This is a genomic window from Rhodococcus sp. P4_E4, from assembly GCF_056401575.1.
Window position 1 is genome coordinate 1 of sequence record NZ_JBFUJB010000014.1, and the last position, 57,671, is coordinate 57,671.

General features: G+C 63.0%; 51 protein-coding genes, 1 tRNA gene and 1 pseudogene (1 of these 53 running past the window's edge). 28 read left to right on the top strand and 25 right to left on the bottom strand.

The features are described from left to right. The 6 genes and pseudogenes from AC1DVN_RS16305 to AC1DVN_RS16330 all read right to left on the bottom strand — a co-directional run. Positions 1 to 641 (bottom strand): annotated as a pseudogene (locus AC1DVN_RS16305) (hypothetical protein); the annotation flags it as partial. Next, positions 631 to 1,842 carry a hypothetical protein gene (locus AC1DVN_RS16310; protein ID WP_477994042.1) on the bottom strand — a complete coding sequence of 404 codons (1,212 nt, stop codon included), beginning with the start codon at positions 1,840 to 1,842 and terminating at the stop codon, positions 631 to 633. The pseudogene AC1DVN_RS16305 and the gene AC1DVN_RS16310, both read right to left, overlap by 11 nt. After that, positions 1,839 to 2,177, bottom strand: a complete 339-nt coding sequence (locus AC1DVN_RS16315) for a hypothetical protein (protein WP_019746453.1) — start codon at positions 2,175 to 2,177, stop codon at positions 1,839 to 1,841. Before AC1DVN_RS16315 ends, AC1DVN_RS16310 begins: the two co-directional genes overlap by 4 nt. A gap of 62 nt (positions 2,178 to 2,239) precedes the next feature. Further along, on the bottom strand, positions 2,240 to 2,638 hold the full coding sequence (locus AC1DVN_RS16320; RefSeq protein ID WP_019746452.1) for a hypothetical protein: 399 nt from the start codon (positions 2,636 to 2,638) through the stop codon (positions 2,240 to 2,242). Between the two features lie 91 nt (positions 2,639 to 2,729). After that, positions 2,730 to 3,413 (bottom strand): MspA family porin, encoded by a 684-nt coding sequence (locus AC1DVN_RS16325; RefSeq protein WP_477994043.1) that lies wholly within the window; start codon positions 3,411 to 3,413, stop codon positions 2,730 to 2,732. A gap of 589 nt (positions 3,414 to 4,002) precedes the next feature. Continuing rightward, positions 4,003 to 4,854: a glycoside hydrolase family 43 protein gene (locus tag AC1DVN_RS16330; protein WP_223257880.1), complete on the bottom strand. Its 852-nt coding sequence runs from the start codon at positions 4,852 to 4,854 to the stop codon at positions 4,003 to 4,005. Positions 4,855 to 5,106: 252 nt separating this feature from the next. Here AC1DVN_RS16330 and AC1DVN_RS16335 point away from each other — a divergent pair, with 252 nt between their 5' ends. Next, positions 5,107 to 5,601, top strand: coding sequence for a DUF1877 family protein (locus tag AC1DVN_RS16335; protein WP_021332843.1), 495 nt, complete (start codon positions 5,107 to 5,109; stop codon positions 5,599 to 5,601). 81 nt (positions 5,602 to 5,682) lie between these two features. On the opposite strand, the gene AC1DVN_RS16340 is transcribed toward AC1DVN_RS16335, so the two are convergent. The 3 genes from AC1DVN_RS16340 to AC1DVN_RS16350 form a co-directional block, all read right to left on the bottom strand. Beyond that, a tRNA-Ser gene (locus tag AC1DVN_RS16340) sits at positions 5,683 to 5,772 on the bottom strand. Positions 5,773 to 5,822: 50 nt separating this feature from the next. Next, positions 5,823 to 6,248 carry a MarR family winged helix-turn-helix transcriptional regulator gene (locus tag AC1DVN_RS16345; RefSeq protein ID WP_020968140.1) on the bottom strand — a complete coding sequence of 142 codons (426 nt, stop codon included), beginning with the start codon at positions 6,246 to 6,248 and terminating at the stop codon, positions 5,823 to 5,825. Between the two features lie 128 nt (positions 6,249 to 6,376). Beyond that, positions 6,377 to 7,615: a lactate 2-monooxygenase gene (locus AC1DVN_RS16350; RefSeq protein WP_021332842.1), complete on the bottom strand. Its 1,239-nt coding sequence runs from the start codon at positions 7,613 to 7,615 to the stop codon at positions 6,377 to 6,379. Between AC1DVN_RS16350 and AC1DVN_RS16355 the strand changes: the two genes are divergently transcribed. Continuing rightward, entirely contained in the window at positions 7,614 to 8,603 is a 990-nt protein-coding gene (locus AC1DVN_RS16355) for an NAD(P)H-quinone oxidoreductase (protein ID WP_007731765.1), read from the top strand. The two genes, AC1DVN_RS16350 and AC1DVN_RS16355, sit on opposite strands and share 2 nt — an antisense overlap. A gap of 15 nt (positions 8,604 to 8,618) precedes the next feature. On the opposite strand, the gene AC1DVN_RS16360 is transcribed toward AC1DVN_RS16355, so the two are convergent. Continuing rightward, the gene (locus tag AC1DVN_RS16360; protein ID WP_007731767.1) at positions 8,619 to 9,821 is read right to left on the bottom strand and encodes a cysteine desulfurase-like protein; all 1,203 of its coding nucleotides are present in this window, start codon (positions 9,819 to 9,821) and stop codon (positions 8,619 to 8,621) included. A 132-nt stretch (positions 9,822 to 9,953) separates the two neighbouring features. Between AC1DVN_RS16360 and AC1DVN_RS16365 the strand changes: the two genes are divergently transcribed. The 6 genes from AC1DVN_RS16365 (at position 9,954) to AC1DVN_RS16390 (ending at position 15,328) form a co-directional block, all read left to right on the top strand. Then, positions 9,954 to 10,523 (top strand): bacterial proteasome activator family protein, encoded by a 570-nt coding sequence (locus AC1DVN_RS16365; RefSeq protein ID WP_003943894.1) that lies wholly within the window; start codon positions 9,954 to 9,956, stop codon positions 10,521 to 10,523. Between the two features lie 64 nt (positions 10,524 to 10,587). Continuing rightward, positions 10,588 to 11,460, top strand: coding sequence for a galactan export ABC transporter permease subunit Wzm/RfbD (gene wzm, locus AC1DVN_RS16370; protein ID WP_279219754.1), 873 nt, complete (start codon positions 10,588 to 10,590; stop codon positions 11,458 to 11,460). A gap of 10 nt (positions 11,461 to 11,470) precedes the next feature. After that, positions 11,471 to 12,277: a galactan export ABC transporter ATP-binding subunit Wzt/RfbE gene (gene wzt, locus AC1DVN_RS16375; RefSeq protein WP_020905803.1), complete on the top strand. Its 807-nt coding sequence runs from the start codon at positions 11,471 to 11,473 to the stop codon at positions 12,275 to 12,277. Continuing rightward, on the top strand, positions 12,274 to 13,170 hold the full coding sequence (gene glfT1, locus AC1DVN_RS16380) for a galactofuranosyltransferase GlfT1 (RefSeq protein WP_019746444.1): 897 nt from the start codon (positions 12,274 to 12,276) through the stop codon (positions 13,168 to 13,170). Before wzt ends, glfT1 begins: the two co-directional genes overlap by 4 nt. A gap of 198 nt (positions 13,171 to 13,368) precedes the next feature. Continuing rightward, a complete protein-coding gene (rsgA, locus tag AC1DVN_RS16385; protein ID WP_477994044.1) occupies positions 13,369 to 14,454 on the top strand; it encodes a ribosome small subunit-dependent GTPase A in 1,086 nt (361 codons plus the stop codon). A 46-nt stretch (positions 14,455 to 14,500) separates the two neighbouring features. Further along, on the top strand, positions 14,501 to 15,328 hold the full coding sequence (locus AC1DVN_RS16390) for a TylF/MycF/NovP-related O-methyltransferase (protein WP_283385109.1): 828 nt from the start codon (positions 14,501 to 14,503) through the stop codon (positions 15,326 to 15,328). A 3-nt stretch (positions 15,329 to 15,331) separates the two neighbouring features. Here the strand turns inward: AC1DVN_RS16390 and AC1DVN_RS16395 are convergent, their stop codons facing one another. Further along, positions 15,332 to 17,185, bottom strand: a complete 1,854-nt coding sequence (locus AC1DVN_RS16395; protein ID WP_477994045.1) for a glycosyltransferase — start codon at positions 17,183 to 17,185, stop codon at positions 15,332 to 15,334. A 135-nt stretch (positions 17,186 to 17,320) separates the two neighbouring features. Between AC1DVN_RS16395 and AC1DVN_RS16400 the strand changes: the two genes are divergently transcribed. Beyond that, complete coding sequence (locus AC1DVN_RS16400) at positions 17,321 to 19,540, top strand: hypothetical protein (RefSeq protein ID WP_041815503.1); 2,220 nt, start codon at positions 17,321 to 17,323, stop codon at positions 19,538 to 19,540. Here the strand turns inward: AC1DVN_RS16400 and AC1DVN_RS16405 are convergent. After that, on the bottom strand, positions 19,495 to 20,175 hold the full coding sequence (locus AC1DVN_RS16405; RefSeq protein ID WP_078377455.1) for a class I SAM-dependent methyltransferase: 681 nt from the start codon (positions 20,173 to 20,175) through the stop codon (positions 19,495 to 19,497). The two genes, AC1DVN_RS16400 and AC1DVN_RS16405, sit on opposite strands and share 46 nt — an antisense overlap. A 108-nt stretch (positions 20,176 to 20,283) precedes the next feature. Here AC1DVN_RS16405 and AC1DVN_RS16410 point away from each other — a divergent pair, with 108 nt between their 5' ends. Both AC1DVN_RS16410 and AC1DVN_RS16415 read left to right on the top strand, forming a co-directional pair. Continuing rightward, the gene (locus AC1DVN_RS16410) at positions 20,284 to 21,312 is read left to right on the top strand and encodes a glycosyltransferase (RefSeq protein WP_223257872.1); all 1,029 of its coding nucleotides are present in this window, start codon (positions 20,284 to 20,286) and stop codon (positions 21,310 to 21,312) included. A 2-nt stretch (positions 21,313 to 21,314) separates the two neighbouring features. Continuing rightward, a complete protein-coding gene (locus AC1DVN_RS16415) occupies positions 21,315 to 22,241 on the top strand; it encodes an NAD-dependent epimerase/dehydratase family protein (RefSeq protein ID WP_080909277.1) in 927 nt (308 codons plus the stop codon). Here the strand turns inward: AC1DVN_RS16415 and rfbB are convergent. Further along, positions 22,238 to 23,245 carry a dTDP-glucose 4,6-dehydratase gene (gene rfbB, locus AC1DVN_RS16420; protein WP_024488303.1) on the bottom strand — a complete coding sequence of 336 codons (1,008 nt, stop codon included), beginning with the start codon at positions 23,243 to 23,245 and terminating at the stop codon, positions 22,238 to 22,240. The two genes, AC1DVN_RS16415 and rfbB, sit on opposite strands and share 4 nt — an antisense overlap. Positions 23,246 to 23,352: 107 nt before the next feature. On the opposite strand from rfbB, the gene rfbA reads away from it, so the two are divergent. From rfbA to AC1DVN_RS16450, 6 genes are all read left to right on the top strand, one after another. After that, the gene (gene rfbA, locus AC1DVN_RS16425) at positions 23,353 to 24,228 is read left to right on the top strand and encodes a glucose-1-phosphate thymidylyltransferase RfbA (protein WP_020905793.1); all 876 of its coding nucleotides are present in this window, start codon (positions 23,353 to 23,355) and stop codon (positions 24,226 to 24,228) included. 1 nt (position 24,229) lies between these two features. Beyond that, positions 24,230 to 24,841: a dTDP-4-dehydrorhamnose 3,5-epimerase family protein gene (locus AC1DVN_RS16430; protein ID WP_223257871.1), complete on the top strand. Its 612-nt coding sequence runs from the start codon at positions 24,230 to 24,232 to the stop codon at positions 24,839 to 24,841. Next, positions 24,841 to 25,311: a GtrA family protein gene (locus AC1DVN_RS16435; protein WP_020905791.1), complete on the top strand. Its 471-nt coding sequence runs from the start codon at positions 24,841 to 24,843 to the stop codon at positions 25,309 to 25,311. Before AC1DVN_RS16430 ends, AC1DVN_RS16435 begins: the two co-directional genes overlap by 1 nt. Beyond that, positions 25,308 to 26,138, top strand: a complete 831-nt coding sequence (locus tag AC1DVN_RS16440; protein ID WP_020905790.1) for a glycosyltransferase family 2 protein — start codon at positions 25,308 to 25,310, stop codon at positions 26,136 to 26,138. The genes AC1DVN_RS16435 and AC1DVN_RS16440 overlap by 4 nt, the downstream gene beginning before the upstream one ends. Positions 26,139 to 26,207: 69 nt before the next feature. Further along, a complete protein-coding gene (locus AC1DVN_RS16445; protein ID WP_092765773.1) occupies positions 26,208 to 27,299 on the top strand; it encodes a S1C family serine protease in 1,092 nt (363 codons plus the stop codon). Positions 27,300 to 27,333: 34 nt separating this feature from the next. Next, positions 27,334 to 28,194: an ATP-grasp domain-containing protein gene (locus AC1DVN_RS16450; RefSeq protein WP_092765766.1), complete on the top strand. Its 861-nt coding sequence runs from the start codon at positions 27,334 to 27,336 to the stop codon at positions 28,192 to 28,194. Here AC1DVN_RS16450 and AC1DVN_RS16455 read toward each other — a convergent pair. The 4 genes from AC1DVN_RS16455 to AC1DVN_RS16470 are packed head-to-tail and all read right to left on the bottom strand — an operon-like array spanning position 28,183 to position 32,739. Next, entirely contained in the window at positions 28,183 to 29,730 is a 1,548-nt protein-coding gene (locus AC1DVN_RS16455; protein WP_092765765.1) for an AMP-binding protein, read from the bottom strand. The genes AC1DVN_RS16450 and AC1DVN_RS16455 overlap by 12 nt on opposite strands. After that, complete coding sequence (locus AC1DVN_RS16460) at positions 29,727 to 30,965, bottom strand: thiolase family protein (RefSeq protein WP_092765764.1); 1,239 nt, start codon at positions 30,963 to 30,965, stop codon at positions 29,727 to 29,729. Before AC1DVN_RS16460 ends, AC1DVN_RS16455 begins: the two co-directional genes overlap by 4 nt. Continuing rightward, positions 30,962 to 31,894, bottom strand: a complete 933-nt coding sequence (locus tag AC1DVN_RS16465) for a fumarylacetoacetate hydrolase family protein (RefSeq protein WP_092765763.1) — start codon at positions 31,892 to 31,894, stop codon at positions 30,962 to 30,964. Before AC1DVN_RS16465 ends, AC1DVN_RS16460 begins: the two co-directional genes overlap by 4 nt. A gap of 53 nt (positions 31,895 to 31,947) precedes the next feature. Continuing rightward, positions 31,948 to 32,739 carry a cyclase family protein gene (locus tag AC1DVN_RS16470; protein ID WP_070385939.1) on the bottom strand — a complete coding sequence of 264 codons (792 nt, stop codon included), beginning with the start codon at positions 32,737 to 32,739 and terminating at the stop codon, positions 31,948 to 31,950. Positions 32,740 to 32,948: 209 nt separating this feature from the next. On the opposite strand from AC1DVN_RS16470, the gene AC1DVN_RS16475 reads away from it, so the two are divergent. Further along, positions 32,949 to 33,557: a TetR/AcrR family transcriptional regulator gene (locus AC1DVN_RS16475; protein WP_020905785.1), complete on the top strand. Its 609-nt coding sequence runs from the start codon at positions 32,949 to 32,951 to the stop codon at positions 33,555 to 33,557. A 13-nt stretch (positions 33,558 to 33,570) separates the two neighbouring features. Here the strand turns inward: AC1DVN_RS16475 and AC1DVN_RS16480 are convergent, their stop codons facing one another. From AC1DVN_RS16480 to AC1DVN_RS16490, 3 genes are read right to left on the bottom strand one after another with little or no spacing between them, the layout of a single operon-like run. Then, positions 33,571 to 34,554, bottom strand: coding sequence for an alpha/beta hydrolase (locus tag AC1DVN_RS16480; protein WP_092765761.1), 984 nt, complete (start codon positions 34,552 to 34,554; stop codon positions 33,571 to 33,573). Between the two features lie 19 nt (positions 34,555 to 34,573). Continuing rightward, positions 34,574 to 35,500, bottom strand: a complete 927-nt coding sequence (locus tag AC1DVN_RS16485; RefSeq protein WP_477994046.1) for a PIN domain-containing protein — start codon at positions 35,498 to 35,500, stop codon at positions 34,574 to 34,576. A 54-nt stretch (positions 35,501 to 35,554) separates the two neighbouring features. Next, complete coding sequence (locus AC1DVN_RS16490) at positions 35,555 to 36,028, bottom strand: GtrA family protein (RefSeq protein ID WP_074447111.1); 474 nt, start codon at positions 36,026 to 36,028, stop codon at positions 35,555 to 35,557. A 63-nt stretch (positions 36,029 to 36,091) separates the two neighbouring features. Between AC1DVN_RS16490 and AC1DVN_RS16495 the strand changes: the two genes are divergently transcribed. From AC1DVN_RS16495 to AC1DVN_RS16515, 5 genes are all read left to right on the top strand, one after another. Beyond that, a complete protein-coding gene (locus AC1DVN_RS16495) occupies positions 36,092 to 37,525 on the top strand; it encodes an FAD-binding oxidoreductase (protein WP_477994047.1) in 1,434 nt (477 codons plus the stop codon). Then, a complete protein-coding gene (locus AC1DVN_RS16500) occupies positions 37,522 to 38,283 on the top strand; it encodes a decaprenylphospho-beta-D-erythro-pentofuranosid-2-ulose 2-reductase (RefSeq protein ID WP_019746424.1) in 762 nt (253 codons plus the stop codon). The genes AC1DVN_RS16495 and AC1DVN_RS16500 overlap by 4 nt, the downstream gene beginning before the upstream one ends. Before the next feature lie 90 nt (positions 38,284 to 38,373). Next, complete coding sequence (locus tag AC1DVN_RS16505) at positions 38,374 to 40,227, top strand: galactan 5-O-arabinofuranosyltransferase (RefSeq protein ID WP_387404080.1); 1,854 nt, start codon at positions 38,374 to 38,376, stop codon at positions 40,225 to 40,227. Positions 40,228 to 40,300: 73 nt separating this feature from the next. Further along, positions 40,301 to 40,909, top strand: coding sequence for a TetR family transcriptional regulator (locus AC1DVN_RS16510; protein ID WP_024487671.1), 609 nt, complete (start codon positions 40,301 to 40,303; stop codon positions 40,907 to 40,909). A gap of 99 nt (positions 40,910 to 41,008) precedes the next feature. Next, positions 41,009 to 41,641: a hypothetical protein gene (locus tag AC1DVN_RS16515; protein ID WP_019746421.1), complete on the top strand. Its 633-nt coding sequence runs from the start codon at positions 41,009 to 41,011 to the stop codon at positions 41,639 to 41,641. Positions 41,642 to 41,663: 22 nt separating this feature from the next. Here AC1DVN_RS16515 and AC1DVN_RS16520 read toward each other — a convergent pair whose 3' ends face one another. After that, a complete protein-coding gene (locus tag AC1DVN_RS16520; RefSeq protein WP_020968119.1) occupies positions 41,664 to 42,335 on the bottom strand; it encodes an MspA family porin in 672 nt (223 codons plus the stop codon). A 335-nt stretch (positions 42,336 to 42,670) separates the two neighbouring features. On the opposite strand from AC1DVN_RS16520, the gene AC1DVN_RS16525 reads away from it, so the two are divergent. Next, the gene (locus tag AC1DVN_RS16525) at positions 42,671 to 44,503 is read left to right on the top strand and encodes a glycosyl transferase (protein WP_019746419.1); all 1,833 of its coding nucleotides are present in this window, start codon (positions 42,671 to 42,673) and stop codon (positions 44,501 to 44,503) included. A 9-nt stretch (positions 44,504 to 44,512) separates the two neighbouring features. On the opposite strand, the gene map is transcribed toward AC1DVN_RS16525, so the two are convergent. Beyond that, positions 44,513 to 45,277 carry a type I methionyl aminopeptidase gene (map, locus tag AC1DVN_RS16530; protein WP_020905776.1) on the bottom strand — a complete coding sequence of 255 codons (765 nt, stop codon included), beginning with the start codon at positions 45,275 to 45,277 and terminating at the stop codon, positions 44,513 to 44,515. Positions 45,278 to 45,326: 49 nt separating this feature from the next. Between map and AC1DVN_RS16535 the strand changes: the two genes are divergently transcribed. The 3 genes from AC1DVN_RS16535 to AC1DVN_RS16545 all read left to right on the top strand — a co-directional run bounded on the left by AC1DVN_RS16535 (position 45,327) and on the right by AC1DVN_RS16545 (position 52,312). Next, positions 45,327 to 45,596 carry a helix-turn-helix domain-containing protein gene (locus AC1DVN_RS16535; protein ID WP_003943854.1) on the top strand — a complete coding sequence of 90 codons (270 nt, stop codon included), beginning with the start codon at positions 45,327 to 45,329 and terminating at the stop codon, positions 45,594 to 45,596. 49 nt (positions 45,597 to 45,645) lie between these two features. Further along, on the top strand, positions 45,646 to 48,936 hold the full coding sequence (locus AC1DVN_RS16540) for an arabinosyltransferase domain-containing protein (protein WP_477994048.1): 3,291 nt from the start codon (positions 45,646 to 45,648) through the stop codon (positions 48,934 to 48,936). Between the two features lie 73 nt (positions 48,937 to 49,009). After that, entirely contained in the window at positions 49,010 to 52,312 is a 3,303-nt protein-coding gene (locus AC1DVN_RS16545; protein ID WP_020968115.1) for an arabinosyltransferase domain-containing protein, read from the top strand. Here AC1DVN_RS16545 and AC1DVN_RS16550 read toward each other — a convergent pair. Then, on the bottom strand, positions 52,309 to 53,259 hold the full coding sequence (locus AC1DVN_RS16550) for a DMT family transporter (RefSeq protein WP_477994049.1): 951 nt from the start codon (positions 53,257 to 53,259) through the stop codon (positions 52,309 to 52,311). The two genes, AC1DVN_RS16545 and AC1DVN_RS16550, sit on opposite strands and share 4 nt — an antisense overlap. Positions 53,260 to 53,332: 73 nt before the next feature. On the opposite strand from AC1DVN_RS16550, the gene AC1DVN_RS16555 reads away from it, so the two are divergent. Next, positions 53,333 to 54,244 carry a LysR family transcriptional regulator gene (locus tag AC1DVN_RS16555; protein ID WP_477994050.1) on the top strand — a complete coding sequence of 304 codons (912 nt, stop codon included), beginning with the start codon at positions 53,333 to 53,335 and terminating at the stop codon, positions 54,242 to 54,244. Here AC1DVN_RS16555 and AC1DVN_RS16560 read toward each other — a convergent pair. Further along, entirely contained in the window at positions 54,241 to 55,782 is a 1,542-nt protein-coding gene (locus tag AC1DVN_RS16560; RefSeq protein ID WP_019746413.1) for an acyl-CoA carboxylase subunit beta, read from the bottom strand. The genes AC1DVN_RS16555 and AC1DVN_RS16560 overlap by 4 nt on opposite strands. Next, on the bottom strand, positions 55,779 to 57,671 hold the 3' portion of the coding sequence (gene pks13 / locus AC1DVN_RS16565) for a polyketide synthase Pks13 (RefSeq protein WP_477994051.1). It continues 3,051 nt past the right edge of the window; the window shows 1,893 of its 4,944 coding nt (coding positions 3,052–4,944); the start codon falls outside the window, past its right edge; its stop codon occupies positions 55,779 to 55,781. The genes AC1DVN_RS16560 and pks13 overlap by 4 nt, the downstream gene beginning before the upstream one ends.

Here is a 57,671-nt window from a genome sequence, read left to right on the forward strand (position 1 = left end):
GCGCAGCGCAGCGGTGGGACGACGAAGCTCATGATCTCGTCGGTGTAGGGCTGATCGAAAGCGACACCGGGGTCCAGATGCTGCGCGTCGCCTATCCGAACTGGTTCGCCGGTGCTCCAATCGTACAAGGACAGTTCCGAGTTGGAATGGTCGAAAACCTGGTAGGGGCGTCCCTGCTCGTCGTAGGTGACCTGCAGGTCGTGCTCTTCTCCCTGCGCGTCGGTGTACGTCCAGCTCCACACGTTCGGCACCTTCGAAGGTGTGCCGGACCAGTTGGTTCCGTTTTCGTCCGTGAACGAGACGTCGCTGACAGCGGGTTCGGTGGTGTAGTCCTGCCCGCCGATGTTCGAAGTGATCGGCTCCTGGGTTTGATCGGCGAGTATCGCGTCGCCGACAGGGTTTCCGGTTCCTGTTTCGGTGATCGGCGGTTCGGAGACCTCGGAGTTAGGGTCACCGGACATGAGCTGGCCGAGGTCTGAATCTGCCGGGTCCGCAGGTTCGGTGGTGTAGTCCCGCCCGCCGATGTTCGAAGTGATCGGCTCCTGGGTTTGATCGGCGAGTATCGCGTCGCCGACAGGGTTTCCGGTTCCTGTTTCGGTGATCGGCGGTTCGGAGGCCTCGGAGTTAGGGTCACCGAGCATGAGCTGCTCGAGGCCTGAATCTGCCGGCTCCGGGGGGTTGGCGGCGAGGACGTTTTGTGCGTCCCTGCGTGCTTGTTCGCCCTCCGGGGTCATCGGGCCGATGAAGTTCGCCTGCGCTTCGAGCGCAGCACGTTCTTCCGGTGTCAGCTCCGGGTCGGCGAGGGATCTCGTAATGCGTCGGAACAGGAGTGCCGTTGGCGTCGTACGCCCACGGGGCATCGATTGTCGAGACCGGATTCCCGTCGGCGTCGAAGACGGTGACCGTGCCATCGGGGTTGACACTCATGTGACCGCCGGGCGGCACCGTCACCGGAATCACGGATTCGTGCGACGACGTTTCGTCGTGGATCAGGAAGAAGAACCGGCTTCCGCCGGTGATCGGATCGAACACCCGCAACGAGGACTGCCCGCCAGGTGCGTACGCAGTCAACGGCGACGCGACAGTCCCGACCGCCTGGGAGAGTACTGATTCGGGCGTGCGGGGGCTGAAAGGTCCCGGCCGCCCGCGCACTCCGATACCCGCAGCGGTGAACGCCGCGGCCCCGACGAGGACCAGTTCGAGATACCTGTCACGGCCCGAGTCCTCCCCGGTTGTGGAAACATCTGCTGCCGGATCCGGAACCGTTTGGGCCGGTGCGATATTCGAATCCGAATCCGAATCCGCGGGGATCGGTCCTGGACCGCGATCGGTGGTGGTTCCCTCACCCGGGGTGGGTGTGGGTGAGGGAACCGCTGATGCCGATGCATTGGGGAATGCACCGACACCAGTTTCCGAGGCCGGGGACTCGGAAGTAATGGGCGGAACCTCGATCGTCGGCACAGGGACGATGGGGGTGCCGTTGTAGGTGGGAAAGTTCGTCGGAGCATTGGCCCCGACATTTGGGCCACCGCCTGGAGCCTGCGCACCGGGGAGCCCGACAGTGGTCGTCGGCGCAGCTGTCGACGTCGTGGACGGCACACTCAGGCACGGGTTGATGATCTCTGGCGGGATGGGCGCACCAGGTGGCAGCGACGCAATGAGATTCAGGTAGATCTGATGATCACGTGCCCGCACCGCCGCGCAGTCTTCTTCCGGCGTCGCGTTCGCCGGAGCGGCGGAGAGTGCGATTCCCGCACCGATCACTCCGGCCGCTCCGGTCAACAGCGCCCCGGCGGCAAGCACTCCCGCGAGAGTCCGGCGAAGTCGTCTACCGGACTTCACCGGTGCGCACCACGATTGTCACTCTTCTTCGTTCGGAGTAGCGCGATGAGTTTGTCTGCGCCCCACCAGAACAACCGTCCGGAGATCGACATCCACAAGAAGAATGCCAGGTAAACCAGGATCGTCCCGTAGTCGTTCGCCCAGCCGGCGAGCTTCCCGATCACCGCGAATGCCGCGATCAGCAACCCCAGTCCGACTGCGGTGGCGATCACAGCCTTGGAAAGTGGACTGAGTTCGCTGTCCGGATCCCAGTCATCAACGTCTGCAACGTCTTTGCTGTCGACGGCAGCGGGTTCCGTTTGCACACTGCGACGTTCGGCGTTGTTGACGGTCATGGCTGGAACTCCAAACAGGAAGGGAGAGCGGGGACAACGAGTCGCCGGTACTGGGCGCGGTATCAGTTCCAGTACTGGTAGGCCAGGGTGACGTACCCGGCGTTGGCCGGGTTGTTCGGATCAGCCAGGTAGACATCGACGTAGCCACCAGCATGTGCAGCGGCTTCGCCGATCACTACGCGGTCGGGGGCGCTGAGCTTGCCATCGGGGCCGACGGTGAGCGCCGAGCCCGGTGCGAGCTCAATCCACCGCTGCGAGCCTGGAACGATGTCGGAGATGGCGTCCGGGATCGGGCTCGCCGCCAACGCCGCGGTTTCCGCATTCGAGAGCGACAGACCGATCCGACCCTGCTCAGGTTCGACGATCGGAGTTGCAGCAGATGCCACGCCGGCGCCGAGAACACCGATCAGGGCGATACCTGCGCTGAGGGTTCCGGCAGTGGCCAAGGTACGAATCTTCATGATTTCTCCTTTGTGAGCGTGATGAGTAACCACCCCGGGACGGGACGGATCAGGAATTACTCGCCAGCAGCGCCGGCGAAGTCTGCGAGGGTCAGAGCCAGGCGGGATCGGAGTACACGAACAACGTGTTGTCGGACGTCGCCGTCGACACCGACAGTTGTGCGTACGAGCGGATCGTCACCGGCCCCATGCACGCATCAACCTTCACGTGCACGTTCTCTGCCGTGATCGACGCCTTCGACGACTCGAGATCCTTCTTCCCCAACGGAATCGTCGTGATCGTGCCCGGCGCAATCGTCGACTGAATACTCGGATTCACCGACGCATTCACACCCACGTTCGCCGACGGGACACCCGAAATACTCACACCGACAGACGGGCCGAGCGAAAAACCAAGCCCCAAGCCAAGTCCGGAGGAAACATCGATCTGGCAGCCGATCTGCAATCCCTGCTCGACATAACCGGTCTTCACTGCCGAATCGCCCTGACCACCGATCGTGCCGGTCACCTTCGCCGACACGAACCCCTCACGGGTGAACGCCGTCGTCGCCAGATTCGGCACCGGGTTCGCCGACAGTTTCGTGGCGGCAAGATCCAACGACCAACCGTCATCGGTGACAGTGCTCGCGAATTTGTCCGCCAACGCCGTCGGCGTTGCCGATGCACTCCCTGTGAAGACCACACCAGACGACAGCGCGGCAACCGCACACGTCGCGAGCCCCACTGCGACCCTCGATCGACGATGGGATAGGCCGTTTTGCGATTCGAGCGACATGAACTGCTCCTCCACGTGACACAGCAACCAGAGCGGTAGCCGACAACTAACTGAATTGGTTACCGGACGGTACCAATCGTCCTGTTTGCCCGCCAGCGCGCCGACTCCGCCATCTTGGATTTAGGGTGAACTTTCGGTAACAGATATATATCGACAGGCTTATCATCAGCAAAAAGGACCTAGGTCCCACTATGAGCAAGGTCACGGTTTGAAGGTAAGAAGAACCCTCAGAAACGGTGTGGCAAACCGAACTGAACCCACGTTTCGTGGGCCTCAGGGCATTTGAAGGCCGAAAGTGCGGACATCCAGCCAGTGCACGTACTTGAATGTGCAACCAACAGGCACTACTTGGCAATCGATCGCAATCAAGACACCTGAGCGGGGCCTAGGAGCGCAACTCTGCATGGTTCACGCGGAGATGTTCACTTCGTGGTCGGCGCGAACTCGCAAGACCCACTTGCGTCGCACCGTTAGCTTGTCAATCACTGATACGTGCAGACGACGCGCAGAAGTAGTACGCATGTACGAGAAAGGGCTCTGACCAAGACCGCAGTCCTTGATCAGAGCCCTACCAACTCGGAGTCGAAAGTTATGCCGGTTCTCTCATGATGCCGAGATGCCGTGCAGTCCCGGACACCCCAGGAACCTCTTGCACAGGCGACCAGGTATTCAGCCCGTCCGTGCTGTCGGAGTAGAGATACTTACCTTCGGTATAGGCGTCGAGATAGATCCGCCAGTCGCCGCTCGGCAACTGAACTACGGCCGGACCTTCGACAAGCGAACCCCAATTCCCTGGCGGGACAAACGAATAAGGTCCCGTCACCGAAGGAGCGACCGCATGCTCGACGACCTTCTTCGTCTCGTTCTTGGTGAACGCATGATAGGTCGATCCGACTTTGACCACGGTGGTGTCGATGTGGTCCGCACCGATCCCGGCGAGCGGAACAGGCGGGCTCCACAACCGGAGCGACGGTTCCAACGCCGTCATCAGATACGGCACAAATCCTCCACCGGTCGACATCGACAGGATGACGTTGACACGATCGCCGTCCACAAACCATTCAGGCGCCCAGGCCTTGGTAACGAATGGTGACAGCGACGGTCCGTCGCTGAAACCGGCCGAACCCGAGAAGCCCGGCGGGCTCGCAGAACCGGTGCCATCTCCCGTTCCAGGCATCAACGCGCAGCAAAACGGAACCGGATAGTTCCCCAGCGGTGTCCAATTGATGCGGTCGCTGCTGCGTGCGAAACCGATGTTCGCCCCACCACCCGTCGTGTAGGTGAGGTAGTACAGCCCGTCCGTGTTCCGGAAGATGCTCGGATCACGCACGAGCCCAGACGGCGGCCTGTACGCCGACTGCTGGACGAGCTGAAAGCCGGTGCCGTCGGCCGACTCGTAGACATCCATGTCACGGTCGCTGGCGTTGCTGAACGCCACCATTGTGTATTTCCAGTCAGGCGGCGGCGCGGCGCTGCTGGCAGGGGCTGCGACCAGCAACCCCGCGACGACGAGGATCACCAGCGATACAGCAGAAAGGCCGGTCCGTTTTGTCGGAATCACCGATGCAGTATGTATGACAGCTAGCGCACGATGGGTAGCTTCGGCGGTAGGTAGAGCAGGATCGTTACCTAAGTCGATTCGCCTTGTAGTGAGGACGGGGACGCCGGCAAGGTCAGCCGTTAGCATCACGCCATGGAACTTGGGGTGCATTTCGCGCTGTCAGACAGCGTGGCAGCGGAACTTCTGGACGCACGCGGCGACGACGACAAACTCGGCGCAGTGGTCGAGGACATCGAGGAGACGGGCCGATCCGAGTTCTCGTGCGACACGGACAAGGCGTGGGATCCGATCCTGTGCGCCCTCTCCAGCACGGGGTACGAGCGCGTGTCCGAGAACTGGCCGGCCTACGGCGTGATCTTGGGGGACGACGACCTCAACACCGACACCGACGACCAACTCGTCACCTACCTGGCACCCGATCGGGTCGCCGAAGTCTCCTCGTACCTGGCGGAAATCACCGAATCCGAGTTCGGCGTGCGCTACGACGCGATGCCGCTCGACGACCGCAACCCCGAGTACGGTCCCGACGAGCGCCGGTACGCCTGGGGTTGGTTGCAGGAAGTGGCGGACTTTTTCCAGCGCGCGGCCCGAGAGAATCACCACGTGGTGTTCACCGTGCGGTTCTGACGCCCACTACCCAAGCAGTGTGACTCCGAAAACAGTAAAGGCTCTGACCTGGACCGAAGTCCGAGGTCAGAGCCTTTGCTTTGGCGGAAGCGGAGGGATTTGAACCCCCGGTGGGTTTAACGCCACGCTCGCTTTCAAGGCGAGTGCATTCGGCCGCTCTGCCACGCTTCCGTGGGCGATCCTATCGGGTGTTCCCGCGGACCGCGAAAACGGCTCCGACGTCAGCGCTCGCCGATGGCTTTGTCGACCTTCTCGAAGACGTCTGCCAGCACGTCCAGTTCCTGGGGAGTCAGCAGATCGACCAGATTGTTCCGAACCCCGGCCACGTGAGTAGGTGCCGCCTCGGCGAGGCGACGCCTACCCTCTTCCGTGATCCGCGCGAGCACGCCGCGACCATCTTCGACGCAAGTGTCGCGCACGACGATGCCCTGAGATTCCATCCGCCTGATCTGGTGCGTCAGGCGGCTACGCGAAGACAACACGCCGTCTGCCAGGTCACTCATCCGCAACGACCCGTCAGCTGACTCCGAGAGCATGACCAGAATGCGGTAATCAGCCAACGACAGGTCGTGTGAATCCTGCAGTTCGCGGTTGAGAACCTCCATGAGGCGCTGATTGCCGTCCATGTAGCCGCGCCATGCACGCATCTCGCACGGCGTCAGCCACGGTGTCTCACCGTGCGCCGCCTGCGATGTCTCCTCGGTTGTCGCTTCAGCTGTCACAGGTTCCAAGTTTAGACCTGTGTCCGCCCGTCACAGTAAGACTCACCCTAAAGTCACGAATTGGACATCAGGATCGAACGGTCGATTTCGGCGACCGATGCCAGGCCCGCCAGCCCCATCGTCAGATCCAGGTCGGCCAGGAGACTTCGGAGCGCATGACGCACTCCGTCAGCTCCGGCCAATCCCAATCCGTACGCCCACGGTCGCCCATACAGCACTGCATCGGCACCCAAGGCCAGAGCCTTGATTACGTCTGCGCCACAACGAATTCCGGAGTCCATCAGGATGTCCACCTCATGCCCCACCGCATCAGCGACGGGACCGAGAGCGTCGAGCGCCGAAATCGACCCGTCGACCTGACGCCCACCATGGTTGCTCACGACAATGCCGGTGGCGCCGGCCGCGACGGCCTCACGTGCGTCGTCGGGATGGACAATTCCCTTCACCGCGATCGGAAGTGTCGTCCACTGGCGAAGTTTCGCGATATCCGCGATCCGCACCGCGTGATTGCCGAACAACGACACCCACGTCAGAACCGCGATCTGCAGGGCTTCTGCACTCTCCTCGGGAGGTGTGGCCAGTTTTGCGCGGAACACCGGATCCGACAGATAGTTGGCAATACCCTTCGCCTGCAGGAAGGGGAGGTGACCGAGTTCGAGATCCCTTGGACGCCAACCCATACCGGGAGTGTCGGCAGTCAGGACGATAGCCTTCGCGCCCGCCGTCTCCGCCCGACGGACAAACGACTCGGCAAGCTCGTCGTCGGCCGGCCAGTACAGCTGGTACCACCAGTTATCGCCGGAGGCCGCCGCTACATCTTCGATGGTCGAGGACGCCGCCGTCGAGAGAATCGATCCGATCCCCAACTCGGCAGTGACCGAACCGACCGCAACCTCGGCGTCGTCGTGGACCAAGCCGAGCACGCCCACCGGAGCCGTCAGGATCGGTGCAGCCAACCGCGTCCCCAACACCTCGACGCTCAGATCGCGCGCGTCGGGCGCCGCAGTCCCCCGCAACATCCGCGGCACGATCGCGTGCTTGTCGAACGCCCGCAGATTCGACACCGCGGTCCGTTCGGTCGACGCGCTACCGGCGATGTACCCGAAAGCCTCTGGTGAGAGTTGCTCGCGCGCGGCATCTTCCAAGCCCGCCGCAGTCATCGGCAAAGCCGGCTTCGCGCCGCTCAGTCCCGTCAGATAGATCTCGTTCTGCATGTTCCCGAAGTAAGTCACGTCCGCGACGGTAGCGGCAAAACACCCGTCAGCGGGGAGATTCGCTAGCGTCGTATCCATGTACGCCATAACGATCGATCAGCCCGGCGGTCCCGAGGTCATGAAATGGGCGCAGCAGCCCGATCCTGAACTACCTCGCGGGCACGTACTCGTCGAGGTCGCCGCGACCGCAGTCAACCGCGCCGACCTGCTCCAACGTCAAGGCTTCTACCCGCCGCCGCCCGGCGCGAGTGACATTCTCGGCCTCGAATGCTCGGGTGTGATCACCGAACTCGGCGAAGACGTCACCGGTTGGTCCGTCGGCGACGAAGTCTGCGCATTGCTGGCCGGCGGTGGCTATGCCGAGAAGGTTGCGGTCCCGGCAACACAACTTCTCCCCGTTCCCGCGGGCGTCGATCTCCGTGTCGCAGCGTCTCTGCCGGAAGTTGCGTGCACGGTGTGGTCGAACGTCGTGATGCGCGGCGGCCTACGACGCGGACAGGTACTACTCGTCCATGGCGGTGGCGGCGGAATCGGCACCCACGCCATCCAGGTCGGCAAAGCCCTCGGCGCCCGCGTCGCAGTTACCGCGGGTTCGGAGGACAAATTGAACCGCTGCCGCGAATTGGGCGCGGATATTCTCATCAACTATCGCGACAGCGACTTCGTAGCATCACTCGCCGAAGCCACCGACAACCACGGCGCCGATGTGGTTCTGGACAACATGGGAGCGTCGTACCTCGGGCGCAACGTCGACGCACTCGCCATGGACGGCCACGTCGTGATCATCGGAATGCAGGGTGGTCGCAAGGGCGAGGTCGACATCGCCAAGCTGATGGGAAAGCGCGGAAACATCACGTCGACGGGCCTGCGCGGGCGTCCGCTCACCGGCCCAGGCGGTAAAGCGGACATCGTCGCCGACGTCCGTGCGAAGTTGTGGCCGTTGATCGCCGATGGATCGGTTCAACCGATCGTGTCGACCGAACTTCCGATCACCGAGGCGCCATTAGCCCATCAGTTGCTGGATTCGCCGGAAACCGTAGGCAAGGTCATCCTCACCGTGAAGTGAGCCGAGCGGGATCGATCAGCCCAGGGCGCCGAGTTCGGCGACCAGCTGATTGATCTCGTACCGCGTCGTGTACGGCGCAAGGCCGACGGTGACCGCGCCGCCTTCGTCGTTGACGCCGAGTGCGTCGAGCAGCCTGGAACCACCATGCGTACCGCTGACCGTTGCGATGCGCTTGTCGGCCAGGTGCGCGGCGACCTTGTCTGCCGCCATCCCCTCGAGCGTGAAGCTGAGCGTAGGCACCCGCGTGGGTGCGCCGCCGATCACCATCACGTTGGGCAGGGCTGCGAGAGAACGCATGAGGTGATCGAACAGACCGTCCTGATAGTCCTGCAGCGAGCTGATCGAGGTTTCGAGGCGCTCACGCCTGGTTCCCGTTGCCGATTCGTCCAAGCCCGCCAGGAAATCGATCGACGACGTGAGACCGGACAGCAGCGCGAACTGATGACCGCCCACCTCGAGTCGCTCGGCACCACGCGCGTACGGGTTGAGCGACACGGCCGGAATTCGGTCGAGCAGTCCGGGATCGCGGAAGACGAGTGCGCCCACCTGTGGACCGCCCCACGACGGCGCGCTGACGGCAACGATGTCCGCCCCGAGATCAGCCATGTCCACATGCGCATATGGCGCTGCACCGACGGCGTCGACCACCATCAGTCCGCCGAATTCGTGCAGACGATCAGCTGCGGCACGGACGTTCGGAGCCGAACCGACGACCGGCGATGCGGCCGTCAAGGCCACCAAGCGAGTGGTCGAGGTGATGAGATCGTTGAACTGCCAACTCGGGAGCTCACACGTTTCAATTTCGACCTCTGCCCATCGAACCTGGGCGCCGTAGCGACTGGCCACACGAAGCCAGGGCGCGACGTTGGCCTCTTCGTCGAGGCGCGAGAGCACGAGACCGGTTCCGAGGCCCAACCGCGAACTCAGCGACTCGGCGAGCCAAGCCAACAACACCGCTCGGTCTGATCCGAGAACGACTCCCGCAGGATCTCCGCCGACCAGATCGGCGACCGCGGTGCGCGCACTCTCGAGAATGGCAGCACTACGACGGTTCGAGACGTGGCGACCGGAGGAAGAAGACGCAGAGGCACGGAACGCGGTGGAGACCGTCCGCGAGACGGCGTCCGGGATCTGCATTCCGGCCTGCGGATCGAGGTGGATCCAGCCGTCACCGAGTGAGGGAATCAACCCCCGTACGCGGGCAACGTCGTAAGCCATGCTCGACACTCTAGGTGCAGACGCCCGCTTAGTCGAAGGCAGTCACCCAATTACCCGTCAGTACAGTTATTCGATAGCTAACTTTTTGGGGGTTACGCGGCGTTTGTCGCCCACACACGACAAGATGGAAGCATGACGAACCCCGACAAAGAGCAGGTACTCGTTATCGGACCCGACGGTCGACCCGTCGCGATGCCGGCGGCCGAGGCAGAGGCCTCCACCTCCGGCACCACCGAAGGCGCGGAATCCGAAGCCGAGTCCGTCGCCGAGATGGTCGAGCAGCCGGCCAAGGTCATGCGAATCGGCACGATGATCAAACAACTCTTGGAAGAAGTGCGCGCCGCACCGCTCGACGACGCCAGCCGCAAGCGCCTCAAGGACATCCACACCTCGTCCATCCGAGAACTGGAACAGGGCCTGGCACCCGAACTCCGTGAAGAACTCGAGCGACTCAGCCTCCCGTTCACCGACGACTCCATTCCCTCCGACGCCGAACTGCGAATCGCGCAGGCCCAACTCGTCGGCTGGCTCGAAGGACTGTTCCACGGAATTCAAACCGCACTGTTCGCCCAGCAGATGGCAGCGCGCGCTCAGCTCGAACAAATGCGTCAGGGCGCACTGCCTCCCGGCATGAGCATCGGGGCTCCGCATTCGCCTGCGCATCCGGACCAACAGAGCCCAGGAACCGGCCAGTATCTGTAACCCGGACCACCGCTAGGTCCGAGGGAAATCCGGCGCCGACGCCAGGCCGGTAGGCTCGACCTCCGTGTCAGCATCCGCAATCGAATCCGAGACGCCGGGCGCACCTGCGCCCGTGTCCGACTCCCAGACGTTCCGTCGTGCGTTCAAAGACCTTCGCGACGGTCTGAATCAGCGTGAGTTGTGGCTCAGCCTCGGCTGGCAGGACATCAAACAGCGCTACCGCCGGTCGGTGATCGGTCCGTTCTGGATCACGATCGCCACCGGCGTCCAGGCCACCGCCATCGGCATTCTGTACGCGGCCCTGTTGGACATGCCACTCCAGGAGTTCCTGCCGTATGTGACGGTGGGCCTGATCGTCTGGAACCTCATCAATGCCTCGATCATCGAAGGCTCCGAAGTCTTTGTCGCCAACGAAGGCCTGATCAAACAGCTGCCATCAGCCTTGAGCGTGCACATCTATCGACTGGTGTGGCGGCAGATGTTGTTCTTCGCACACAACCTGCTGATCTACGTGATCATGGTGATCGCGTTCGGGGTCTGGCGGAACCTGAGTTGGGCGTCGTTGGCTGCGATCCCGGCGTTGGGACTGATCGTGCTCAACGCACTGTGGGTCTCGATCGTGTTCGGAATCTTCGCCACTCGATACCGTGACATCGCACCGATTCTGTCTTCGCTGACGCTGCTGCTTTTCGTGCTGACACCGATCATGTGGACAACACAAAGCCTCGAGGCTCAGGGCGGCGCGGTCCGAGATCGTGCAAAGATCGCCGAACTCAATCCGCTGTTCCACTACCTGGACATCGTCCGCGCGCCGATGATCGGGCAGCCGCAAGAGCTTTACCACTGGTACATCGTCATCACGATCACGGTGGTCGGCTGGGCCGTCGCATTGCTGGCGCTTCGCAAATACCGGGCCCGCGTGCCCTACTGGGTTTAGGGACATCGCAATGACCGAACATGTGAACATCTCAACGCACAACGCCTGCGTCGACTTCCCGATCTTCGACGCGAAGTCCCGGTCGATGAAGAAGGCATTCCTCGGCAAAGCGGGTGGCGCCATCGGCCGCAACAGTTCCGACGTTGTGGTCGTGGAAGCCCTGAAAGACATCACGATGACGCTCAAAGAGGGCGACCGTGTAGGGCTGGTCGGCCACAACGGCGCCGGAAAGTCCACCCTGCTGCGCTTGCTCTCCGGGATCTACGAACCCACCCGGGGATCCGCCACCATTCGCGGACGCGTCGCACCTGTTTTCGACCTCGGAGTCGGCATGGATCCCGAGATCTCCGGCTACGAGAACATCATCATCCGCGGCCTGTTCCTCGGTCAGACCCGCAAGCAGATGCTCGCGAAGATGGATGAAATCGCAGACTTCACCGAACTCGGCGACTATCTCGACATGCCATTGCGCACGTACTCCACCGGCATGCGCGTGCGCATCGCTATGGGCGTGGTCACCAGTATCGATCCCGAGATCCTGCTACTCGACGAAGGCATCGGTGCCGTCGACGCCGAATTCATGAAGAAGGCCAGAGTTCGGCTGCAAAAGCTGGTGGAACGCTCCGGCATCCTGGTATTCGCCAGCCACTCCAACGAATTCCTCGCTCAGCTGTGCAACAGCGCGATGTGGATCGACCACGGCCAGATCCGCATGCAGGGTGACATCGAGGATGTCGTGCGCGCCTACGAAGGCGACGACGCCGCCGAACACGTGCGCCACGTCATCAAGGAGATGGAACGGGAGAACACCCTGTGAGCGCACCCGAGAAAATCATCGGGGTTGTCGTCACGCACAAGCGTCGTGAACTGCTGGCCGAATCCTTGAAGGTCCTCAGCACCCAGTCGCGGCCGCTCGATCACCTGGTTGTCGTCGACAACGCCGACGAAGCCGATGTGAAAGAGCTCGTCGACAACGCTCCACTGCCGACGAGTTACATCGGTTCTCAGCACAACCTCGGCGGTGCCGGAGGATTTGCTCTGGGCATTCTCTACGCACTTTCGCTCGGCGCCGACCGCGTCTGGCTCGCCGACGACGACGGGCGTCCGGAGGGCCCCGAGGTCCTGGAAACCCTGCTCGACTGTGCAATTCGGAACGACCTGGCCGAGGTCTCCCCCGTCGTCTGCGACATCGACAACCCAGACCGCCTCGCGTTCCCCTTGCGCCGCGGCACGTCGTGGCGCCGGTTGCGTTCCGAACTCGGCGACGAGGATCTCCTGCCAGGCATCGCGTCCCTCTTCAACGGTGCACTGTTCACCGCCGATGCGATCGATGCTGTCGGAGTTCCGGATCTACGCCTGTTCGTCCGCGGCGACGAGGTCGAGGTACATCGTCGCCTCGTGCGCTCCGGCCTGAAGTTCGGTACCTGCCTGCAAACTGCTTACGTCCACCCCAACGGCGCGGACGAGTTCAAGCCGATTCTCGGCGGACGTATGCACACGCAGTACCCCGACAACGACACGAAGCGCTACTTCACGTACCGCAACCGTGGATACATCCTCGCCCAACCGGGAATGCGGAAACTGCTTCCGCAGGAATGGGTTCGGTTCGGCTGGTACTTCCTGATCACCCGCCGCGATCCGGCCGGACTGCGCGAGTGGATGCGACTGCGCAAGCTCGGCCGGGAAGAGAAGTTCGAACGCCCGAGTTAAGTCAGTCGTCCTGAGTTGAAGCAGTTGCCCCAATATCTTTTAAATCAGTTGCACAGTCGCGTCTGCGGCTGAGACGATTCTGATCCGACGCATGGTGCGTCCTGAGAATTACGAGGAGTGAGTATTGATGACTGTCGTGTTCCGCAGTTTCAGCGCCGTCAACGTTCACACTTCTTCGTACTCGAGGACACAATCACCATGCCGGAAAACAACACGCTCCTGACCGAATACGGTTGGAACGCAACACTCTCGAACACATTCACTACCCTGGCCCCACCGGACTCCGCACCCGGGCGCGTTCTTCGCGTCGACCGCGGCCGGTGCGACGTGGCCGTCACCGAAGGCACAGTTCGCGCACTCACCGGCAGTGATCCGCTCGCTACCAGCCAACTGTGCACGGGTGACTGGGTGGCCGTCGCCGAGGTACTGAACTCACGCGAACCCGAGATGCACACGGTCACTTCAATACTCCCCCGATCGAGCAGCATCGTTCGATCCTCGGCGTCCGGAAAATCGGAAGGCCAGATTCTGGCTGCGAACGTCGACACCGTCTTCATCGCCACGGCTTCGGACGGCGACGTCGATCTCGGGCGCATCGAGCGACTACTCTCACTCGCCTGGGAAAGTGGCGCAACCCCTGTCGTCGCACTCACCAAATCGGATGCAGCTCAATATATCTCCGACACTCTAGCTGAGGTCTCTGCCATTGCGCCCGGCGCAACAGTGCTGGCCGTCAGTGCCGAGACCAACGAAGGAATGGATGTACTCGATGCAGTTCTGGACGGCACCGTGGCGATACTCGGTCCATCCGGCGCCGGTAAGTCGACGCTCGCGAACGCACTCCTCGCGGACACCACAGGCGCCGATCGACTCGAGACCGGCCGCGTTCGAATCGGCGATGGAAAGGGACGCCACACCACAGTCACGAGAGAACTGATCCCCTTCTCCGGCGCCCGGACGTTGATCGACACACCCGGCCTGCGAGGGGTTGGCATGTGGAATGCGGCGGAGGGAATCGACAAGACGTTCCCCGAGATCGAGGAACTGATTGCAGAGTGCCGGTTCTCCGATTGCGCACACAACTCCGAGCCGGGATGCGCAGTCCTGACCGCACTCGGGCGCGGCGATCTGGACGAGCGGAGACTTGCGAGCTACCGGAAACTACAGCGAGAGAACGCGTGGAACGCCGCCCGAAGCAATGCTCGGCTGCAGGCAGAGAGGACGCGGGAGATCAAGGTGATCTCCCGCCATCTCAAGAGTCACTACCGTGGTCGGGACCGGTAGCGAAGAAAGCCTGGCAGCATGGGGGTGATCCCGACGAGAGGTTGCCATGTTCGAGCGGTTCCGTTCCAGCGCCAGGACCAAGCTTCAGCGCGCGGTATCCGAGGTGGTCGAGGCCGCCGACCGGCAAAACGCAGATCGCACGCAGCAGATCCTCGACGCGCTGGCACTCTCACGTGACGAACTGGCCGGAGCCCGCGCTGACATCGCGGGCCTCCGGTCCAGGATCGACGAGCTGGAATTTCGTCAGCGGCGGGATCTGGCCTACGCCGTGGACCTCGAAGCGACGGCATCGACCGCCGAGTTCATCCTCGAACACCTTCGAGTCACCGACACATTCGGCCACCCACACGACACGCTGCGCCATGCACTGGGCCAGATCGAAATACCCGGCATGGCACTCGAATTCGGTGTTGCCAGCGGAACCACGCTCAGGATCATCACGGAGGCATTCACCGAACGCGAGGGAACCGTCGCGGGTTTCGACGTGTTCTCCGGCCTTCCGGAAACGTGGCGGACCGGGTTCCCGGTTGGCGAGTTCGCTCAGGAATCCATCCCCGAAGTACCTGGAGCGCAACTTGTTCCAGGCCTGTTCGAGGACACCTTGCCCTCGTTCCTGAACGACAAATCCGGCCCCGTTGCGTTCCTGCACCTCGACGCCGACCTCTACTCGTCCACCAAGACGGTGCTCGATCTCCTCGGCGACCGACTCGTACCCGGATCAATTGTCGTCTTCGACGAGTTCTTCAACTATCCCGGATGGCAGCAGCACGAATACCGGGCGTGGACGGAGTTCGTCACACGCACCGGCATCTCGTTCGAATACCTCGGCTACACCGTCGACAACGAGCAGGTCATCGTCGAGATCACCAGCTGAGAATCACTTCTCGTACAGACGTGTCCAGTTCTCTCGACTCGTGAGTTCCGGCATCGCAGCGCGGTACTTCGCCGACACGGCAGGTGCTTCCTTCTGGAATCGACGCAGTAGCTTCACCGTTCGGGTCAAGAGAGCACGCGCCGTAGCCTTGTCTCGCTGCCGGATACGTACCCCCGACTGCGAAGCATCGGTGACGACTACATGGTCGAACTGCGAGATGTGCCACCAGTGCGCATCCTCGCGCGGAATATTGACCAAACCGCCACGGGTGCGCCCCAGCCACTGATTCAACCCACGTTTGGCCAGAATCACTCGCATCAGGCTCGGTTCACCACCGGCACGCTCGGTGTGGAGTTCGTTCGAGGCGATCGGGGCAGTAGCCGCATCGTGTTTGATCGTCTCGGCATACTGCGCTCGGCCGGCACGGATGCTTGCCATGGCCTCGATGCCGCCGTCCCGCAACGCTTCCGGACCGTCGAGATAATCCTCGATGCCCTTCAACGTCGTGAAGGCAAGGCCGTATTGCATTCCGACGAGGAATTCGGAGATCTGGCGGAAGAACTGACGTGAAAGTCCCTTGGTGTCGAGATCGCTGTGCAAAGACCCGACGACGAGGGAGTTACGCGTACTGAAGTAGCGGGCCCAGTCGTCGAAGTCCTTCCAATAGAAATCGGCATGCCACACAGCGGCGTTGGGCAACGTGACGGTGACAAACCCTGCTTTCCGGGCCCTGATTCCGTACTCCACGTCATCCCACTGAAAGAAGATCGGAACGGGTAACCCGATGGCTTCGACAACTTCGGCGGGGATCAGGCACGTCCACCAGGCGTTGTATCCCGCATCGACTCGACGCTCTTGACGCTTCTTGAGCATGCTCGTGTTGATGAGAGCCTTGGGCACTCGTTGCCCGTGATGGAGAGTCTTCAGATCTACGTCTTCGGCACCGACATTGAGGAAATCGGGATTGAGCAGATACATCATCTGCGCACCCACCAATGTCGGTTCCACCGTCATATTCGCAAAAGCGTTGAGGCGCAACACTGTTTCTGGTTCACAGAGAATATCGTCGTCCATCAGGATGACGTCGGCGAGATCTGCCCCCTCGGATGTAGCCTCGAAAAGCCCACGTGAAAAACCGCCCGCTCCGCCGAGATTCGGCTGCTGCAGATATTTCAGCTTCTCACCGAGCTTGTCTGCCGCCTCGACGAAGCGCGCCCGATCTTTCACCAGGTCGTTACCTTGATCGACGACGTACACGGAGCTGACGAGGTCACGCACAGTGGCATCGGAAGCCAGTGCAGCAACAGTCTCGGCACAATCGTCGGCCCGATTGAAGGTGCAGATCGCCACCGAGACCGGGCGAACCGTCTCCGGAGCGGCCACGGTCCATTCCAAGTGGTCGATCGTCATCGGAGCGTCGACAGAATCCACCTCGAGCCAGAGGGCGCCGCCGTCGACGAACTTGTCCAACGATGTGGTCAACGTGACCTCTGAGGACCCCGATCCGTCGCGGGTCTCGAGAATACGGCGATGCCCGGCGATATCCGAAGCAACCATCCGGACGCGGAACCGACCCTCGCTCTCGATCCGCAGCGAAGCCTCGACCTCTGTGACAGTCGTCCACCGCTGCCAGTAGCTGGCAGCGAAACGCCCGAAATAGGTGTTGGTGCTGATACGTGCGCCCTTGTCCAGAGCGACTCGGTGCCGGGTCCGCTCACCGGAGCCCTTCCGGAACTCGACGTACAGGTCGTCGTTGACTATCGGCGACATTCCGACGAACACGCCGCGCTGGACCACCAAACGGCGAGCCATGACCTGCCCGTTCTCCGGCACCCCCACCTTTACCTGCTCGGGCATATGACTCCTACGTGAATCTTGAAAAAGCTGTACCTGTCACTCGCAGGGTATCCGAGGTGGAATTACCCCCGAAACTCGAAAACACAGCCTCGGCTACTGTCTCTGGTGCATCCACCCGTGCGACCTGGAGATCCCTTGACACTCGAACTACCCGCTCCCACCCGTCGGGAACGCTGGAGCTGGGGCGCTGTGATCCCAGCAGTCGTGTGCCTCGCATTCTTCGCGATCGTCACGGTGGACCCTCGCTACTTCTATGTCGACGACACCGAATCCGGTGCGGTCGGCAACTGGGTTCAGCTGGGCCATCTGATGCGAGAGGGACAATTCCCCTCGCTGGTTCTGGATCAGTGGATGGCTGGAAACTATCCGGTCGAGGGTCAGGGTGGGCTGTGGAACCCGGTCCAGATCTTCATCAACTACATCGCACCGTCCGTCGACAATCTCGCTTTGCTGGCCACGCTGGTGAAGTTGGCATTCGCGATCATCCTCGGATGGGGCGTCTATCGAGTCTGCCTCGAATACGGCGCGCGCCCCTACTGGGCGGCCGTCGCCGGAAGCGCAGTGCCCTTTGCCGGGTTCACCCTGTACTTCGAGTACCCGTCGTGGGTTACGTCGGTGATCGGAATGGCCTGGGTGGTGCAGGCGTGGGCCAGCGGAATTCGCTATGCCCGCGGCCGGTCGGGGCCGATACCCGTCTTCGTCTTCCTCTATCTCGCGATCAGCGTCGGATACGTCCATGCGGCATTGATGGCCGGAGTGACCGTCGGGGCACTGATGGTGGGCGAATACGTCCGCAGTCCGCAGTGGCGGACAACAGTGAAGCTCGGACTGGTCGGCGTCTCGGCCGCAGCCTGCGGCGCGATCACCTTTCTTCCCGGTCTGCTCTCCTCGGCCGTCACATGGCGCACCGGCGAAGAAGGTACGTTCAACGACAATTTCCTGACGGCACCGTGGTCGGAAACACTGACGGCGAGTATTCCGTCGTCCGTCTCGAGCATCGAGTCCTGGACGGGCGAAACCACCTACGCACCGATCACCTACATCGCCTGGTTCGCGATACCGGCACTGGCATTCATCGGCTGGCGGAAAGCACAGGGTTCGCTGCGAGAGTTGGTGACCCCGCTGCTGCTGTTGGCCTTCATTCTGCTGTTCACCGCGGGCCCCAGCGACATCGGCCAGATTCGGTGGCCGGCACGACTACTTCCCTTCGTCGCGGTGTTCTCCCTGGTACTACTCGGTGTGCTGCTGAGCCGATTCGGGACTTTGGACAAACTGCGATCACGCGTCATCGCTGCATCGTTGATCGTGTTCGTCTTGATGATTCGTGCCAGTTCTTCGGGTCCGCAGTACTTCATCCGACATCTCACCTGGGCTGTCGTGATCATCGCCGTCGGAGCACTCGCCATCTACCTCGGTCGTAGATACGGCGCCCCGGCGATCGCAGGTCTACTGATTCTCACCATCGCTCCGGTGACTCTGTATCAAGTGATCGCGTATCCCCAGGCGCTGAACAAGTGGTACCTGCCGACCAGCCAATCCGAAGCCAAGGCGAACTTTCCGGATTTCCCGGGCACGACCCTTCAGCTCGGCAATCGCGCGCTGATCCGAATCGACGCCGAAACAACAGAACTCCCGTGGACTTCGCAGGTGTACGGAAACTACGCCAAGGTGCTCGATCTCGACTACGTCAACGCGTACACCCCGGTCGGCCACGCGGACTTCGCTTCGCTTCTGTGTATGGGATTCGACGGGTCGACGTGCGACGACGCCTACCGAAACGTGTTCAGGCCGGATGAATACACCGGTCGAACCAGCGCAGACCTGATGCTGCTCGACCGCGTCGTCCTTCAACGGAAGCAGTACCCGGGCGCTGACAACGAACCCGCCCCACCCGGGTGGCACTGGGCAGAAGTGCCCGAGGTCGCCCAGGACCAGATCTACATCCTCGAACGCGACGCCGGCCCGATCTCCGGTCAACCGGGCCGTGTGTCGGCAACTGTCAATGCCGACGCACAGTCCGAGTACATGAGCGTCAAGAACGAGCGTGTGCGAGTCAGCTCACCGGGCGGTGGCAGCGTGGTATTCGCACGGTTGGCATGGCCGGGCTACACCGCGACCCTCGACGGCGAACCCATCCCGACCAAGGGCCTTGGCGGAACGTACCTCTACGTCGATCTGCCGCCTGGCACCGACAACGCGGAACTGGTGATCAACTTCCGTTCCCCAGGACAGAGGATCGGCTATGTCGGTATGGGCTTCGGGCTCGTTATCCTTGCCGGCCTCTCCGTGATCTACTACCGCGACAGGCGTCAGAGCCGGGACGGGACCTCCGCGATCACCACAGACTCGTTGTAGATGAACGGCTTTCCCATCCACCGCGGAAACGGGAACGACAGCGAGCGCCTGACTACAAGACCGTTGTCCGCACAGATCTTTTCGAGGTCGACGCCGTCGAGGAAGACGGTATGCGTGGGATCGCTGGCGAAGCCACGTTCCTGAGGGCAGATCAGCATGACGGTCGCACCCGGTTCCAGGAATGGAAGGTACTCGGCGACGATGCCGGAAGCTTCTCCCGCCGGCAGGTGCTCGAGGAGATGCGCCATCAGCATTCCGTCGAAGGTTCGCTGATCGCTTTCGGAGTGAAATTCCGCAGAAGAGTACGCCTCGAACCCGAGCGATCGACAGAACTCCACCGAATGTTCGTTGTGGTCCACCCCGACACTGCCAGGGGGAAGATTTCGCAGATTTCGGCCGATCCCGCAGCCGACGTCGAGCACCTTCCGGCCGCCGAGGAAACGTCGGATATTCCACTGATACGGCGCTTGCACGTTCAGAACGCGCTTCCATTTGGCGCCTTGAAGCTCACGCAACCGAGCCGTGTACTCGGTGTCGGTGGTATCACCGCTACCCGTATCGGCTCTCCCAGGAAGGCCTGTGTTCTCGCGATTGTTCTCGCGTCGATCGTTGGTGTGATCTTCGAACTCGGCCACTGGAGACTCACTTTCGTCGAGTGATCCGGATCATAACTTCACGATTCTCCGACATGTACGCCCCCACACCGAGAAGCCGACCCCCGGCGACGTATACACTCCCCGCCTGTGAAGACCGATGGCACACCCGAGTCGGTGCAACCGCACCGAATTTCCGTCGTCGTGCCGGTTTACCAGGGCGAACACACTCTCAATGCACTCATCGACGAGATACTTCCCCTGACGAAAACCCAGACCACTCCCGGCGGGCGGCCGTTGGTCGTCGAAGAAGTCCTTCTCGTCTTCGACCACGGTCCGGACGGATCAGCTGCGGTCATCCGTGAACTCGCGAGACAACATGACTTCATCCGACCCATCTGGCTCTCGCGCAACTTCGGCCAACATCCGGCAACACTGGCGGGAATGGCGTCGAGTGGTGGCGAATGGGTTGTCACCATGGATGAAGACGGCCAGCACGACCCGGCCGACATCGGTGGACTCCTCGACACTGCACTGGATCAACAGGCCACCCTCGTCTACGCGCAGCCCGTGAACGCGGCACCCCACGGTGCGCTACGCAACGCGGCGTCGAAGTCGTCGAAATGGTTGACCACCAAAATTCTCTCGTCCGAGAACTCCGTGAAGTATCAGAGCTTCCGACTGGTCCTCGGAGAGGTCGGACGGTCGGTCGCCGCATACGCCGGATCCGAGGCGTACCTCGACGTGGCTCTGGGCTGGATCGCGGGAGAGGTCACCACCAGCCCGGTTCAACTGCGTGAGGAACGCGGACGCGCATCCGGATATCACCTCAGAAGCTTGCTGTCGCATTTCTGGCGAATGGTTCTCTCCAGCGGCACCAAGGGCCTGCGAATGGTCAGCTTGATCGGCTTCCTGTTCGCTGTCGGCGGTCTCGTCATCGTCCTCTACGTGTTGGCGTCGTACGTGTTCTTCGACGCCGGCGTCGAGGTGCGGGGATGGGCGTCGACGATGATCGTGATGCTGTTCGGTTTCGGGGCAGTGCTCTTCTCGTTGGGTGTGATCGCCGAATACATCGGTGTCGCAGTCAAGACGGCAATGGGAAAGCCGCCGTACCTCATCGTCAGCGACCCCGCGTCAGGCCCGTTGGGGCGCCGGAACGCCACCGAGCCACCCGCGTAACAATGAATGTCCCCACGTGGGTAGTCGGCAGCGGCGGCCTCCTCGGCAGCTCCGTGGCCCGCGAACTCGAGCGCCGTGGGGCCGACATCCGCACCAGCCGCGTCCCGTGGGGCGAACCCGCTCTGGCCAGAGAAATCCTGTTCGCCGATGCCAGGAAACTGGTTACTGACGCCGCCGGCGGCCCGTGGCGAATGGCGTGGTGCGCCGGTGCAGGTGTGAACGGTACGAGCAGTGACGAATTCGCTCGCGAGAACCAACTCATGAAGGACGTTCTCGACGAGCTGGGGACGGCGGACGCAGGCGTCGGGACCGTCTTCCACGCTTCGTCTGCCGGCGGCGTCTACGCCGGAGCTCCCGGAGCACCGCACACCGAAACAAGCGCGACCAATCCACTGGCCGACTACGGGCGAGCAAAGCTCGATGCCGAATCCATTGTTCGCGAATTCGGCGCCAGAAGCGGAACCCGCACTGTCATAGGAAGATTCGCAAATCTCTACGGCCCGGGTCAGAATCTGGCGAAACCCCAAGGCCTGATTTCGCACCTCTGCCGAGGCTATCTGCTGTCGATGCCCATTTCGATCTACGTTCCCATGGACACGCTTCGGGACTACGTCTACGTCTCCGACGCGGCCGAAATGGTGGTCGACAGCTTCACCCGAGCGGAAGCGTCGCAGGAACCGACGGTCACCAAGATCTACGCGTCCGGACGCAGCGTCACCATCGGAGCGATCCTCGGCGCGTGCCACACCGTCTTCAGAAAACGCCCCAACGTTGTGCTCGCCAGTTCTCCACTCGCTTCGGCGCAAGCCCGAGACCTACGGCTGCGATCGATCGTGTGGACTGATCTGGACCAGCGCACACATCGCCCGTTGCCTGCCGGGATAGCGTCGACCCTCGACTCCATCCGCCGCAATCTGGCTGCACGCTAGGAAGTGGTCTTCTCGCCGGCTGCCACGTATGCCTGCTCGGTCGCGTCCTTCTGCGGACGCCACCACTGTTCGTTGTCGCGGTACCAGTCGATCGTCGCTTCCAGACCACTGCGGAAGTCCTCGTAGCGCGGGGACCAGCCAAGTTCTTTCCGGAGCAGACTCGAGTCGATCGCGTACCTCACGTCGTGCCCCGGGCGGTCGGTGACAAAATCGAACTCGTCGGCGCCACGGCCCAATATCTGCAGAATCGACTCCATGACAGTTCGGTTGTTCACCTCACCGTCAGCGCCGATCAAGTAGGTCTGACCGATCCGGCCACCGTCGATGATCGCCCAGACCGCGCTGTTGTGATCGTCGACATGAATCCAGTCACGGACGTTCAAACCGTCGCCGTACAACTTGGGACGCAATCCGGCGAGAACATTGGTGATCTGCCGCGGGATGAACTTCTCGACATGTTGATAAGGGCCGTAATTGTTCGAGCAGTTCGACAGGGTGGCCCGGACGCCGAACGAACGGGTCCACGCGCGCACCAACATGTCGCTCGATGCCTTCGTCGACGAGTAGGGGCTCGACGGGTTGTACGCGGTCGACTCCGTGAAACGGTCCGGATCGCCCAGTTCGAGGTCTCCGTACACCTCGTCGGTGGAAATGTGGTGATACCTGACGTCGTGCTTGCGCACAGCCTGCAGGAGCGTGAAGGTTCCCACGATGTTGGTCTGCACGAACGGCCACGGATCAGCGAGCGAATTGTCGTTGTGGGACTCGGCAGCAAAATGAACGACGACGTCGGCAGCGCCCACCAGTTCGTCGACGAGAACTGCGTCGGTGATGTCGCCGTGAACAAACGTGATGCGGTCGGCTATCGAATCGAGCGAAGACTTGTTGCCCGCGTAGGTCAGCGCATCGAGCACCGTGACCTCGGCGTCGGGGCGCTCTGCCACCGTCTGATGGACGAAATTGGCGCCGATGAAGCCTGCACCGCCAGTCACGAGAACTCTCACGTTTGCGCCTCCACGATCACCGAATCGAACCGATCTATCTACCGGCCACGCACGATACCGTGCGCCCGAGATTTGTTTCTCCAGCGAACACTGGAACACTTCGAGGCATGCGCGGAATCATTCTGGCGGGCGGCACGGGGTCGAGGTTGCACCCCATCACGCTCGGCGTGAGCAAACAGCTGGTCCCCGTCTACGACAAACCGATGATCTATTACCCACTCAGCACCCTGATGCTGGCCGGGATTCGCGACATCATGATCATCACCACAGAAGACGACGCACCGCAGTTCCAGCGGTTGCTCGGCGACGGCTCGCAGTTCGGCGTCGACCTGACCTACCAGATCCAGCACGAGCCGAATGGTCTCGCACAAGCCTTCGTACTCGGAGCCGGCCACATCGGTTCGGAATCCGCGGCCCTGGTCCTCGGCGACAACATTTTCTACGGCCCAGGTCTGGGCAGTAAGCTCACGCGTTTCGAGAACATCGACGGTGGCGCCGTATTCGCGTACTGGGTTTCGGACCCCACGGCTTACGGAGTCATCGAGTTCGACCGCGAAGGCAAAGCCGTCTCGCTCGAGGAGAAGCCGGCGAATCCGCGCTCCAACTATTCGGTGCCTGGCCTTTATTTCTACGACAACGACGTTGTCGCCATCGCCAAGGACCTCGAACCATCGGCACGCGGCGAGTACGAGATCACCGACGTCAACCGTGCGTACCTCGAAGCTGGTCGCCTCCAGGTCGAAGTACTTCCTCGCGGCACCGCGTGGCTCGACACCGGAACTTTCGATTCGCTTCTCGACGCATCGAACTACGTGCGCACGATCGAGGAGCGTCAGGGACTCAAGATCGGCGCGCCCGAAGAAGTTGCGTGGCGGCACGGATTCATCACCGACGACGAGCTACGCATTCGTGCTGAGAAGCTCCTCAAATCCGGATACGGAAAATACCTTCTCGAACTTCTCGACCGCGGCAAGGACTGGTGACATGGCAGATACTCACGTGATGAGCCAGTATCGCGAACTGAAAGTGCCAGGGGCCTGGGAATTCACACCCAAGCAGTTCGGCGACGACCGCGGAGTCTTCCTCGAGTGGTTCCGTGAACCCGGATTCTCCGAGATCACCGGCCGCACCCTCGACCTTCAGCAGGCCAATTGCTCGGTCTCGGCTGCCGGCGTCCTACGAGGCATCCATTTTGCCGACGTCCCTCCCGGACAGGCCAAGTACGTCACGTGTGTCAAAGGCGCGATACTCGACATCGCCGTCGACCTTCGCGTGGGATCGCCGACCTTCGGCCAGTGGGATTCGGTCCTTCTCGACGACGTCGACCGCAGAGCGATCTTTCTGTCCGAAGGGCTCGGGCACGCCTTCCTGTCCCTCGAGGACAACTCGACAGTGGTTTACCTGTGCTCGACGGGATACGCCCCCGAACGTGAGCACGAAGTTCACCCCCTCGATCCCGACATAGCGATCGACTGGCCCACCGTGGGTCGCAGCGGTGAGCCCCTGAACATCACGCTCTCCGCGAAGGACACAGCGGCACCGTCGCTTCAAGATGCCGTGTCGGCAGGGCTGCTGCCCACGTTCGGCGAAGGCTGATGGCTTCACCGGATTCGACTGCAACACCCCCCGCCGGAATGACCGGCAGGCCGGGTCCGTTGATGCGCGTCGTCAAGAATCAGGCCCTTGCCTTTCTGCTCGTCGGTGGCGTCAACACGGCGCTCGGAACCGCCTGGTTCATTGCCTGGCAGATCGCGCTCGGCGATCAATTCGGCTACCACTTCGCGATCGTTGCCGGGTACGTCTGCAACCTGCTGTGCGCTTTTGCGATGTACCGCTACCTGGTCTTCGAAGTTCGCGGTCACTTCCTCCGTGACTTCTGGCGATTCGTCGTCGTCAATTTCGGAGCCTTCGTGATCAACCTCGCGCTGATGACCGTCGCGGTCTCGGTCCTGCACTTTCCTCCCATCCCGTCACAACTCGTCATCACTGCGGTAACCGCAACAGCAAGCTTCTTCGGTTACCGCGATTTCTCGTTCAGTCGAAACAAGAGAACAGGCAACTCATGACTCCGCGTGTTTCCGTCGTCGTCCCGGCTTACAACAATGCCGACTACATTGCCGAGACGATCGACTCGATCCTGAATCAGACCTACCAGGACTTCGAACTGATCATCTCGGATCATTCGTCGACCGACGACACCGTCAAGGTCCTGGCGCGATACGCCGACGATCCGCGGATCGAGATCCTGTCGACCGAGGCCGGCGGCGGAGCGAAGCGAAACTGGGACCGGGTCAGCGAAGCCGCGAACGGAGAGCTCCTGAAACTGGTGTGCGGTGACGACACCATCTACCCCGAGTGCCTGGCGGAACAGGTCGCGGCTTTCGACGAGCACCCCTCGGTGGTACTCGTGGCCTCGCAACGCAAACTGGTCGATGCAAACGGAAAGACCATCCTCTCCGCGCGCGGACTTGCAGGGCTGAAGGGACGGGTCACCGGGCGCGACGCGGCCCGAAAGACGGTAACGGCGGGAGCGAACATCTTCGGCGAGCCCGGATGTGTACTCATGAAGCGATCCGCCTTGAAGGCCATCGGATGGTGGGACGACACCAACCCGTACGTCATCGACGAAGCCACGTACACCGCCGTCGCACTCCAAGGCGACGTCTATGCGATCGCCAAGCCCCTCGCGTCCTTCCGCGTCAACGCCGGACAGTGGAGTGTGCGTCTGGCCAAGGATCAGGCACGCCAGGCAGCGGCATTCCACAAAGATCTCCGGGAATCGGATCCGACTCTCGTCTCCGCAATGGACGTCCGAATCGGCGACGCACGCGCACTCGCCACCTCGTTCATGCGTCGCGGCGTCTACATGCTGTTGCGCCATCGCATGTCTTGATCGTTGCCGGTTGGGTAATCTTCACCTTTCACACTCGATGGGATGACGACCGGCGGGACGGACGGCTGGATGACCACACGTGCGGGCAAACGCGGTCTGTGGACGGCCGCCGTTCTCGCAGCCGGACTCGGCGCCCTCGCACTGGTCGCACCGCCTCTGACTCCTGGCACGATCGAGTCCGCACCGGTCACGGTCATCACCACCACCCCACCGGCGCCGGTTGTTCCGCTCACCCCGGAGGAACTCTCGGCCCAGGTGGTCCCCACCATCGTCACCATCACCGCGCCGGCCGGATTCACCACCACCGCCGGAACCGGGATCGTGCTCTCCCCTGACGGAGTTGTGCTCACGAATCACCACGTCATCAGCGGAGCCTCGGACGTCACTGCCGTCAGCATGTCCAACGGACTGATCTACGACGCCGAGATCCTCGGGTACGACAGCGTCAGCGACCTTGCCGTCCTTCGACTCGCGGGCGCCACGGATCTGCCGGTGGCTGTGGTCGGCAAATCAGCAGAAGCCACTCGTGGGGATGCCGTCACCGCAATCGGAAATGCGGAAGGCGGCGGAGTGCCCGTCCCAGCTCCCGGCGTCATCACCAACCTCGGTGTCACCGTCAACACCCGCAACGTGTCCGACGGATCGCGAAACCAGTTGAAGGGCCTCATCGAGGTCGACGCGGACATCCGGCCTGGCGATTCCGGTGGCCCCCTGGTCAACGCCGTTGGCGAGCTGATCGGCGTCAGCAGTGCGGGCAACGCCGTCACCGACCGCACCGAAACCTCGCCGGCGCCTCAGTCCTACGCGATACCGATCGACACCGCGCTACCGATCGTCGAGCAGGTACTCGGTGGCCGCTCCTCTGAAACCGTGCGTGTGGGACCGACACCCGTGCTCGGTGTCGCAGTCAAGGATCACGCGGAGATACCGGCCGGCGCGGAAGTTGTTGCCGTGAGCTTCGATTCGCCAGCCGAGCGGGTGGGGCTGACCAAAGGTGCGGTCATCACCGAGTTCGGTGGCAGCCGGATCGCGTCGTCCGCTGATCTCAACGCGGCGATGAGCTCGCGCCGCCCCGGCGACACCGTCGCAGTGACGTGGGTGGACGCAACGGGGCAACCCGGGACCGGTTCCCTGGTCCTCGACGAGGGGCCACCTCGCTAGTCGTACAAGGCGCCAGCCGTGAAAGCATCGTGGCATGACCACGGTTCTCCTGCTCACCTGTGACGGCGCCGCCCGCGAGGCGGATGTCGAAAGCAAACTCGTCATGGAAGCTCTCACCTCCTACGGCATCGCGTCGACGATGGCGCCGTGGTCGAGCCCGTCCCTCCTCGATATCGACGCCGACCTGGTTCTGATCCGGTCGACCTGGGACTACACCCAGCGCCTCGACGAATTTCTTGCCGTTCTCGATCAGCTGACCGCCCCGATCGCCAACCCGCTCCCGATCGTCGAGTGGAACGCCCACAAGGGATACCTCACCGAACTTGCCGCGGCCGGCGTACCTATCGTCCCAACCGCTGTGATCGCTGCCGGAAAGAGCGAAACACTCACCCTCCCTTCGTTCGAGGGTGCCGACGTCATCGTCAAGCCTGCAGTGTCCGCCGGCGCTGTCGGAGTGGGAAAGTTTGCCGCCGGGTCCGAGCAGGCCCACGCTCACCTCAGTTCAATCCTCGAGAGTGGCAACGACGCTCTGGTCCAGCCCTTCATCTCGGATGTCGTAGACGGCGAGCGCTCGATCATCCACCTCGGCGGACGCTACTCCCACGCCGTCCGGAAGATCCCGGCCACCAACGACTTCCGCGTGCAGGAGTTCCACGGCGGAACCAACCACGTCCACGAACCGTCCACCGCCGAACTCGCGGTGGCCGACGCGGCGCTGGCCGCAGCCCCTTGCGGTCCCGGCGAATTGCTTTATGCGCGTGTGGACGTCGTGGGGCCGGTGGATCAACCACTGCTCATGGAAGTGGAATTGATCGAGCCCGAACTCTTTCTGCCCTTCGCCCCGGGATCTGCCGACGCCCTCGCACGGGCAGTTGTCGCGTCTCTAGATCTGTGAAGCGCCTCGGAGTGCCTTCTTGTCGACCTTCCCCAAAGCAGTGAGCGGCAACGCTTCCACAATTGAAATCTCCTTGGGCGCCCAGATCGGGCCCTTGTGTGATCTCACGTGTGCGACGAGCTGCTCGGGCGTGACCGACCATCCCGTCTTCAGTACGACTGCCGCGGTAACCGCTTCTCCCCATTGAGGATCGGGGACACCGAATACTGCACAGGCGGCCACTGCGGGATGATGTCCGAGTGAGTCCTCGACTTCGCGCGGGTAGACGTTGAATCCACCACTGATGATCGTGTCCTTGATGCGGTCGACGATCGAGATGAGCCCAGTTTCGTCGATCCGAGCAACGTCGCCGGTGTGCAACCACCCATTCGCGAGCGCTGCAGCGGTTTGTTCAGGTTTGTTCCAATAGCCGTCCATCACGAGCGGACCTCGCACACAAAGCTCGCCGGGTACGCCCGTCGCGGTCTCGTTTCCCTGCTCGTCGAACAACACCACTTCGACACCTGGCATCGCGCGCCCACAACTCCCCAGAACTGCGGGATCGTCCGTGTGCTCACGTGTATCGAGCACCGTCAACGCATTCGGGGCTTCGGCCTGACCGTAGTGCTGGCTCAGGATCGGCCCGAACACCGCCCCTGCCTGCGCGAGCCTGGTGGGGTCGATGGGTGCAGCACCGTAAAGCATCCAGTTCAGCCCGGACAGATTCGCATCCGACAGGCGTGGATGGTCGAGCAAGGCGTAGAGCATCGTAGGAACGACGAATGTAGCTGTGACTCCGTCATTTTCGATTGCGTCGACAACCCTGTCCGGGTCGAACGACCTGTGCAACTCGAAGCTTGCACCTCGCTGCAGACCGGGTGCGACGAGCAGACCGGCAGCATGAGACATCGGCGTGGTGAGCAGCATGGTGGTATCAGCCGGCCACTCCCACGTGGTGCAGGCCCAGGCATTGGCGACCAAAGATCGGTCCCTGAGCATGACGCCCTTCGGCTCACCGGTAGTTCCACCGGTGTAGAAGAGATACAAAGCTCGACCCTGACCGCCGAAGCCTGAACCTGTTCCCGCCGTAGCCAATTCACACGCTGATTCGAGGGCTGACAGTGACATCACTCGAGTCTGCGCCGCTTCGGCGCGCGCCTGGAACTGTCCGTCGGCAACCAACAGGAGATCGGTACCACTGTCTTTCAGCACCATCCTGTCGTTCTCTTCGGTCGCGAGCGGATGGAGGGCCGTGTAGCGCACGCCTGCCAGACACGCCGCGGCCATGACCGTGAATGCTTCAGGACACGGACCCGCAAGCAGGGCTACCCCGCCTCCGTCCGGCAGAGCGAGGCTACTGAGGACACCTGCAATCCGCTCTATCTGTTCAGCGGTCTGCCGATACGTCAGCTCGGCCCGATCACCGTTCCGATCCGTGAATCGAAACGCGATGTGGTCTGGTCGGCGTCGCAGCGCCGACAGAATCAGATCCGCATATCCCGCTTGCTCGTGCAAGCCTGGCGCCATCGGTTCATCGTTCATCATGTCCGCGTTCATCGTGGCCCTCCCAAGATCGTGACCGCGGCGACGGCTTCCTCGATGCCGTAGAGACCTCCGCCGTTCTCTGCGACCGCGATTCGAGCCCCGGGAACCTGTCGCCGCGCTGCTTGTCCACGCAACTGCGTGACAAGTTCGAAGACCTGCGCTAGTCCCGTTGCCGAGACCGGATGACCACGGGATTCGAGCCCACCTGACGGATTGACCGGACGCACGCCTCCCAATGAACTCGCACCGGACGCAGACCACGCGCCGCCCTCACCGATCGGGCAGAACCCCAAATTCTCGACCTGCTGTACTTCACCGAAGGCCGTGGCGTCGTGGACCTCTGCCACATCCACATCGCCTGGCCCGACTCCGGCTTCCTCGTATGCGCTCATTGCCGCTCGGCGACCGATGTGACTCTCGACGTCACCTGCGGCCCGATCCGTGCCTGACACCAAGCTGCAACCGAGTACCCGCGCCGCCCGCCGAGAGGAATCATGCCTTCGCGCAAAGTCTGCAGTGGTCACAACAATTGCCGCCGCACCGTCACTGACGGGCGAACACATCGGAACGGTCAGAGGCCACGCGACTCGCCTCGCGGCAAGCACCTCGTCGACAGTGAAGGGTTTGCGAAAGTGCGACCACGGATTGTGCACGGAGTGCGCATGATTTTTGGCTGCTACGGACGCGAGTTCGAACTCGGTCGTTCCGAATCTCTCCATGTGCGCCCGAGCAAGAGAAGCGTAGATCTCCATGAACACCGACCGCTCACCCTGCGATCCGAGTTCACCCGGCACCGGAGCGGAGAGTGAGGCAAGGCCGGCGAGCGTCTCGTCGCGATGCGCAACGTCGAGTGCACCGTCGAACACCTCCAGACTTCGAGCGGGATCCGAGCACACCAGCTTGTCCACCCCGACCGCCAATGCGACCTCGGACAGACCGGCGCGAACGTGGGCGATCGCCAGCCAGAGTGCCGTTGCCCCGCCGGCGCAGGCATTTTCGACATTGACGACCGGGACTCCACCGAAACCGTAAGGCCTCAAGGCAATCTGGCCTGGGATCATGTGCTGCCGGTCGATCGCCTTCTGACTGACGGTCGCGTAGAAGACTGCACCGACGTCACCGCGGGTCAGGCCCGCGTCTTCGACGGCGTCGATCGCTGCACGCCCCGCCAATTCCGAGGCCGAGGTATCCGCGTGCCGCCCGAAGGGAGTCGCGCCGACACCGAGAACCATGACTTCGCCGCTCACGCCACCACTCGATTCCTCAATACACCGAGGCCGGCGACCTCGAGTTCGACTACGTCTCCCGGTTCGAGGAACCGCCCGTGTTCCAAGCCGCATCCACTCGGCACGGTGCCGGAACAGAAGACTTCACCCGGGTACAGCCGCGTGGAAGTCGAGGCGAACGAAATCACGTCCTCGAAACGATGGTCCATGTCGGCGCTGGTTCCTCGGCTCACCTCGTCTCCGTTGATTCTCGCGGTCATCTCGAGCTGGTACGGGTCTCCGACTTCGTCGGCCGTCACGATCCAGGGGCCGAGGACATTCGCGTTCGAAAAGTCCTTGCTCTTACTGAGACCGAGTCCGGTGGGGATCTCCTCGAGTTGAGTATCGCGGGCGCTGAAATCGTTGAAGATGGTGTAACCGAAGATATGCGCAGGGGCATCCGCTCGTGAGATGTCGCTTCCACCGCGCCCCAACACACAGGCGAATTCGAGTTCGTAATCGCGCAGGCTCGAGTACTCGGGCCACACGACCTCAGATTCGTGTCCGGTCACCGCCAATCGGTTCGCTATGTAATACAGCGGGCGCTCCAACTGGATCTTCGGCAGTTCGACGTCCTCGAGTGCGACCCCTTGAATTCGGGCGCGAGCGTTGCGGAAGTGATCCATGAAGCAGCCGAAGTCTCGGATCTGGACCGGCTGAGGAAGCGGCGACATCCAGCGCACATCACCCGCGTCGACGATCGCACTTGCCGGCTGCTCGTCTGCCAGCCGATCCAGGATCTCCCGTGCCGCCGGACCACCTTCGATGATGGTTTGCATGGTTTCCAGTTCTGGAGCCGGTTTTCCCGTCACATCATGATGAGCTCGCTCGAGTAACAACAGTTGCTCGCCGCTGCCCGTCACCAGAGCCGTCTGCTGGGTCTTTTCGTATTCGACGGTCGCAAGTTTCACTGTGAGTCAATACCTTTCACTGAATTGTTCGTTAGGTGAGGCAGGAATTTTGCTCAGACGAACGCGACCACACGAGCCGGGGCAGCGCTGGCTCGCGCAAGCTTGATCGGGAAAAACGCCACATGAAATCCCGAGGGCGGAAGCGCGGCGAGGTTCGCCAGTTGCTGAACGATGAATACTTCACGTTCGCGTCCGGCCCGGTGCCCGTCCCAGAGAACCGAGTTGTCGCCGGTGTCACGAAATTTCTGTGCCATGACTGCAAAGCTCAAGTCCCAGCCGGCAGCGTCGGTGCCCAGCACCTTCGCGCCTTGCTCGGCGAGAAACAGCGTGCCTTCGCGACTCATCCCTGGATACTGAAAGAACCCTGGATCAGCCAAGGTGAAGCTCTCTTGTCCGGTACGGAGCAACACGGCACCATCCTGGGGAACGGACGCACCGTTTTCCGCCAGGGCAGCTTTCAGCGCGTCCACCGAGATCGGCTGATTCGCCTCGCACCGGCCGCGCAGGTCGAGCACCACTGTCTCGCAGAACAATTCATCCAACGCGATGTCTGTGATCGTGCGAGAAGGCTTACCCTCCGAGGTTGATCCGTAGTGCAACGGCGCGTCGACGTGTGTGCCCAGATGGCTGTTGAACTCACTCAACATCTCCGATCCCCACCCCTCACCGTCCGGAAGATCATGAACTCCGCACTGCAGTGCTGCCGCGAACTCGTCGCGTCCGGCACCTGCGGGGTGCGAGTAGGTCACCGAGGGGGCAACGACGGAAGCCAGTGCCTTCAAACCCTCGGGGAGCAATTCCCGATCGGCCGGATCGAGAGTTCTAGTCAGATCGATGAGTTCCATGTCCGCCCATTCCGTTAAGTTATTGGACGCTCAGCATAGAACTGGACGATCAACATAGGCAAGAGGGTGTCGCGAGAGGAATACGGCCGGTCGATGGCCGGCCTCGTAGCATGAGTGCGGTGCGCAGGTCTCGGCCCCGACGGGCACGTCGACGTCACCGCGTGCCGGAATTGGCTGCACTCGAGAACGAAAGAAGGCAGGAACACCGAATGGCGTCGACACGCAAGCAGGAGATTTCCGAGGAAACCAGACGGCGACTGGTGAAAGCCGCGGCCGAACTGGCTGCCGAAGGCGGGTCGACCGCGATGTCCGTACAAGCCGTGGCAGAAAGATCCGGTATCAGCAGAGGGTCCGTGGCCTGGCACTTCGGATCGAAGGACGGGCTTCTACGAGCCGTCGTCGAGGACGCATTCCGGTGGGGCATGGAAAAGCTACGCGCAGAGTTGGCATCATCCTCGGCGACCGGAATCGAAGCATTGATCGAAGCCAACTTCGTACTTATGTCATACCCCGAGGCACGAATTTTCTCGACCATCTTGATCGAAGCCGTGATTCCCGGGTCCACCATCCGCGAGACCTACGCAGAGCAGTACGTCGCAATGCGAACGCTGTACGCGGACTACCTGCGTTCGATCGACACCCCGGTCGCCAATCCGGAGTTGGTTGCCGTCACCCTTCTGGCCGGCACTCTCGGGATCAACCTCCAACATCGCCTCGATCCCGACAACGTCGATCGACGTTCAGCAGTAACCGAGCTCGAATCGATCTATGCCCGCGCGATGGCACCTACCGCAACGTCAGGACACGAGAATCCCTAACCGGACCGGAAGTTCAACTTCCCGAACAACTTTCGCCCGCAGCCTGGGGTGGGACCGCATCGAGCCTGGTGCGAATGAACCTGGCGACGTCGCGTAACGCAGCCCGGCTCTCCGGCAAGCCAGGCCAGACGGCGGGAAACGCGTGAACCTGGCCGTTCCAGATCTGCAGCGAGCACGGCACCCCCGCGGCGGCGAGCCGTTGCGCCATCACCTCCGAATCGACTCTGAGCACCTCGGATTCGGCGGCGATCAGCAACGACGGCGGCAAAGCTGCAAGATCGCCGTCGACGGGCGAGTTCGTCTGTCCGCCAAGCTTTCCGATCGCCATCAATGCCGACACCGGGGCGATCACGTCGCGTCGAGCGTTGGCATGGACCGATTTGGTGGTGCAATCGAGATCGAGGAGCGGCGAGAGGCCGACAAGACCGGCCGGAACCTCGAGCCCCGCGGAAACTGCTGCAAGCGCCGTCGCGAAGACCAGGAAACCTCCGGCCGAATCACCAACGAAGACAACCTTTTCCGGCAAGGCTCCCTGTTCGAGGAGCCACCGGTACGCATCCAGGCAGTCGTCGACGGACCCGCTGATGCTCGTGCTCGGCAACTGCCGATATGCGATGTGCAGGACCGGAAGGCCGGTTCGCTTGGCGATGCTGGCCACGACCGGCCGATGCGTGTTGAGCCCGCAGCACATGAACCCGCCGCCGTGCAGGTAGAGAACTACACCCTCGCGCAGATCAGCCGTCGAGCCTGCCGTCCGGACGAGTTCACCGTCGAAACCTGGAAAACGAATCGCTTCCCGATCGATCCCGGACGGAATGCGTACACCCGCGGCCGAGTCCAGAACTGCGGCGCGGCGCATGGCGCCAGGCGTCAGCGGCGCGATCCCGACCACGGGCCGAAGCATCCATCGACACGCGTTGTAGAGGACCTGCGATTCGATACTCGGTCTGCCGTATCGAGTTCCGGTCCTACGACTGACTGAGGGCAACAGAGACATCTGTCCAGATTAGAAGCGATCAGGCACCGAAGAGGTCGACTTCGTCGAGATCGTCGACGATCGTGACCTTTCGTTTCCGCCCGCCGATGACCTTGCCCAGACCGCGCAGTCCACCGGACTGAGCTTTCGGGGCGGGCTCGATGCGCTGCGGCGCAACTCTCGTCCGCGCTGCACGCTGTACGGGCTTGGGTGCGGGAGCTGATGCCGGTGCCTCCGGAACGACGGGCGCCGCCGGAACCTCGGGTTCGGGAATCTCTGCTGGAACGACCGCTTCCGGCTCCACGAAGCCCTGAGCAACCGGCGTCTCGGGCGCGACCTCAGCGACCTCAGCCACCTGCTCCACCTGCACCGGTCCGTCGATCACCGGGATGTCCGACGCCCAGCGGACCCGATACTCGAGGCCGCGCGATGCCAGTTCACGCGCGAGATCCGCGTGCCAGACCCCGTCTTCGCCTTCGCCGTATGCCCGCGCGTCGGAACTGACCCAGATGACGTCGACCTCCGGGTTGCGGTGGGCGAGATCGAGCACGGTCAGCCAGTTCAGCGTCGCCGGGTAGCCGTCTCGCTTCTTCTTGTCGGTATAGGGCCGACGCAGCGAGATCGCCCTCTCGGCCACCTCGAGATGCGACACGTCGACTGGATCGACCACTTCGACGCCGATCGCCACGAGGTCTTCGATCACGTCGTCGACGTAGCCGTCGGCCTTGTCGTGAGCAGCGTCGACGAACCTCGTGAGGTCGCGCCGCAACCCCAGTCGGTCGTACATGCGCGCCTGGACGCTCAGGGCCGCGATCATCTCCGCCGATTCCTCGCGGTAGCGACTCGCAACCTCGAGGACAACCAATCGCGGCACGACGACGCGGTGTCCGAGTGCGCGAGCGTCGGCGATGGCGGCGTCGAACCGTGCGCCCCTGGTCAGGGCCGAAGAATCGAGAACGATGATCATGGGCTCGATTCTCTCTCGAGAAACCGGACGAATGCGCTAATCCACCCCGAACCGTTACTTGATCTTGAAGATCACTGCCCGCTGAACGATGAAGTTGATGACCGTCGCGGTGCCCTGCGCGATGACGAAGGCCAGCGGTGTCCGCCACCAATGCTCGTCGAAGACATGGACCATCAGTTCGTTGAGTCCGACCTGAACCGCAAAAGTGACCGCGTACAGCGCGACTACAGCGATGAAGCGGGCGCGAGAAGGCTCGGCCTTGAACGTCCACCGACGATTGATGAGGTACGCCGTCGTGGTGCCCGCAACGAAGCTCAGCGATTTTGCGGCGACGCGCGGCAACCCCAACGCGAGGAGCAGCACATACAGCCCGTAGTCCACGACCGCCGACAGCCCACCCGTCGCGACGAACCGGACGATCTGCGTTTTCAGGTCCAGCGCGTCGTCGGCGATGTCCGTCGTGACAGGAATCTCGACGGGCAGCGGGACATGGGGTTCGTGCTGGTGACTTGCAGGTGTTTCGGGCACGACGACGAGAGTAACCACTCGAGTCGGAGCCGTCGGCACTACTCCCAGGTAACCTCTACCTTGATGTCCACGACAGCAGAAGAGACGCCGCAGCCGGCTCTCCACACCCAAGCCCGCACCCTCACCGGTTGGGGACGCACCGCCGCCACCACCGCACAGGTGCTGTCCACCCCCGACGTGGAAGTGATCGCCAACGCGGTCGCCCAGGTTGCGGAACAGAACGATTCCAAGCCATCGCATCTGCGACGCGGCGTCATCGCGCGTGGCCTCGGCCGCTCGTACGGCGACCCGGCGCAGAACGCCGGTGGGCTGGTCATCGACATGAATGCACTCAGCCGCATTCATCGCATCGATCGCGACACCGCCCTGGTGGACGTCGACGCCGGTGTGAATCTGGATCAGCTGATGAAGGCTGCTCTGCCGTTCGGCCTGTGGGTTCCGGTCCTGCCGGGTACTCGCCAGGTCACGATCGGCGGCGCCATCGGATCGGACATCCACGGCAAGAACCACCACAGCGCAGGTAGCTTCGGCAACCACGTCGTGTCGTTGGATCTACTGACGGCCGACGGCAAGGTTCGCACGCTCACCCCCAAGGGCGGGCGTAACGACCCGAAGGCCGCACTGTTCTGGGCCACGATCGGCGGCATGGGCCTGACGGGCATCATCTTGCGGGCAACCATCAAGATGACACCGACCGAGACGGCGTACTTCATTGCCGACGGCGACGTCACCAACAGCCTCGACGAGACCATCGCGCTGCACAGCGACGGCAGCGAGGCCAACTACGAGTACTCGAGCGCCTGGTTCGACGCGATTTCCGCGCCCCCGAAGCTCGGCCGTGCGGCAGTCTCGCGCGGATCTCTGGCGAAGCTCGACCAGCTTCCGGCCAAGCTGCAGAAGAACCCGCTCGCCTTCGATGCGCCGCAGTTGCTGACGTTCCCCGACGTCTTCCCCAACGGGCTGGCCAACAAGTTCAACTTCACCGCGATCGGTGAGGTCTGGTTCCGCAAGTCCGGCAAGTACCGCGGCAAGGTCCAGAATCTGACGCAGTTCTACCACCCGCTCGACATGTTCGGTGAGTGGAACCGTGGCTACGGATCCAACGGATTCCTGCAGTACCAGTTCGTGGTTCCGCCGGAGGCCGTCGACGAATTCAAGAAGATCATCGTCGACATCCAGCGCAGCGGGCACTACTCGTTCCTCAACGTGTTCAAGCTGTTCGGCGAGGGCAACCAGGCGCCGCTGAGCTTCCCGATCCCGGGCTGGAACATCTGCGTCGACTTCCGCATCAAGCCGGGCCTGAACGAGTTCGTCACCGAACTCGACAAGCGTGTCCTCGAATTCGGTGGGCGCCTGTACACGGCCAAGGATTCGCGGACGTCCGCGGAAACCTTCCACGCCATGTACCCGCGCATCGACGAGTGGATCGCGACGCGCCGCAAGTACGACCCCACAGGCGTTTTCGCCTCCGATATGTCCAGAAGGCTGGAACTGTGATCAACGCTGTAGGTAACCCGCAAACCGTTTTGCTTCTCGGTGGAACCTCCGAGATCGGCCTCGCCATCTGTGAGGAATACCTGAAGAAGGCGCCGCTCCGCGTCATTCTTGCCGCGCTTCCCGGCGATCCGGGACGCGAAGCTGCGGTCAAGCAGCTCGAAGCGAAGGGTGCCACCTCGGTGGAGCTCATCGACTTCGACGCCGTTGATTTCGAATCGCACCCGAAGGTGATCGACCAGGCGTTCTCGAACGGGGACGTCGACGTCGCGATCGTCGCCTTCGCATTGGACGGTGACTCCGAAGAGCTGTGGCAGAACCAGCGCAAGGCGGTTCTGGTCGCAAACGTGAACTACACAGCGTCCGTCTCGGTCGGTGTTCTTCTCGGCGAGAAGATGAAGGCTCAGGGCTTCGGCAAGATCATCGCGATGTCGTCGGTTGCCGGCGAGCGCGTCAAGCGTGCCAACTTCGTCTACGGCTCCACCAAGGCAGGCCTCGACGGTTTCTACCTCGGACTCGGCGAGGCTCTCGCGGAATTCGGACCGCAGGTCACCGTCGTTCGCCCCGGCATGGTGCGCACGCAGTTCAGTGCCCACGTCAAGGAAGCTCCGCTGACGGTCAACAAGGACATCGTCGCGAAGCTCGCTGTTGCCGCCTCGGACAAGGGCAAGGAAATCGTCTGGACTCCCGGCCCGTGGCGTTTCGTCATGATGGGTCTGCGCCACGTGCCGCGCCCGATCTTCCGGAAGTTGCCGGTTTAAGCTCCTCCCGTGCCAGAAACAACGACTGCTCCGAGTACAGAACTTTCGACCCCGTCGCCGTGGCGTAATGCCGCGGCGACGGTGGTGGAAATGGCCCTCGGAGCGCTGGTCGCCGCTGTTGTAGCCGCTGTCGGGCTCTTTGCTTTCGGCCGAGTGCAGTGGCCGGCGTTCACGTCTTCCAACGTCACGCAGGCCGTCACGACGGTGCTGCAGGTGCTCTGCATCGCAGTGGTCGGTGTTGCGGTTCTGATGTTCCGCGCCCGCAAAGCCGAGCGGGTCGCAAAACTCCTCTCGTGGGCCGGGCTCTCCGGTTTCGTCACCACGACGCTCGGACTTCCCCTGGCCGCGACGAGTCTGTATCTGCACGGCGTCTCGGTCGATCAGCAGTTCCGGACCGAGTACCTGACCCGGCTGACGGATTCGGCTGCGCTGCAGGACATGACGTACGTGGATCTGCCGCCGTTCTACCCGGCCGGCTGGTTCTGGATCGGTGGACGCGTCGCGAACCTGCTGGGCATGGACGGTTGGGAAGCGTTCAAGCCCTACGCGATCGGCTCGCTGGCTGTCGTCGCCGTCGTCGCACTCGTGTTGTGGACCAAGCTGATTCGACGCGATTGGGCCGTCGTTGCAGCGTTGGCCGTCACTGCCGTCGTGTTGGCGTACAACTCCCCCGAGGCGTACGGCGCCGTCATCAACCTCCTGATCCCGCCGGTGCTGATCCTGGCGTGGGGGGCTCTCGATCGCCCGGGTGCCTCTCGATTTGCCGGAGCCGGCGCAATTCTCGGGACGGGCCTGTTCCTCGGTTTCGCCGCAACCGTCTACACGCTGTACCTCGGATTCGCCGCATTCGCCGTGACTCTGATGGCAGTCGTTGCCGCAGTACTTGCCGCCCGCGCTCAGAACACGTGGAAAGCCGCACTGGGTCCCCTTGTCAGGCTCGCCGCAATCGCGATGATCTCGGGTTTGGTCGCTCTGACGGTCTGGGCGCCCTACCTGTTGAAGGCACTCTCGGGTGCCACTGCAGAATCCGGCACGGCAATGCACTACCTCCCCGATTCCGGTGCGGTACTGCCCTTCCCGATGCTGAGCTTCACCCTCGTCGGCGGACTGTGCCTACTCGGCACGGTCTGGCTGATTTCTCGTTTCCTCTTCTCCCGCCGCGCCCGGGCACTCGGTATCGGTGTCATTGCCGTGTATCTGTGGGCACTGCTGTCGATGACGTTCACCGTTGCCGGCAGTACGCTCCTCGGTTTCCGACTGGAGCCGGTTCTGATCGGACTCCTTGCCGCCGCCGGCGTGTTCGGATTCTTCGAGTTCGCCGGTTGGATCGTCCTGGCCACCAGCGAAAATCCCCGCGTCAAAGCGGTACTGGTTGCACTCGGTGTCATCGGAGCCATCGCCTTCGCGCAGAACATCCCGCAGGTGCTGGCGCCGGATATCGCTGTGGCATACAGCGATACCGACGGCAACGGCGAGCGCGGGGACAAGCGACCTCCAGGGGCCGAAGCCAATTACGCGGACATCGACCGGATCATCCGCGAACAGTTGGGACGTGAACCCCATGACACGGTGGTACTCACCGCCGACATCGGCTTCCTGAGCTTCTACCCGTACTTCGGTTTCCAAGGGCTGACGTCGCACTACGCAAACCCCCTCGCCGATTTCCGTGCCCGCGCCGCACTGATCGAGCAGTGGTCGGAACTGAAGACCCCTGACGAACTGATAGCTGCGCTGGACGCGTCGCCGTGGCGCAGTCCCGACGCCTTCGTCTTCCGCCAGGGCGCCGACGGGTACACACTGCGGTTGGCCGAGGATGTCTACCCCAACGACCCGAACGTCCGCCGCTACACGGTCACGTTCCCCAAGGAACTGTTCGACGATCCTCGTTTCACAGTCACCGAGCAGGGCCCGTTTGTGGTCGTTACCCGCTCTGACGCGATCTAACCAGGAGATACGTCACAAAAGGCTTACCGTCGGGGTCGTTGACGCGACCCCGACGCACCCCTAACTTCATACCGTGACCCGAACCGATGCCCGAGCGGCAATGATCGATGCAGCCGAGCGTCTGGTTGCCGAACGAGGTCTGGCCGCTCTGACGCTTCGTGATGTTCAGACCGAAGCCGGACAGGCCAACAAATCGGCTGCGCAGTATCACTTCGGTTCACGTGAAGGTTTGCTGGCGGCCGTCGTCGAGTCCAGAATGCGACCTGCCGGTGAGCGTCGACGCGAGTTGCTCGACACGATCGATCTCGACGCGAATCCACCGACGATGCGTGCCCTCGTCGAGGCTCTCGTCCTGCCGTTGGCGGAACAGACCATCTACCGCGAGGGCACGTTGTACGCACGGTTCCTGGTGCAGTCGATCTTCGACCCGGCCATGTCGTCGACCATCCGTGATCACATGCAGGCCGAGAGTTTCCGCGAAGTTCAGCGGCGGATAGTCACTGCGTCCTCGTTGCCGGCAGAGATCGCCGAACTTCGGGCGGCAACTCTGACCGTGCTCGCCGTCGTCACTTTTGCCACGTGGGAGGGTCGCGTCGACAGCCGAGAACGTGCTCACGTAATTGTTGCCGACCTGATCGAAAGTTGCCTCGGAGCACTCTCGGCCCCGGCTGCGCAAATCTGACACGCTGTCCGGCGAGTTTGTTTCCGAAACTGCCGGGGTACTCAGCCCCTCCAAGCGCAGTCGAGCAAACGGCCGCATCAACCACCGGCGGGGTAGGTGATGACAGTGAGCGAACTCGTTACGCAAAGCCGCGAGCTTGTACCGCATCGTGCAGTTCTCGATTCCGCAGAACATGTTCTGGTCATTGCGCGCGGCAAACCGTTCGGGCGCGAGCAGGCCTTCCACGAAGTGTTGAGCGTCGCGATTCGCAATCGCATCGAAGTACTCACCCTGGCAAGGGCTCTCATCGACGTTTCCGAGTCCCGCGACTACCGCGCGATCCCGACCGACACCGCACACACCGTTGCGGTGCTCGAATGGGGTGAGCTACTCGAGATCCCGACCGAACACCACGAGAAGTCCAGAGCCGAATCGGCTGGAGACGCCGATGAAACGAACGACTTCGACGATCCGATCGAGCCGGAGTATCTGGTCGAGACCGACGTGGGAGGACGCGTCGTCTTCGTCGCCCTCGCGTTCACGATCGGCGGGATAGTCGGATTCTTCGCGCACGACTGGGCGCTTCTGCTTCTGATCACCGCCGTGTACCTCGTGTGGATCGCGGCACGGCTGGTCGCGAAACTCGTCAGTGTTTCCCGCAGTGCCCATTGGGCGGACGCCGAGCCTATTCGTGGCACCGATTCGACAACTCACAACGCGGAACGCTCCCACCACCACGCTGTTGCAGCGTGAGGGCGGGAGCGCCGGTACTGCACTACAACCGTTGCGGCACACCGTAAGTGACGACGGTATCGCCATTCGACGTGACAGCCTTCGCGTAGGGCCTGATGGTTACCGGCCCGATTGCTCCCTGTACGTATCCGTGAACTCCGGAGAGCCGGACGGCTGCTTCAGGTCCGTCGAATTCCTGGTCTTCGAGTAGCGCGACGTCGGTGATACCGCCCGGCGCCAGATCGACGTCCAGTTCCTGTGAAGGAATGATGTCGCCGCCGATGGCGAACCCGTTCGAAATGTCCAGGCCCAGTTCGAAGTCCGGAACCAGACCGATACCGAGGTTCGTTCCGCTCTCGACTGCCCAGTCGAGGCCGGGACTGTTGAGAACAACCGTCGCACCGGTCAGCGCGATCGGATAGCCGATCTGATAACCGATAGTCAGCTTCGTTCCGGTGAAGCTTGCCGCGTCCGGCCCGTCGATCTTCACGCCGGCAACCCCGTCGTGGAAGAACTCGACGCTCAGCGGTGAGCTGTCGAGAGGCGGAAAGACGTGGATAGCGGTATCAGCCTGATAGACCTCTATCCGATTTCCTTTGACGTCGGTGATCGAACTGGTGTTGTCGACGCCTGCCGACGCCGTCCCACCCCCCAGGACAACGGCCAGTAAGGCCACTGCTCCCACTGCGCTACTGCGAACTGCTGTCTTCGACATGCACAAGCACCATCCCATCCGGTATAGGCCCCGGACGTTGGTTCCAACTCTTCGTCGAGGATGGGATTCGTCGGGGCTGCCTGAACAAACGCGAGCAAGATCCTTGTTGCGATACCCCGGTCACGAACCCGTCAAACGATGCACGAAAACATTACTTTCCGGACAAGTCGGGTGGCCCGGTTTGTCCCGTCGACTGCGCCCGCTCGCGGACGCGAACCGTTTTGTTCGTTACTCTGACAGAGGAAGTTATCGAATCGAGACCTAAATAGGCCACCCCGAACTTCTGAGAACTGCCACTTCAGGGATGGGCGCCAGAACCGAAAGGCACCGACTGCATGACCGAGACCTTGCCCGACGTCCAACTGCTCGAAGAAGCACGTCCAGGGCGAGTCCGTTCAGCAGTGCGGCGCTCGGTCGTCCAGCGCGGGCGTCTTGTCGACCTCGCGATCATGGCGACGTTCACCGTTGCGGCGATCTACGTGATGTCGAACCTGTGGAGCGATCTGCAGTCCGGCTATCTGTTCAACGCGGGCCGCGACCAGGCCATGTGGGAATGGTTCTTCGCCGATACCGCTCACGCCCTCGCCCAGTTCCGCAGCCCGCTGTTCAGTGACCTGCAGAATTACCCGCTCGGCGTGAACCTGATGGCCAACACCGCGATGTTCGGCATCAGCATCCCGCTGGCCCCGATCACGCTGATCTTCGGACCGACGGCCACGTATGCGATCGGGCTGACCGCCGGACTCGGCGGCACTGCCATCGCTTGGTACTGGGCATTCTCGCGGCACGTACTTACCGGCGTCTCCGTCCGCTCCAAGATCGCGGCCGCCGTCGGAGCGGGGTTCTGCGGATTTGCGCCCGCCATGATCTCGCATGCCAACGGCCACCCGAACTTCGTCGCGTTCTTCGTCCTTCCGTTCATCTTCTTGCAGGTAGTGCGCATCTCGAACGGCAAGCGTCCGGTTCGCGACGGAATCGTTCTCGGCCTACTCGTCGCGTGGCAGATCTTCCTCGGCGAAGAGCCGCTCCTCATCTTCACGATGTCAGCCATGGTGTTCGGCGCCGCCTATGCACTGCCTGACCTGGCCAAGTCGCGCCAGGCGATCAAGCGCGCGATGCCCGGTCTCGTGATCGGCGGCGCGGTCACACTCCTGATCACCGCGGTGCCGCTGTGGTCGCAGTTCTTCGGCCCTGCGAGCTACGACGGCGTCTCGCACGGTCAGGCCGGCAACGACACCGCTGCACTCACCACGTTCCCGACCGAATCGGTCGCGGGCGATCCCGAGGGCGCGGAGTTCCGGATGAACCCGACCGAGGAGAACGCGTACTTCGGATGGCCGTTGGTGCTCCTGCTTCTCGGCGCAACGGTGTGGCTGTGGCGCATCCGCCTGACCCGCGCTGCCGCCGCCGTGATCGTGGTGATGGGTGTGCTCTCGCTCGGTTCCGAACTGACCATCGACGGTGACAAGACCGGCATCACCCTGCCGTGGAAACTCCTCGCCGACTTGCCGTTGTTCGAATCGGTACTCGAATCCCGATTCGCGATGGGCGCGATTCCGGCGATCGGGCTGCTGCTCACCCTCGGCACGTACCGCGCTTTTGTCGAACTTCGTGGACCGCGCCGCACGGCCGCCGGTGTCTGGCTGGTGGCACTCGCCGTCGCGATGATTCCCCTGATCCCGACTCCCATCGACGCCGATCAGCGATCTGCGACGCCCGAATTCATCACCAGCGGCTCGTGGGAGAACTACGTCAGCGACGGCACCCTGGTGACGGTCCCCGTCGCGAGCGCCGAAGACGCCCGCGCACTGAGCTGGCAGGTCGACGCCGACTTCGGCTTCCCCATCGCCGGCGGGTACTTCGTCGGCCCGGATTCGAAGACCCGCGCCGGAATCTACGGCGCCGAGTCCCGGCCCACCTCGACCCTGCTGGTCAATGCCAAACAAACCGGCAAGGTCCCGTTGATCGATGTGGGCACCAGAGCGAACGCCCTGACCGACCTGCGGTACTGGCACGCCGACGTACTGGTGCTTCCCCGATTCTCCGGCGACGACGCCCTGCGCCACACGGTCGACGAGCTGGTCGGCTTCGACGCCAAGCGCGTCGACGACGTGTGGGTGTGGGACGTACGAGACCTCGTGAGCGGCAAGACCTCCAACCAGAGCTAAGCGGGTTGATCAGCGGGTCATGATCACCGGACCGTCTTCGGTGATCGCGACAGTGTGCTCGCTGTGCGCAGCCCTGGCGCCCGAAACGGTGCGAAGGGTCCACCCGTCGGCGTCGTGCCGGTAGTCGTCGGTTCCGTCGGCGATGAGCATCGGTTCGATGGCGATGACCAGGCCGGGCCGTAGCCGGAAGCCTTTGCCTGCTCGGCCTTCGTTGGGCACGTCCGGGCCTTCGTGCATCTCGCGGCCGATGCCGTGCCCACCGTGATCGGCGAGCATTCCGTATCCGAGGCCGCGCGCGTACTGTCCGATCGCGGCACCGATGTCGCCCAATCGGTTTCCGGGCTGGGCGGCGGCAATGCCACGGGCTAGTGCCTCATCGGTCGCGTCGATCAGTGCCTGATCCTCACTACTTCCCTGTCCGACGGTGAAGCTGATGGCAGAATCGCCGCACCAGCCGTCGAGTCTCGCACCGCAGTCGATACTGACCAGGTCACCGTCACGGAGTCGGTACCCATTCGGGATACCGTGCACCACAGCATCGTTCACACTGATGCAGGCGACGCCGGGAAAGGGTATCGGCGCCGTCGCCGGCCGGTAATTCAAGAACAGCGCCGAGGCGCCGGCAGCCGAAATGACCTCCGCGGCAACGGCGTCCAATTCGAGCAACGTCACTCCGACGCTTGCCGCCTCACGCGCCGCAGCCAGCGCCTGCGCGGTGATTCTCCCCGCCGCCGCCATCGCGTCGATTTCCCCTGCGGTCTTGATTTCGACCATCTCGAACACCTTCCTTGTCGAATAACTATACCGGTATTACTATAAGCACATGGTGCGCGTGCCGCTGACGGCGGAAGAACTCGAACGAGGACTAAGACTGGGTGAACTCCTGCGATCGGCGCGGGGGGACCGAAGCATGGTTCAGGTAGCGCTCGACGCCGGTATCTCCGTCGAAACGCTGCGCAAGATCGAAACCGGACGCATCGCGACACCCGCCTTCTTCACCATCAGCGCGGTCGCGGAAGTGTTGGGTATTTCACTCGACACCATCGCCCGAACACTTGAAACACCACAATCCGAACAGGAAGTTGCATCCTGAGTAGTTCTCTCAGGATGTGTGGGCCCGCACTCGCCTAACATCGTTCCTTGTGCCGTCTGAAGTAGTAGTGCCCCCGAAACCCGTGCCCACTGGCCCCGAAGCTCCCCGAGAATCGGATTCCCAGAGAGTCCGGACGGCACGACTCATCGCGATAGTCACCGGCCTTCTTGGCCTGCTTCTTGCACTCGCGACGCCGTTCCTGCCCGTCAAGCAGGAAGCCGCGAGCATCGACTGGCCGCAGGGTGGGACCGTCAACAGCGTCTCGTCGCCGCTGATCTCCTACTCGCCCACATCGCTCGACATCAGCATTCCCTGTTCCACCCTGGACCAATTGGGCGGCAGCGGCGGCACACTGCTCTCGACCATGCCGAACGGTGCGCCGGACCGAAACGCCCGCGGCCTCACCGTCCGCGCCACTGCCGACCGCCTGGAAGCACTCACTCGCGATTCGGTGCTGATCTCGGCTCCGCTCGATCAACTGAGCGGGTGCACGGCGATCACCATCACGACCAACTCCGAGCAGACCGTCGCGGCGGTCACCGGAATCGACGGCGTCGGCACCACCCTGACCGGTGACTACCGCCCACAGGTTGTCGGCATCTTCACCGACCTGCAGGGCGCAGCGCCCGCCGGATTGTCTGCCCACATGGACGTCGACTCGCGGTTCTCGTCCAGCCCCACACTTCTCAAACTGTTCGCGATGATCGTCGCCGCACTCTCGACCGTCGTCTCGCTGTACGCACTGCACCGGATCGACGGCGTCGACGGCCGTCGTGCCCGGCGGTTCCTTCCGGCACGGTGGTGGAAGTTCACCGGCATCGACGCCCTGGTGATCGGCACGCTGGCGCTCTGGCATGTGTTCGGCGCCAACACTTCCGACGACGGTTATCTGCTCGGCATGGCCAGAGTCTCGGAGCACTCCGGGTACATGGCGAACTACTTCCGTTGGTTCGGCGTCCCCGAAGCGCCGTTCGGTTGGTACTACGACGTGCTGGCGCTGTTCGCGAAGGTCAGCACCGCGAGCATGTGGATGCGCCTGCCCGCGTTGATCGCCGGCATTCTGTGCTGGATGGTCATCAGCCGCGAGGTGATACCGCGACTCGGTGTTGCGGTGCGCCGCAACAAGGTTGCCATCTGGACGGGAGGGCTCGTGTTCCTTGCCTTCTGGTTGCCGTACAACAACGGCCTGCGTCCCGAACCCATCATTGCCCTCGGCGCCCTGCTCACGTGGTGCTCCATCGAGCGCGCCATCGCCACCGGACGTCTGTTGCCCGCCGCGATGGCCGTGCTGATCGCCGCATTCTCGCTGGCCGCCGGGCCTTCCGGGCTGATCGCCATCGGCGCGCTGATCGCCGGAGCCCGGCCGATCCTGCAGATCCTGATCGCCCGCGGCAAACGCGTCGGCTTCCTGTCCCAGGTCATGCCGATCCTCGCAGCCGGAACCGTGGTTCTTGTCGCAGTCTTCGCAGATCAAACCCTCGCAACGGTTCTCGAATCCACCAGGGTGCGAACCGCCGTCGGGCCGAACGTTCCGTGGTTCGAGGAGCGGTTGCGGTGGGACGCACTGATGACCATCTCCCCCGACGGCTCACTCGCACGCCGCTTCGGCATGTTCGTCATGATCGTCGGACTCGTCTTCTGCGTCATGATGATCCTGCGCAAGGGCCGGATCCCCGGCACCGCGATCGGGCCCTCGCGCCGAATCCTCGGCATCGTGTTCGCGTCGCTGCTCCTGATGCAGTTCACCCCCACCAAGTGGACCCACCACTTCGGTGTGTACGCCGGTCTGGCCGCTACGGTTGCCGTGCTCGCCGCTGTCGGCGTGAGTGCGTCGAGCATGCGTTCCAAACGAAACCGCGCGCTGTTCGCCGCGGGCATCCTGTTCATCCTCGCTGTGGCGTTCACCAGCTCCAACGGCTGGTGGTATGTCTCGAGTTACGGCGTGCCGTGGTGGGACAAGCCGCCGTCAATCGCCGGCAAGGGATTCTCGACGGGTTTCCTCGGCCTCACGATCCTCGCCCTGCTGCTGGCAGCCTGGTACCACGTCATGGAGCCGCGCGAGCGAAACGGCACAGAAGACAGCGTCAAGAAGACAAGGCGACTTCGCCTTCTCGCCCCGTCACCGTTGACCATCGCGGCCGGAGCCGTCGTGCTCTTCGAGGTGCTGTCCCTACTCAAGGGAGCGGTCGCTCAGTACCCCGCGTACTCGATCGGCAAGTCCAACATCGAATCCGTCTTCGGCGGAAGCTGCGGTCTCGCGGGTGAGGTACTCGTGGAGTCCGATCCCAACACCGGCGTCCTGCAATTGGTGGACAGGCCCACCGACCTCGCCGGCGCCGGAGCTTTCGGTGCAAGCGAATCGACCGGATTCTCGCCGGACGGAGTCGCCGGCGACCTCACCGCAGACGCCGAGGACTCGACGGCGGGCAGTGCAAACAGCCTCGACACCACGACCTCTCAGTCCGGCACCACCAGCACGCCCGGAACCGGATCCGGAACCGCTGGCGGCTCGCAGTCGACCTCGGGCGTCAACGGCAGCAACGTCGCGCTCCCGTTCGGGCTCGACCCCGCAAAAACGCCGGTGCTCGGTAGTTACGGAGCGCCCCAGAACGCGTCACTGACCACAGGTTGGTACTCACTGCCCGAGCGCAACGACGCCGCACCGCTCCTCACGGTCGCCGCGGCCGGACGAATCCGCTACGTCAACTCCGACGGCATCGTCACCCCCGGCGCGGTCTTGCAGGTCGAGTACGGCAAGAAGCAGGCCGACGGAAGCGTTGACGCGCTGGGACGAGTCGATCCGATCGACATCGGCCCGTCGCCGTCGTGGCGCAACCTGCGCGTTCCGATGGATCAACTGCCCGCAGACGCCGACACCGTGCGTCTGGTGGCCAGTGACACCGACATCAGTGCCGACCAGTGGCTGGCGGTGACACCGCCGCGAGTGCCGACCATGCGCACGCTGCAGGACGTCGTCGGATCCACCGATCCGGTGCTGATGGACTGGGCCGTCGGTCTGGCCTTCCCGTGCCAACGTCCGGTCGATCATCTGTACGGCGTCGCCGAGATCCCCGAGTGGCGCATTCTGCCCGACCGCATCGGCGCGGAGTCCACCAACGCCTGGCAGGACCACTACGGCGGCGGACCGCTCGGTTGGACCAGCGAACTGCTCTCGGCCAGGGCATTGCCCACCTACCTGGACAACGACTGGGATCGTGACTGGGGTTCGCTCGAGCAGTACACACCGCTCGATCCGGACGCAGTTCCCGCGCAAATGAACGTCACCACCGAGACCCGGTCGGGCACCTGGACACCGGGCCCGATTCGTTACCAGTCGTAACTGTTACGCGTGGACCTACCAACCACCCAGGCACGGTAGGTCCACGCTCAGCCCTGACATACCATCGGTAGCCGTGCCCGACGCCGTGACAGCTTCACCCCAGACTTCGAGTTCGCCGCCTCCTGCTGGTCAGGATGCCCGCGAGCGTTTCCATCGCACTCGATGGGTTGCGATCATCGCCGGCTTGCTCGGCTTCGTACTCGCACTGGCAACTCCGCTGCTTCCTGTCGTGCAGACGACGGCGACGGTCAACTGGCCACAGAACGGCGTGATCGGCGACGTCGAGGCACCGCTGATGGCGCAGGTTCCCATCGACGTCAACGCGTCGATCCCCTGCACCGCGGTCAGCTCGCTCCCCGAGGGCGGCGGCATCCTGATGTCGACGGCACCTGCTCAGGGCGACGGCGCCGCGCTCTCGTCGATGTTCGTCCGCGTGTCCGCTACCAGCGTCGACGTGCTAGATCGCAACGTCGTCGTCGCTTCGGCAGCGCGCGAGGACGTCGAGTCGAGTCGCTGCGGCGCCATCGCGTTCAGCTCTGACGTCAACCGGACCTCGGCAGAGTTCGTCGGCCTGACGTATCCCGACGGCAACCCGATTCGTGGCCAGCTCGACGGCGACTTCCGCCCGCAGGTGGTCGGCGTCTTCAGCGACCTGCCCGACGGCGCTGCCCCCGAGGGGCTCGGCTTCTCGATGACGATCGACTCGCGTTTCTCGTCGAGCCCCAGCGTCTTGAAGCTGGTCGCGATGATCGTGGCAGTCCTCTCGACCATCGTCGCGCTGGTCGCCCTGGCTCGCCTCGACGGCACCGACGGCCGCAAGCACCGACGCTTCCTGCCCGAACGCTGGTGGAAGTTCTCCGGTATCGACGGAGTTGTGGTCGGCACGCTGGTCGTCTGGCACTTCATCGGCGCGAACACCGCCGACGACGGTTATCTCCTGACCATGGCCCGAGTCTCGCCGGACGCGGGATACATGGCCAACTACTTCCGTTGGTTCGGCGTTCCCGAGGCCCCGTTCGGCTGGTACTACGAAGTCCTGGCCGTGATGGCGAAGATCTCGACGGCGAGCCCGTTCATGCGTCTGCCCGCTCTGCTCGCCGGAATCCTCTGCTGGATGGTGATCAGCCGCGAGGTCGTCCCGCGTCTCGGCCGGGCGGTCCGCCGGAGCAACGTCGCCCTCTGGACCGGCGGTCTGGTATTCCTGTCCTTCTGGCTGGCGTACAACAACGGTCTTCGCCCCGAGCCCATCGTGGCTCTCGGCGCACTGCTCACCTGGTGCTCCATCGAGCGCGCCATCGCCACCGGACGTCTGTTGCCCGCGGCCACGGCAATCTTGATCGGCGCCTTCACTCTTGCCGCCGCACCCACCGGATTGATGTGTATCGCAGCCCTTCTCGCCGGTGTGCGCCCGTTGGTGCGCATCGTCGTCAAGCGTCACCGACTGGTCGGCACACTGCCGCTTCTCGCTCCGATCGCCGCTGCCGGAACCATCGTGCTGGTGGTCATCTTCGCCGACCAGACCTTCGCCGGCGTCATGGAAGCCACGCGCGTCCGAACGATCATCGGCCCCAATCTCGAGTGGTACCAGGACTTCCTGCGCTACTACTACCTCTTCGTCCAGACGGTCGACGGCTCGGTTGCCCGACGCTTCGCGTTCTTGACGATGATCCTGTGCCTCTTCACGACGCTCTTCGTGTTGTTGCGCCGCGGCCGCGTCCCCGGCGCGGCAACCGGTCCGTCGTGGCGCCTGGTCGGCGTCGTCTTCGGCACGATGTTCCTGATGATGTTCAACCCCACCAAGTGGACTCACCACTTCGGTGCGTATGCAGGCATCGCTGGTTCTCTCGCCGCGCTGACCGCCGTGGCAGTGTCCGCGTCTGCCCTGCGCTCGCGTCGCAACCGATCGGTGTTCGTGGCCGGGCTGCTCCTGATGCTCGCGTTGACGTTCGCCGGCATCAACGGCTACTGGTACGTCTCGAGTTACGGCGTGCCGTGGTTCGACAAGACCATCTCCTACGACGGCCGTGAATCCAACACACTGTTCCTCGCGCTCTTTGCTCTCGCCTTGGCCTTTGCCGCCTGGCAGTACCTGCGTGAGGGATTTGCAGCCCCGCCCGAGAAGCCGAACACGGCCAAGGGCAGACGAATTCGCAAGTTCGCGGCTGCTCCGCTCACCGTGATCGCCGGTCTGATGGTCCTGTTCGAGGTGCTCTCACTACTCAAGGGCGCTGTGTCGCAGTACCCGGCGTACTCGCTGGGCCGAAGCAACATCGAGGCACTCGCGGGCAAGACCTGCGGCATGGCCGAGGACGTTCTGGTCGAGACCGACGTCAATTCTGGAAATCTGCGGCCTCTGCCCGCTCCCGGATTCAACGCCGAGGATCCGTTGTCCGGAGTCGATTCGAAGGGCTTCTCCCCCAATGGGGTTCCCAGCGATCTGACCGCCGATTACATCGAAGTCAAGCAGGGCATGGGTAATACCGACAGCCAGAGTGTCGGCCCCACCTTCGCCACCGGTTCCGGCGCCGGAACCAGCGGCGGCACCGGTAACCTCGGCGTCAACGGCAGCACGGCCAAGCTCCCCTTCGGCCTCGATCCGTCGAAGACACCGGTCATGGGCAGCTACCAGCCCGGCGTGCAGGAACCTGCTTCCCTCATCTCGAGTTGGTACGGATTGCCCACTCGCAGTGAAGAATCACCGCTGGTGGTCATGTCCGTAGCGGGCCGCGTGTGGTCCGTCGACAACACCGGTGCGATCACGTACGGCCAGTCGCTTCTGGTCGAGTACGGCAAGACTCAGCCCGACGGAACAGTGCAGGTTCAGGGTTCGTACATGCCGCGAGACATCGGCCCGGCGCCGTCGTGGCGCAACGTCCGTATCCCGATCGACGAACTCGCGCCAGATGCCGATGCCGTTCGGGTGGTCGCGTTCGATCCCAACCTCACGGGCGATCAGTGGATGGCATTCACGCCGCCGCGCGTGCCCAAGCTCGAGTCCCTGGACTCGTACATCGGCAGCGAGCAGCCGGTCCTCCTGGACTGGGCTGTCGGCCTTCAGTTCCCGTGCCAACGTCCGTTCACACATCAGAACGGTGTGGCCGAGATGCCGAACTTCCGCATCCTCCCGGACCGTCCTCTGGCCGTCAGCTCCACCGATACCTGGCAGTCCGCGGACAACGGTGGACCGCTCGGATTCACCGAGGTCCTCGCCGGTGCTACGACGGTTCCGACGTACCTGAAGGACGACTGGGCACGGGACTGGGGATCACTCGAGCGCTACGACCGGTACTTCCCGAATGCTGTTCCGGCAGAGGTGGAGACGGGCACCGCAACCCGCTCGGGCATGTGGATGCCCGGCGAGATGCGAGTGCACTAGCCTGCGCTACCTACTCGGGTGACTGCTCGGGTGCGACGTACGGAGACGGCCGAGACCGCTCCGACAACGACGACGCACCCGAGTAGTTGCCCAACGCCTGGCCGTTCGCCGAGCAGCACAACCGCCAGCAGTACGGCGAGGACCGGTTGCATGAGCAGGAGCGTCGCGCCCACCTCGGCGGGAAGCCGAGGGAGCGAGTGCCCCATCAGCATCCAGCCGAACACCTGGCCGACCAGCGCCAGTGCCGCGAGCCAGCCGAACGCTTCCCAACCCGGGACGAAATCGATCCGGCCCCACAGTGATCCGATGACGGAGCCGGCGATGCCCGCGGATGTCGTCGAGATCAACACCTGGCTCGCGGCCCGATCCGCCTCGCCCGTACGACCGACCACGAAGATGTAGCCGCCGTACGCGATTCCGGAGACGAGCGAGAGCGCCGTTCCCCACAGCAGGTCGTCGCCGGTTCCCCCGCCCCCGAACACGCCGCCCGCCAAGGCGATTCCCGTGAACATGAACGGTAGGGCGAAGACGAAGCGCATCGGCACCCGATTGCCGAACACCAACCAGGACAGTGCGGGCACCACAATCACCTGCACGTTCACGACGACGCTCGCCATACCCGCGCCGATCATCAGAATCGACTGCGACCACAACGCGAAATCCAGTCCGAGCAACAGACCGCCGAGCACCTGCAGAACGGCTGCCCGCCGGCTCGGCTTGCCCACCCGGCGGTACTCTCGCCACGCCAACCACAACAGCGGCGGCAAGGCCAGGAAGCAACGGAAGAAGACGGCCGTCGAGGGCCCGACATCGGCCAGCTTGATGAGGAGCGAACTGATCGAGATCGCGGCTGCGCCTCCGACGACCAGCAATCGAGGGTCGATGCGCCCCCGAGGAGTTCTGGTGGGTTTCGGTGTCTGCGCAGTCACGGAGGTCAGAGTGGTCACTCGACAATGTTCCTGCCGCTAACTATTCAGCACAAGCAAATGTTCAGACCATATATTCGGTAGCATTACTACTGTGTTGAATCTCGAAAGACTTCGCGCCCTGCACTCTGTCGCCGAGAACGGATCAGTAGCGGCTGCCGCCCGCACCTTGCATGTCACACCCTCCGGAATTTCGCAGCAGTTGAACAAGCTCGAGCGCGAGGTCGGTGTTCCGCTCCTCGAACCGCAGGGCCGCGGTGTACGACTCACCGAAGCGGGCCGGATCCTCGCGCGCCGAACCGCAGAGGTTCTCTCGACGCTCGCCCAGGCCGAGGCGGAAATCGCGTCGCTGCAGAGCGAGGTGACGGGCCGCGTACGCATCGGGGCCCTGGTCTCCCCCAGCAGGACAGTGCTGCCGCGAGCCATCGCCGAGATCAGGCACGCGCACCCCCAGCTCGAAATCACCTTCAACGAAGGCGAATCCGAAGAACTCCTCCCCGCACTGATTCGCCGCGACCTCGACGTCGTGGTGGTCGACAGTTGGAGCACTCTGCCCGTCGAACTTCCCGACGGAGTCTCCTTCACGCCCGTGTACGACGACGTGGCGCTGCTCGCTCTCCCCGCGTCACATCCGCTGGCGGAGAACAAGGTCGTCGCACTGAGCGAGCTGTCCGAGCATGCCTGGGCGACGTGGACCCGGGGAACGGATTTTCACACCTTCACCGTCAGGACCCTGCGCGCGCAGGGGTTCGACCCACGAATCGAGTACGAGGTCGCCGAGTTTCCCACCCAGGTCGAATTCGTAGCTCAGGGCCTCGCCGTCGCTTTGATCCCGCGCCTGGCGAGAGTTGTACCACCGGAAGGTGTTCGAATGCTCGACACCCTTCCGCCGCTGGGCCGCGACATCTACCTCGCCTGGCGGACCGACAGCGAAAGACCTGCCGTCCTGGCGGCGATAGAAGCGCTACGCCGCCAGTTCGACGCCCTCGGTGACAAGAAGAATTAGAGCGGCATCAAGTTGTGCTTGCGCGGGTTCTTGAAGATCGTCTTGTCCTTGAGCAACTTCAGAGCCTTGCGGATTTCGAGACGCGTCTGCGAAGGCTCGATCACCGCGTCGATGTATCCGCGCTCAGCCGCGATGTACGGCGTCGCGACGAACTCGTTGTAGAAGTTGATCAACTGAGCACGCACCGCGGGTGCGTTCTCTCCCGCCTCGGCGAGCTGACGACGTCCCATGATGTTGACGGCACCCTCGGCACCCATCACGGCGATACGAGCGGTCGGCCACGCGAGGTTGATGTCGGCACCGAGCTGCTTGCAACCCATGACGGCATAACCGCCGCCGTACGCCTTACGAACCACCACAGTCACCTTCGGGACAGTGGCTTCGATGTATGCGAACAGGAATCGCCCGCCGCGCTTGATGACACCGACCTTTTCCTGATCGACGCCGGGAAGAAAGCCTGGTGTGTCGACGACAAAAACGAGCGGGATACTGAAAGCGTCGCACAGGCGCACAAAATGGGCAGCCTTGTCGGAGCTGTCCGCATCGAGGGCGCCACTGAGGTACGTGGGCTGGTTGGCCACGACACCGACGGGCAGGCCGTCGACGCGGGAGAACCCGGTTATCACGTTGTGCGCGACCTGGGCTCCGATTTCATGGAAGGTTCCGTCGTCGAAGATCCGCAGAATGATGTCGTGCATGTCGTAGCCGGCATTGTCGGCATCCGGCATGAAGGCGTTGAGTTCGAGATCCGACTCGGTGATCTCGGGTTCGAGACCCGGGTTGATCAACGGCGCCTTCTCCGTGCACGAGGACGGCATGAAGCTCAGGTACTCACGCACCCAGTCGAATGCAGCCTTCTCGTCGGGAGCGACGTGATGGATGTTTCCGTACTCCGCCTGCTTGCGCGCTCCGCCCAGATCCTCGAGGCTGACCTCTTCGCCGGTGACCGACTTGATGACGTCGGGTCCGGTGACGAACATGTACGACTCTTCGGTCGCGACCACGACGTCGGTGTTGATCGGTGCGTACACGGCACCGCCGGCGCACTTACCGAGGATGACCGAGATCTGTGGGCAGACGCCGGACAAGGGCTCCTGACGTGAACCCATGTTGGCGTACCAGGCCAATGAGGAAACGGCATCCTGGATTCGAGCTCCACCGGAATCGTTGATACCGACGACCGGGCAGCCCACCTTCAGTGCAAAATCGTTGACGGCGGCGACCTTACGACCGAACATCTCTCCGGCGGCACCGCCGAACACAGTCTGATCGTGCGCGAACACGGCAACCGGACGCCCGTCGACAGTTCCGTGACCGGTCATGACGCCGTCGCTGTACGGGTTGTCCTCGCCCGCCATCTTCACCAGGGCGCCGACCTCGACGAAGCTACCGGGATCGAGCAACATGTCGATGCGCTGGCGCGGCGTACTGTGCCCTGCTGCATCGCGCTTCGCAATGGCCCGAGCCGAGCCGGGTTCCTTTGCCTTCTCCAACTTTTCGCGGAGTTCAGCGAGCTTCTCCGCGGTGGTTGTCGTCACTTCTGAACTCCGGTTTCCGCTGCTTTGGTCTGAGCTGTCTCGATCTGGGCCAGCTTGGTGGTGAGGTCTGCCGCAACCTTCGCGATGTACGGCTCGTCGACGATCTGCAGGTGGTCCCCGCCGATGTAGACGACCTCGAGGTTCTTCACGTAGTCACCCCAACCACCATCTGCCTTGCGGGTCTTGAATGCAGGCTCGAGCGTCATCAACTCGTCGTGGTACTTGTCGGCCATGTAGAGCACGACGTCGCCGTCGTAGCTGCTGAACTCGGCCGTCTGGATGGCGCGGTTGTCCAACCACGATGTCCGCTGATGCTCGATGATGCCGCCGGGAATCTTGGCGCCGCTCATCTTGATCATGTCCATCAAGATCTGGATCTGATCCTCGTCCGCTTCGGTGGAGGCCAGAACGTCAAGCGGCAGCGGAACATCCAGGTTGTAGGTGCGCTTGGCGAACTTGCCGTAGCGCTCCCAACGCTTGCGTCGTTCCGCCTCGGTGTCCGGCACGACCTCGCCGGCCATGACGGTGTCGAGAAGTCCGACCACACGCACGTCGGCGCCCTGCTCACGCAGCAACTTCGCGACCGCATACGACATCACGCCGCCGAACGACCAGCCACACAGTACGTACGGTCCGTCGCCCTGGATCTCACGCAGCAGAGGAACGTAAGCAGCAGCACGGGTTTCGATCGAGCCCTCGACCCGCTCGAACCCGTACATCGGCGTGCCGGCGGGCAGGCGCTTGAGCAAAGGCTCGTACGTCACCGTCGAACCACCGGCAGCATGGAAGACGAATACCGGTACGGCAGTGGAACCTTCGGGACGGGCACGCAGAGTGCGTACGAGTCCGTCGATCTTGCCGTCGTCCTCGAGGTACTGGCGCACGACGTCCGCGAGCTCTTCGATGGTGGTGGAATCGAGAACGTCGTCGAGAGTGATCTCGCCGCCCGCACGCTCGGAAAGCCGAGCAGCAAGCTTCTCGGCGACCTCGTCACCGACGATCGGCAGATCGTTGAAAATACCCTTGGCGGACTTCCCGGTGACGACGGCCCACGTCGCAAACGTCAAGCGCTCGGCCGCATCTCGCGGCGGAACATCGGAGCCGGCATCGTCGGCAGTTCCGGCTCGAGAAGGATCGGAAGGCGCAGCAGCAACCGGAGCAGTCGCCGGCAGTTCCACCGACTCCTCAGCGGGAGCAGCGTCCTCGTCAGCCGCATCGGCTGCCAACTTCTCGGCAGCCTGCTTGTCGGCCATCGCCTGAACCTCTTCGCGATTGTCGATCGCGTAGCGCAGGTACTTGTTGACCTCGTTGAGGCTCGCGTCCTTGACTGCCTGGAGCTGGAGCTGCGGAATGTCGAACTCGTACTCGACGCGGTTCTTGATACGCATCGCCATGAGCGAATCGAGACCCAGTTCGATGAGCGGAACCTCGGCCGGAAGATCTTCCGGCGAGTACCCCATCGACTCGGCCACAACGATCTTGAGGCGGTCGTCGAGGCTCTGCGAACCGTTCGGATCCCACTTGTCTCCGGCGTCTTCGACGACCTCGGCCAGGGTTTCCATCGGCGCACTGGTCTTGACCGGCGCGCTAATGACCAGCTCGGGCAGCGGCTCACCGGACGTGACGACGGCATCGAACAGCAAACGGAACGTAGCGCCCTCGCGTGCGTGCACCTGCACCGACGCTCCACCCGGATGCGGGTTGAGGGTTGTCGTCAGGGTCGCAGCGCCGGCCAGCTCACCGTGCGGAACGGCAGCGGTGAGAGCGACATCCGAGAGCACCTGTCCGGCAGCAGCGCTCACGAGCACAGCCAGATCGGTGACGGCGGATGCGTCGACCTCCCACACGTGGCGGCCGTCGGGCAGAGCGACGTGCGAACCGGGTACGCG

Coding starts and splice junctions, on each gene's coding strand:
- AC1DVN_RS16315 (WP_019746453.1), bottom strand. CDS start 2,177: ATGACCGTCAACAACGCCGAACGTCGCAGTGTGCAAACGGAACCCGCT.
- AC1DVN_RS16320 (WP_019746452.1), bottom strand. CDS start 2,638: ATGAAGATTCGTACCTTGGCCACTGCCGGAACCCTCAGCGCAGGTATC.
- AC1DVN_RS16325 (WP_477994043.1), bottom strand. CDS start 3,413: ATGTCGCTCGAATCGCAAAACGGCCTATCCCATCGTCGATCGAGGGTC.
- AC1DVN_RS16330 (WP_223257880.1), bottom strand. CDS start 4,854: ATGGTGGCGTTCAGCAACGCCAGCGACCGTGACATGGATGTCTACGAG.
- AC1DVN_RS16335 (WP_021332843.1), top strand. CDS start 5,107: ATGGAACTTGGGGTGCATTTCGCGCTGTCAGACAGCGTGGCAGCGGAA.
- AC1DVN_RS16345 (WP_020968140.1), bottom strand. CDS start 6,248: ATGCGTGCATGGCGCGGCTACATGGACGGCAATCAGCGCCTCATGGAG.
- AC1DVN_RS16355 (WP_007731765.1), top strand. CDS start 7,614: ATGTACGCCATAACGATCGATCAGCCCGGCGGTCCCGAGGTCATGAAA.
- AC1DVN_RS16350 (WP_021332842.1), bottom strand. CDS start 7,615: ATGGATACGACGCTAGCGAATCTCCCCGCTGACGGGTGTTTTGCCGCT.
- AC1DVN_RS16360 (WP_007731767.1), bottom strand. CDS start 9,821: ATGGCTTACGACGTTGCCCGCGTACGGGGGTTGATTCCCTCACTCGGT.
- AC1DVN_RS16365 (WP_003943894.1), top strand. CDS start 9,954: ATGACGAACCCCGACAAAGAGCAGGTACTCGTTATCGGACCCGACGGT.
- wzt (WP_020905803.1), top strand. CDS start 11,471: ATGACCGAACATGTGAACATCTCAACGCACAACGCCTGCGTCGACTTC.
- rsgA (WP_477994044.1), top strand. CDS start 13,369: ATGCCGGAAAACAACACGCTCCTGACCGAATACGGTTGGAACGCAACA.
- AC1DVN_RS16390 (WP_283385109.1), top strand. CDS start 14,501: ATGTTCGAGCGGTTCCGTTCCAGCGCCAGGACCAAGCTTCAGCGCGCG.
- AC1DVN_RS16395 (WP_477994045.1), bottom strand. CDS start 17,185: ATGCCCGAGCAGGTAAAGGTGGGGGTGCCGGAGAACGGGCAGGTCATG.
- AC1DVN_RS16415 (WP_080909277.1), top strand. CDS start 21,315: ATGAATGTCCCCACGTGGGTAGTCGGCAGCGGCGGCCTCCTCGGCAGC.
- rfbA (WP_020905793.1), top strand. CDS start 23,353: ATGCGCGGAATCATTCTGGCGGGCGGCACGGGGTCGAGGTTGCACCCC.
- AC1DVN_RS16430 (WP_223257871.1), top strand. CDS start 24,230: ATGGCAGATACTCACGTGATGAGCCAGTATCGCGAACTGAAAGTGCCA.
- AC1DVN_RS16435 (WP_020905791.1), top strand. CDS start 24,841: ATGGCTTCACCGGATTCGACTGCAACACCCCCCGCCGGAATGACCGGC.
- AC1DVN_RS16440 (WP_020905790.1), top strand. CDS start 25,308: ATGACTCCGCGTGTTTCCGTCGTCGTCCCGGCTTACAACAATGCCGAC.
- AC1DVN_RS16445 (WP_092765773.1), top strand. CDS start 26,208: ATGACCACACGTGCGGGCAAACGCGGTCTGTGGACGGCCGCCGTTCTC.
- AC1DVN_RS16450 (WP_092765766.1), top strand. CDS start 27,334: ATGACCACGGTTCTCCTGCTCACCTGTGACGGCGCCGCCCGCGAGGCG.
- AC1DVN_RS16455 (WP_092765765.1), bottom strand. CDS start 29,730: ATGAACGCGGACATGATGAACGATGAACCGATGGCGCCAGGCTTGCAC.
- AC1DVN_RS16470 (WP_070385939.1), bottom strand. CDS start 32,739: ATGGAACTCATCGATCTGACTAGAACTCTCGATCCGGCCGATCGGGAA.
- AC1DVN_RS16475 (WP_020905785.1), top strand. CDS start 32,949: ATGGCGTCGACACGCAAGCAGGAGATTTCCGAGGAAACCAGACGGCGA.
- AC1DVN_RS16480 (WP_092765761.1), bottom strand. CDS start 34,554: ATGTCTCTGTTGCCCTCAGTCAGTCGTAGGACCGGAACTCGATACGGC.
- AC1DVN_RS16485 (WP_477994046.1), bottom strand. CDS start 35,500: ATGATCATCGTTCTCGATTCTTCGGCCCTGACCAGGGGCGCACGGTTC.
- AC1DVN_RS16495 (WP_477994047.1), top strand. CDS start 36,092: ATGTCCACGACAGCAGAAGAGACGCCGCAGCCGGCTCTCCACACCCAA.
- AC1DVN_RS16505 (WP_387404080.1), top strand. CDS start 38,374: ATGGCCCTCGGAGCGCTGGTCGCCGCTGTTGTAGCCGCTGTCGGGCTC.
- AC1DVN_RS16515 (WP_019746421.1), top strand. CDS start 41,009: ATGACAGTGAGCGAACTCGTTACGCAAAGCCGCGAGCTTGTACCGCAT.
- AC1DVN_RS16520 (WP_020968119.1), bottom strand. CDS start 42,335: ATGTCGAAGACAGCAGTTCGCAGTAGCGCAGTGGGAGCAGTGGCCTTA.
- AC1DVN_RS16525 (WP_019746419.1), top strand. CDS start 42,671: ATGACCGAGACCTTGCCCGACGTCCAACTGCTCGAAGAAGCACGTCCA.
- map (WP_020905776.1), bottom strand. CDS start 45,277: ATGGTCGAAATCAAGACCGCAGGGGAAATCGACGCGATGGCGGCGGCG.
- AC1DVN_RS16535 (WP_003943854.1), top strand. CDS start 45,327: ATGGTGCGCGTGCCGCTGACGGCGGAAGAACTCGAACGAGGACTAAGA.